The organism is Kitasatospora sp. NPDC001119 (genome assembly GCF_053598475.1).
The window spans coordinates 1556-55795 of sequence record NZ_JBSFKI010000002.1 but is presented as its reverse complement, the minus strand read 5'-3'; the positions used below and the strand labels follow the sequence as shown (position 1 = coordinate 55795).

Annotated in this window: 57 protein-coding genes and 4 tRNA genes (1 of these 61 running past the window's edge); 31 read left to right on the top strand and 30 right to left on the bottom strand. The window is 73.2% G+C overall.

Features of this window, described 5'->3' with window-relative positions:
* The 4 genes from ACWDD9_RS02620 to ACWDD9_RS02605 form a co-directional block, all read right to left on the bottom strand.
* On the bottom strand, window positions 1-508 hold the 5' portion of the coding sequence (locus ACWDD9_RS02620) for a hypothetical protein (RefSeq protein ID WP_449810625.1). 68 nt of this gene lie to the left of the window's left edge; only the first 508 of its 576 coding nucleotides appear in the window; it begins with the start codon at window positions 506-508; the stop codon falls past the left edge of the window.
* Window positions 505-1428: a hypothetical protein gene (locus ACWDD9_RS02615; protein WP_449810624.1), complete on the bottom strand. Its 924-nt coding sequence runs from the start codon at window positions 1426-1428 to the stop codon at window positions 505-507. Before ACWDD9_RS02615 ends, ACWDD9_RS02620 begins: the two co-directional genes overlap by 4 nt.
* Window positions 1429-1527: 99 nt before the next feature.
* Window positions 1528-1866, bottom strand: coding sequence for a hypothetical protein (locus tag ACWDD9_RS02610; RefSeq protein WP_049657154.1), 339 nt, complete (start codon window positions 1864-1866; stop codon window positions 1528-1530).
* Window positions 1867-1950: 84 nt separating this feature from the next.
* Complete coding sequence (locus ACWDD9_RS02605) at window positions 1951-2175, bottom strand: response regulator transcription factor (RefSeq protein WP_049657156.1); 225 nt, start codon at window positions 2173-2175, stop codon at window positions 1951-1953.
* A 238-nt stretch (window positions 2176-2413) separates the two neighbouring features.
* Here ACWDD9_RS02605 and ACWDD9_RS02600 point away from each other — a divergent pair, with 238 nt between their 5' ends.
* Both ACWDD9_RS02600 and ACWDD9_RS02595 read left to right on the top strand, forming a co-directional pair.
* Window positions 2414-2644 (top strand): hypothetical protein, encoded by a 231-nt coding sequence (locus ACWDD9_RS02600; protein WP_049657159.1) that lies wholly within the window; start codon window positions 2414-2416, stop codon window positions 2642-2644.
* A 20-nt stretch (window positions 2645-2664) separates the two neighbouring features.
* On the top strand, window positions 2665-4005 hold the full coding sequence (locus ACWDD9_RS02595) for an amidase (protein ID WP_449810623.1): 1341 nt from the start codon (window positions 2665-2667) through the stop codon (window positions 4003-4005).
* Here the strand turns inward: ACWDD9_RS02595 and ACWDD9_RS02590 are convergent.
* Window positions 4002-4643: a TetR/AcrR family transcriptional regulator gene (locus tag ACWDD9_RS02590; RefSeq protein ID WP_449810622.1), complete on the bottom strand. Its 642-nt coding sequence runs from the start codon at window positions 4641-4643 to the stop codon at window positions 4002-4004. The two genes, ACWDD9_RS02595 and ACWDD9_RS02590, sit on opposite strands and share 4 nt — an antisense overlap.
* Window positions 4644-4808: 165 nt before the next feature.
* Between ACWDD9_RS02590 and ACWDD9_RS02585 the strand changes: the two genes are divergently transcribed.
* Complete coding sequence (locus ACWDD9_RS02585; protein ID WP_449810621.1) at window positions 4809-5675, top strand: alpha/beta hydrolase; 867 nt, start codon at window positions 4809-4811, stop codon at window positions 5673-5675.
* Entirely contained in the window at window positions 5672-6280 is a 609-nt protein-coding gene (locus tag ACWDD9_RS02580) for a TIGR03086 family metal-binding protein (RefSeq protein WP_449810620.1), read from the top strand. Before ACWDD9_RS02585 ends, ACWDD9_RS02580 begins: the two co-directional genes overlap by 4 nt.
* A 90-nt stretch (window positions 6281-6370) precedes the next feature.
* Here the strand turns inward: ACWDD9_RS02580 and ACWDD9_RS02575 are convergent, their stop codons facing one another.
* Window positions 6371-6514, bottom strand: coding sequence for a hypothetical protein (locus tag ACWDD9_RS02575; protein ID WP_158077691.1), 144 nt, complete (start codon window positions 6512-6514; stop codon window positions 6371-6373).
* A 203-nt stretch (window positions 6515-6717) separates the two neighbouring features.
* On the opposite strand from ACWDD9_RS02575, the gene ACWDD9_RS02570 reads away from it, so the two are divergent.
* A complete protein-coding gene (locus tag ACWDD9_RS02570) occupies window positions 6718-7539 on the top strand; it encodes an integrase (protein WP_449810619.1) in 822 nt (273 codons plus the stop codon).
* Between the two features lie 59 nt (window positions 7540-7598).
* Here the strand turns inward: ACWDD9_RS02570 and ACWDD9_RS02565 are convergent, their stop codons facing one another.
* A complete protein-coding gene (locus ACWDD9_RS02565) occupies window positions 7599-8558 on the bottom strand; it encodes a pirin family protein (RefSeq protein ID WP_049651061.1) in 960 nt (319 codons plus the stop codon).
* Window positions 8559-8682: 124 nt separating this feature from the next.
* The gene (locus ACWDD9_RS02560; protein ID WP_049651062.1) at window positions 8683-9186 is read right to left on the bottom strand and encodes an SseB family protein; all 504 of its coding nucleotides are present in this window, start codon (window positions 9184-9186) and stop codon (window positions 8683-8685) included.
* A 213-nt stretch (window positions 9187-9399) separates the two neighbouring features.
* On the opposite strand from ACWDD9_RS02560, the gene ACWDD9_RS02555 reads away from it, so the two are divergent.
* Window positions 9400-11229, top strand: a complete 1830-nt coding sequence (locus tag ACWDD9_RS02555; protein WP_074002033.1) for an acyl-CoA dehydrogenase — start codon at window positions 9400-9402, stop codon at window positions 11227-11229.
* 351 nt (window positions 11230-11580) lie between these two features.
* Entirely contained in the window at window positions 11581-12888 is a 1308-nt protein-coding gene (locus ACWDD9_RS02550) for a M18 family aminopeptidase (protein ID WP_074002034.1), read from the top strand.
* Between the two features lie 74 nt (window positions 12889-12962).
* Here ACWDD9_RS02550 and ACWDD9_RS02545 read toward each other — a convergent pair whose 3' ends face one another.
* Window positions 12963-14792 (bottom strand): NHL domain-containing thioredoxin family protein, encoded by a 1830-nt coding sequence (locus ACWDD9_RS02545; protein WP_449810618.1) that lies wholly within the window; start codon window positions 14790-14792, stop codon window positions 12963-12965.
* A 55-nt stretch (window positions 14793-14847) separates the two neighbouring features.
* Window positions 14848-15360, bottom strand: a complete 513-nt coding sequence (locus ACWDD9_RS02540; protein ID WP_449810617.1) for a GNAT family N-acetyltransferase — start codon at window positions 15358-15360, stop codon at window positions 14848-14850.
* 128 nt (window positions 15361-15488) lie between these two features.
* On the opposite strand from ACWDD9_RS02540, the gene ACWDD9_RS02535 reads away from it, so the two are divergent.
* Together ACWDD9_RS02535 and ACWDD9_RS02530 are read left to right on the top strand one after the other, a co-directional pair.
* A complete protein-coding gene (locus tag ACWDD9_RS02535; protein ID WP_049651067.1) occupies window positions 15489-15977 on the top strand; it encodes an LURP-one-related/scramblase family protein in 489 nt (162 codons plus the stop codon).
* Window positions 15978-16113: 136 nt separating this feature from the next.
* Window positions 16114-16536 (top strand): DUF350 domain-containing protein, encoded by a 423-nt coding sequence (locus ACWDD9_RS02530; protein ID WP_074002038.1) that lies wholly within the window; start codon window positions 16114-16116, stop codon window positions 16534-16536.
* 40 nt (window positions 16537-16576) lie between these two features.
* On the opposite strand, the gene ACWDD9_RS02525 is transcribed toward ACWDD9_RS02530, so the two are convergent.
* Complete coding sequence (locus ACWDD9_RS02525; protein WP_049651069.1) at window positions 16577-16924, bottom strand: winged helix-turn-helix transcriptional regulator; 348 nt, start codon at window positions 16922-16924, stop codon at window positions 16577-16579.
* A gap of 105 nt (window positions 16925-17029) precedes the next feature.
* Between ACWDD9_RS02525 and ACWDD9_RS02520 the strand changes: the two genes are divergently transcribed.
* Together ACWDD9_RS02520 and ACWDD9_RS02515 are read left to right on the top strand one after the other, a co-directional pair.
* Window positions 17030-17947 carry an imine reductase family protein gene (locus ACWDD9_RS02520; protein WP_449810616.1) on the top strand — a complete coding sequence of 306 codons (918 nt, stop codon included), beginning with the start codon at window positions 17030-17032 and terminating at the stop codon, window positions 17945-17947.
* Between the two features lie 23 nt (window positions 17948-17970).
* Window positions 17971-18540 carry a GNAT family N-acetyltransferase gene (locus ACWDD9_RS02515; RefSeq protein WP_079272023.1) on the top strand — a complete coding sequence of 190 codons (570 nt, stop codon included), beginning with the start codon at window positions 17971-17973 and terminating at the stop codon, window positions 18538-18540.
* Between the two features lie 52 nt (window positions 18541-18592).
* On the opposite strand, the gene ACWDD9_RS02510 is transcribed toward ACWDD9_RS02515, so the two are convergent.
* Both ACWDD9_RS02510 and ACWDD9_RS02505 read right to left on the bottom strand, forming a co-directional pair.
* Window positions 18593-18997 (bottom strand): type II toxin-antitoxin system VapC family toxin, encoded by a 405-nt coding sequence (locus tag ACWDD9_RS02510; RefSeq protein WP_049651072.1) that lies wholly within the window; start codon window positions 18995-18997, stop codon window positions 18593-18595.
* On the bottom strand, window positions 18994-19125 hold the full coding sequence (locus ACWDD9_RS02505) for a hypothetical protein (RefSeq protein ID WP_259316692.1): 132 nt from the start codon (window positions 19123-19125) through the stop codon (window positions 18994-18996). The genes ACWDD9_RS02510 and ACWDD9_RS02505 overlap by 4 nt, the downstream gene beginning before the upstream one ends.
* 98 nt (window positions 19126-19223) lie before the next feature.
* On the opposite strand from ACWDD9_RS02505, the gene ACWDD9_RS02500 reads away from it, so the two are divergent.
* The 3 genes from ACWDD9_RS02500 to ACWDD9_RS02490 all read left to right on the top strand — a co-directional run bounded on the left by ACWDD9_RS02500 (window position 19224) and on the right by ACWDD9_RS02490 (window position 22254).
* Window positions 19224-20183 (top strand): hypothetical protein, encoded by a 960-nt coding sequence (locus ACWDD9_RS02500; protein WP_387974309.1) that lies wholly within the window; start codon window positions 19224-19226, stop codon window positions 20181-20183.
* Window positions 20184-20279: 96 nt separating this feature from the next.
* Window positions 20280-21311, top strand: coding sequence for an NAD(P)/FAD-dependent oxidoreductase (locus ACWDD9_RS02495; RefSeq protein ID WP_449810615.1), 1032 nt, complete (start codon window positions 20280-20282; stop codon window positions 21309-21311).
* Between the two features lie 40 nt (window positions 21312-21351).
* Entirely contained in the window at window positions 21352-22254 is a 903-nt protein-coding gene (locus tag ACWDD9_RS02490; RefSeq protein ID WP_449810614.1) for a class I SAM-dependent methyltransferase, read from the top strand.
* Window positions 22255-22333: 79 nt separating this feature from the next.
* On the opposite strand, the gene ACWDD9_RS02485 is transcribed toward ACWDD9_RS02490, so the two are convergent.
* Window positions 22334-23173, bottom strand: a complete 840-nt coding sequence (locus ACWDD9_RS02485; protein WP_449810613.1) for an alpha/beta fold hydrolase — start codon at window positions 23171-23173, stop codon at window positions 22334-22336.
* A 75-nt stretch (window positions 23174-23248) separates the two neighbouring features.
* Between ACWDD9_RS02485 and cutA the strand changes: the two genes are divergently transcribed.
* Window positions 23249-23608: a divalent-cation tolerance protein CutA gene (gene cutA / locus ACWDD9_RS02480; RefSeq protein ID WP_449810612.1), complete on the top strand. Its 360-nt coding sequence runs from the start codon at window positions 23249-23251 to the stop codon at window positions 23606-23608.
* Between the two features lie 7 nt (window positions 23609-23615).
* On the opposite strand, the gene ACWDD9_RS02475 is transcribed toward cutA, so the two are convergent.
* Together ACWDD9_RS02475 and ACWDD9_RS02470 are read right to left on the bottom strand one after the other, a co-directional pair.
* Window positions 23616-24266 carry a response regulator gene (locus tag ACWDD9_RS02475; RefSeq protein WP_074002046.1) on the bottom strand — a complete coding sequence of 217 codons (651 nt, stop codon included), beginning with the start codon at window positions 24264-24266 and terminating at the stop codon, window positions 23616-23618.
* A complete protein-coding gene (locus tag ACWDD9_RS02470) occupies window positions 24230-25570 on the bottom strand; it encodes a sensor histidine kinase (protein WP_449810611.1) in 1341 nt (446 codons plus the stop codon). The genes ACWDD9_RS02475 and ACWDD9_RS02470 overlap by 37 nt, the downstream gene beginning before the upstream one ends.
* A gap of 267 nt (window positions 25571-25837) precedes the next feature.
* Here ACWDD9_RS02470 and ACWDD9_RS02465 point away from each other — a divergent pair, with 267 nt between their 5' ends.
* Window positions 25838-27889, top strand: a complete 2052-nt coding sequence (locus tag ACWDD9_RS02465; protein WP_449810610.1) for a serine hydrolase domain-containing protein — start codon at window positions 25838-25840, stop codon at window positions 27887-27889.
* Between the two features lie 122 nt (window positions 27890-28011).
* Here ACWDD9_RS02465 and metG read toward each other — a convergent pair whose 3' ends face one another.
* The 3 genes from metG to ACWDD9_RS02450 form a co-directional block, all read right to left on the bottom strand.
* Window positions 28012-29745 carry a methionine--tRNA ligase gene (metG, locus tag ACWDD9_RS02460; protein ID WP_117488936.1) on the bottom strand — a complete coding sequence of 578 codons (1734 nt, stop codon included), beginning with the start codon at window positions 29743-29745 and terminating at the stop codon, window positions 28012-28014.
* Between the two features lie 201 nt (window positions 29746-29946).
* Window positions 29947-30147 carry a DUF397 domain-containing protein gene (locus tag ACWDD9_RS02455; RefSeq protein WP_049656434.1) on the bottom strand — a complete coding sequence of 67 codons (201 nt, stop codon included), beginning with the start codon at window positions 30145-30147 and terminating at the stop codon, window positions 29947-29949.
* A complete protein-coding gene (locus tag ACWDD9_RS02450) occupies window positions 30144-30992 on the bottom strand; it encodes a helix-turn-helix domain-containing protein (RefSeq protein ID WP_063780290.1) in 849 nt (282 codons plus the stop codon). The genes ACWDD9_RS02455 and ACWDD9_RS02450 overlap by 4 nt, the downstream gene beginning before the upstream one ends.
* Window positions 30993-31363: 371 nt before the next feature.
* Between ACWDD9_RS02450 and ACWDD9_RS02445 the strand changes: the two genes are divergently transcribed.
* On the top strand, window positions 31364-31495 hold the full coding sequence (locus ACWDD9_RS02445) for a hypothetical protein (protein WP_259316694.1): 132 nt from the start codon (window positions 31364-31366) through the stop codon (window positions 31493-31495).
* A 36-nt stretch (window positions 31496-31531) separates the two neighbouring features.
* Here the strand turns inward: ACWDD9_RS02445 and ACWDD9_RS02440 are convergent, their stop codons facing one another.
* Together ACWDD9_RS02440 and ACWDD9_RS02435 are read right to left on the bottom strand one after the other, a co-directional pair.
* Entirely contained in the window at window positions 31532-32134 is a 603-nt protein-coding gene (locus tag ACWDD9_RS02440) for a GNAT family N-acetyltransferase (RefSeq protein ID WP_049656440.1), read from the bottom strand.
* A gap of 134 nt (window positions 32135-32268) precedes the next feature.
* The gene (locus tag ACWDD9_RS02435) at window positions 32269-33552 is read right to left on the bottom strand and encodes an adenylosuccinate synthase (protein WP_049656442.1); all 1284 of its coding nucleotides are present in this window, start codon (window positions 33550-33552) and stop codon (window positions 32269-32271) included.
* A gap of 126 nt (window positions 33553-33678) precedes the next feature.
* Here ACWDD9_RS02435 and ACWDD9_RS02430 point away from each other — a divergent pair, with 126 nt between their 5' ends.
* The 3 genes from ACWDD9_RS02430 to purM all read left to right on the top strand — a co-directional run bounded on the left by ACWDD9_RS02430 (window position 33679) and on the right by purM (window position 37607).
* Complete coding sequence (locus ACWDD9_RS02430; RefSeq protein WP_387974331.1) at window positions 33679-34524, top strand: diacylglycerol kinase family protein; 846 nt, start codon at window positions 33679-33681, stop codon at window positions 34522-34524.
* A gap of 331 nt (window positions 34525-34855) precedes the next feature.
* Window positions 34856-36439: an amidophosphoribosyltransferase gene (gene purF, locus ACWDD9_RS02425; RefSeq protein ID WP_049654084.1), complete on the top strand. Its 1584-nt coding sequence runs from the start codon at window positions 34856-34858 to the stop codon at window positions 36437-36439.
* Window positions 36440-36521: 82 nt separating this feature from the next.
* On the top strand, window positions 36522-37607 hold the full coding sequence (purM, locus tag ACWDD9_RS02420; protein WP_049654082.1) for a phosphoribosylformylglycinamidine cyclo-ligase: 1086 nt from the start codon (window positions 36522-36524) through the stop codon (window positions 37605-37607).
* Between the two features lie 149 nt (window positions 37608-37756).
* On the opposite strand, the gene ACWDD9_RS02415 is transcribed toward purM, so the two are convergent.
* Both ACWDD9_RS02415 and ACWDD9_RS02410 read right to left on the bottom strand, forming a co-directional pair.
* Complete coding sequence (locus tag ACWDD9_RS02415; protein WP_049654080.1) at window positions 37757-38014, bottom strand: DUF3073 domain-containing protein; 258 nt, start codon at window positions 38012-38014, stop codon at window positions 37757-37759.
* Window positions 38015-38396: 382 nt separating this feature from the next.
* Window positions 38397-39554 carry a Glu/Leu/Phe/Val dehydrogenase dimerization domain-containing protein gene (locus tag ACWDD9_RS02410; protein WP_074002053.1) on the bottom strand — a complete coding sequence of 386 codons (1158 nt, stop codon included), beginning with the start codon at window positions 39552-39554 and terminating at the stop codon, window positions 38397-38399.
* Between the two features lie 198 nt (window positions 39555-39752).
* Here ACWDD9_RS02410 and ACWDD9_RS02405 point away from each other — a divergent pair, with 198 nt between their 5' ends.
* Window positions 39753-40691 carry a hypothetical protein gene (locus ACWDD9_RS02405; RefSeq protein ID WP_449810609.1) on the top strand — a complete coding sequence of 313 codons (939 nt, stop codon included), beginning with the start codon at window positions 39753-39755 and terminating at the stop codon, window positions 40689-40691.
* Between the two features lie 487 nt (window positions 40692-41178).
* Window positions 41179-41385 (top strand): developmental transcriptional regulator BldC, encoded by a 207-nt coding sequence (bldC, locus tag ACWDD9_RS02400; protein WP_014137253.1) that lies wholly within the window; start codon window positions 41179-41181, stop codon window positions 41383-41385.
* Between the two features lie 359 nt (window positions 41386-41744).
* Here the strand turns inward: bldC and ACWDD9_RS02395 are convergent.
* Window positions 41745-41818, bottom strand: a tRNA-Asp gene (locus ACWDD9_RS02395).
* Window positions 41819-41974: 156 nt separating this feature from the next.
* Entirely contained in the window at window positions 41975-45955 is a 3981-nt protein-coding gene (gene hrpA, locus ACWDD9_RS02390; RefSeq protein WP_369808314.1) for an ATP-dependent RNA helicase HrpA, read from the bottom strand.
* Between the two features lie 149 nt (window positions 45956-46104).
* Here hrpA and ACWDD9_RS02385 point away from each other — a divergent pair, with 149 nt between their 5' ends.
* Entirely contained in the window at window positions 46105-46623 is a 519-nt protein-coding gene (locus tag ACWDD9_RS02385; RefSeq protein ID WP_117488941.1) for a SigE family RNA polymerase sigma factor, read from the top strand.
* Window positions 46620-47513, top strand: coding sequence for a hypothetical protein (locus ACWDD9_RS02380; RefSeq protein ID WP_449810608.1), 894 nt, complete (start codon window positions 46620-46622; stop codon window positions 47511-47513). The genes ACWDD9_RS02385 and ACWDD9_RS02380 overlap by 4 nt, the downstream gene beginning before the upstream one ends.
* Window positions 47514-47620: 107 nt before the next feature.
* Here the strand turns inward: ACWDD9_RS02380 and ACWDD9_RS02375 are convergent, their stop codons facing one another.
* Window positions 47621-48106: a DUF3995 domain-containing protein gene (locus ACWDD9_RS02375; protein ID WP_049656954.1), complete on the bottom strand. Its 486-nt coding sequence runs from the start codon at window positions 48104-48106 to the stop codon at window positions 47621-47623.
* Between the two features lie 132 nt (window positions 48107-48238).
* Here ACWDD9_RS02375 and ACWDD9_RS02370 point away from each other — a divergent pair, with 132 nt between their 5' ends.
* Both ACWDD9_RS02370 and ACWDD9_RS02365 read left to right on the top strand, forming a co-directional pair.
* Window positions 48239-48469, top strand: coding sequence for a FitA-like ribbon-helix-helix domain-containing protein (locus tag ACWDD9_RS02370; RefSeq protein WP_387828296.1), 231 nt, complete (start codon window positions 48239-48241; stop codon window positions 48467-48469).
* Complete coding sequence (locus ACWDD9_RS02365) at window positions 48466-48870, top strand: type II toxin-antitoxin system VapC family toxin (protein WP_074002058.1); 405 nt, start codon at window positions 48466-48468, stop codon at window positions 48868-48870. The genes ACWDD9_RS02370 and ACWDD9_RS02365 overlap by 4 nt, the downstream gene beginning before the upstream one ends.
* A gap of 66 nt (window positions 48871-48936) precedes the next feature.
* Here the strand turns inward: ACWDD9_RS02365 and ACWDD9_RS02360 are convergent.
* The 4 genes from ACWDD9_RS02360 to ACWDD9_RS02345 form a co-directional block, all read right to left on the bottom strand.
* A tRNA-Phe gene (locus tag ACWDD9_RS02360) sits at window positions 48937-49010 on the bottom strand.
* Between the two features lie 27 nt (window positions 49011-49037).
* Window positions 49038-49111, bottom strand: a tRNA-Asp gene (locus ACWDD9_RS02355).
* Between the two features lie 63 nt (window positions 49112-49174).
* Window positions 49175-49247 (bottom strand) — tRNA-Glu (locus ACWDD9_RS02350).
* A 115-nt stretch (window positions 49248-49362) separates the two neighbouring features.
* The gene (locus ACWDD9_RS02345) at window positions 49363-49704 is read right to left on the bottom strand and encodes a metallopeptidase family protein (RefSeq protein WP_074002059.1); all 342 of its coding nucleotides are present in this window, start codon (window positions 49702-49704) and stop codon (window positions 49363-49365) included.
* Between the two features lie 154 nt (window positions 49705-49858).
* On the opposite strand from ACWDD9_RS02345, the gene crcB (ACWDD9_RS02340) reads away from it, so the two are divergent.
* The 5 genes from crcB (ACWDD9_RS02340) to ACWDD9_RS02320 all read left to right on the top strand — a co-directional run.
* On the top strand, window positions 49859-50365 hold the full coding sequence (crcB, locus tag ACWDD9_RS02340; RefSeq protein ID WP_198959337.1) for a fluoride efflux transporter CrcB: 507 nt from the start codon (window positions 49859-49861) through the stop codon (window positions 50363-50365).
* A complete protein-coding gene (locus tag ACWDD9_RS02335) occupies window positions 50362-50760 on the top strand; it encodes a DUF190 domain-containing protein (protein WP_074002060.1) in 399 nt (132 codons plus the stop codon). Before crcB (ACWDD9_RS02340) ends, ACWDD9_RS02335 begins: the two co-directional genes overlap by 4 nt.
* Window positions 50757-51131 (top strand): fluoride efflux transporter CrcB, encoded by a 375-nt coding sequence (crcB, locus tag ACWDD9_RS02330; RefSeq protein ID WP_074002061.1) that lies wholly within the window; start codon window positions 50757-50759, stop codon window positions 51129-51131. Before ACWDD9_RS02335 ends, crcB (ACWDD9_RS02330) begins: the two co-directional genes overlap by 4 nt.
* A gap of 157 nt (window positions 51132-51288) precedes the next feature.
* On the top strand, window positions 51289-52029 hold the full coding sequence (locus ACWDD9_RS02325; RefSeq protein WP_449810607.1) for a hypothetical protein: 741 nt from the start codon (window positions 51289-51291) through the stop codon (window positions 52027-52029).
* A gap of 195 nt (window positions 52030-52224) precedes the next feature.
* A partial coding sequence (locus ACWDD9_RS02320) for a DEAD/DEAH box helicase (RefSeq protein WP_449810606.1) occupies window positions 52225-54240 on the top strand: 2016 nt, incomplete at its 3' end.

The following is a 54240-nucleotide window of genomic DNA, read 5'->3' as shown; positions in this document are numbered from 1 at the left end:
TCCACACCCCGTCGATCAGACGCATCGTCATGATGCTGAGCTGCTCGGGTCGTCGGCCGACCTGGCTGATCTCCTGGCCGGTGCCCGCGTCCACGATCCGCCAGGCGTTCAGGTCGACGCAGTCGTACAGCCGGCGGGCCTCCCCGTCGGTCCGCACGCCGAGCAGCCGGTGCTTCACCTCGCCGCTCATGTGCTGCCCCTCCTGGCGCAGTTGGTCCACCGAGGCGCGCAGGATGGAGAGGTTGGGCTCGTCGGCGTGGGCGTCCAGCGGCGCGGCGGCGACGTCGCCGGCCCGGGCGACCTTCGTCCACTCGTCCCAGTAGGCGAGGTACGGCTGCCGCAGGTCGTCCCCGACCGCGGTCAGCCGCTCGCCGTTCGGGCCGGTGGCGGTGGTGCGGTCCGGGGCGGCCGAGGAGGTGCTGGAGCAGCCCGCGGCGGCCAGGACGGCGGCGCAGGCCAGGGCGGCGGCGGCCGTCCGCGCCGGGCGGCCGGGCCGGGCGCGGCTCACTGGCCGTGCTCCCGCAGCACCGTCGCCGCCTGGTCGAGCTGGGACTGGATGGCGGCGCGGTAGGCCTTCAGCTCGTTGTCGTGCTGCTCGATCAGCTGCTTCTGGATGGCGCTCTGGACGCCGAAGGCGATGCCGGAGAGGTTGGTCTGCCGGGTGCAGGCGACGTCGGCCTTGGCGGTGTCGATCTCCCGCTGGGTCACCGTGGGGCCCCAGGACTCGGTGCTGAGGCTCTCGGGGTTGCCGTAGGCGTAGCCCCGCTGCTTCATGCAGGACGCCCATTCGGTGGTGGCGGCGACCACCCGGGCGTCCGCCTTGGTGCGGTTCATCGACTGGCCGGTGAGGTCCCCGTAGACGTCGGCGGCGGGCGGCTTGTCGCCCTTGAGCTTGCGGTCGGCCTCGCCGGTGCAGCCGCCGGGCGGGGTGCTGCCGCCGGCCGGTTCGCCGCCGGTGGGGGACTTCAGCCCGGACAGCGCGGTGAACTCGGCGGGGTTCATCGGACTGCCGCTGCCGACCTTGGCTCCTCCGGCGGTGCCGGGCTGGTGGAACCCGTACTGGGCGGCCTGCGCCTCGTTGAGGAACCCGTACGGCGTGGGCATGTCGTCCTTGCCGGCCTTGGTGAGGTCGGCGTTGTTCGGCTGCCAGGAGGCGAAGCCGAGCCGCTTCATGCAGTCCTGGGTGAGCAGGCCCTGGGCCTTCGCGATGCCGGTCAGTTCCTGGGGGCTCGCCGCGAAGGCCCGCAGCGGGAGCTGCTGGGTGTCGGCCACGGTCGTCGGGGTGGGCGTCGCGGTCAGGGCGGGCGCGGCGGCCTGGCCGCCGGATCCGCCGGTGGCCGGGGCAGCGCTCCCGCCGGAGGAGCAGCCGGTGAGCAGGGCGAGCCCTGCGGCGGCGACGACCAGGGCGGTGCGGCGGTGGGACCTCACGAGTGGACCTCATCGGGTGGGCGGGCCGGTAGTCTCGGGCGGAGCCCTCTTCGCCCCATTAGCGGTGGGGCGAAGAGGGCCGTGGTGCGGTGGAGCGGATCAGCACTTGGTCCACTGGTTCGAGAGGGCACCGGAGATGTAGTCCTCGAAGGTGTAGCCCCAGACGCCGGTGGCCCGGTCGGTGTTGCTGTCCCAGGCGGTGTAGCCGTTGACGGTCGAGCCGTTGGTGTAGCACCAGTCGTTGGTGCCGTGGCCCGGGTAGCCGATGCCGTTGATGGAGGAGTTGGTGTACGGGCCGCTGCGGATGTTGGCGGCGGTGGTGTAGTCGCTGACGTAGAGGGCGTTGGCGGCCCCGGTGCCGAGGGTCAGCGCGGCGACGGCGGCGGCCGCCACGGTGGCCACGCGGCCCATGCGGTTCTTGAGCATGGTGAGTCCCATCTCTCTTGGTGCGGAGGGTAGTTGCCGATGCCCCGAGTGGGGCCAGGACATCTCAGCACCGGGCCGGACGGTCCACCAGTGTCCTCAGGTACAGTCCTCCAGCCGGAACAGCAGGGCCGCCTGGGCCAGTTGGATGCGCGAGCACACGCCGAGCTGCTCGAACAGGGCGGCGGTGTGCGCCTTGACGGTCCGCTCCTCGATCCGCAGTTCGGCGGCGATCTCCTGGTTGGACAGGTCGGTTCCGATGAGTTCGAGGACTTGGGCGCGGCGCTGGGAGAGCCCCCTGACCCGGTCGGCCGCCGCGCGCATTCTCGAAAGATGATCGATCGTCAAAAGCTGTGCATCGCCCATCGGTTCCCCCCGTAGCCGAGTGTGGAGCGTACGCACGACAAGTCTCGGCCGGGCGGTAGGCCCAGTCAACGTGGCTGTTACGGAGAGAGACGCTCCGGATGTCCGCGGTGAGCCGGCCGGGGGCGGGCCGTACGGGCCGCCGACCGGCGGTTCCGCTCCGGTTGCCGGGAGCGCGCGGCGGTCGGACGATGGGGGCATGATGCACCAGATGCGGGCCGAGTACGGCGCCGGCGGCGAGGCCGGCGGGGTGCGGCTGTGGCACATGGTCCGGGGCGAGGAGAGTGTGGCGATGTGCGGCCGCGAGCTCGACCCGGCCGCGCGGGTGCGGGAGGCGGTGGACTGGGGGAAGACCCCGGAGCTGTGCTGCCACACCTGCGGGGCGTACTTCCTGCGCGAGGCGCCGTACCTGGCGGCCGAGCACCCGTAAACGGCGCTACCGTGCTCGGCATGGAGGAATCCCTCGTCCGGCCGTCGCCGTTGACCGATGAGGCCGCCGGGCTGCGCGCCGGTGTGCCGGAACTCCCCGAGTACGTGGACCGGTTGTGCGCGCTGGTCGAGCGGGTGGACCCGCTGATCCACGCGTTCGTGCCGGAGCCCGGGCGGTACGACCGGCTGCGGTCGCGGGCGCGCGAGCTGGCCGCGCGGTACCCGGAGCCCGACCGGCGGCCGCCGCTGTACGGGGTGGCGGTGGGCGTCAAGGACATCGTGCACGTGGACGGGCTGCCCACGCACGGCGGTTCGGCGCTGCCGCCCGGGGTGCTGGCCGGGCCGCAGGCCGTGGTGGTGGACCGGCTGCTGGCGGCGGGGGCGATGGTCGCGGGCAAGACGGTGACCGCCGAGTTCGCCGCGAGCGCCCCCGGTCCGACCCGCAACCCGCACCGTCCGGGGCACACCCCGGGCGGCTCCAGCAGCGGTTCGGCGGCGGCGGTCGCGGCCGGGCTGGTGCCGCTGGCGATCGGCACCCAGACGGTCGGCTCGGTGATCCGCCCGGCCGCGTACTGCGGGGTGGTGGGCTTCCGGCCGACGTACGGGCGGATCCCGATCGCGGGGGTGATCCCGAACGCGCCGAGCCTCGACACCCTGGGGACCTTCACCGCCGACCTGGCGGGCGCGGCCCTGGCGGCCCCGCTGCTCTGCGACGACTGGCGGGGCGACGGCCGGCTTCCCTCCCCGGACCGGATCGGCGCCGGGGAGGTCCGACCACCCGTGCTCGGGGTGCCGGACGGGACGTACCTGGAGTGCACCGAGCCGGCCGCGCTGCGCGCCTTCGAGGAGCAGCTGGCCCGGCTGGCGCGGGCCGGGCTCACGGTGCGCCGGGTCGAGCTGTTCCCGGACTTCGCCGAGGTCGTCCGGCAGCTGCAGACGGTCAACCGCTTCGAGCTGGCCCGCGGCCACGCCGACTGGTTCGCCCGCTTCGGCGGGCTCTACCGGCCGGAGACGGCGGCGGGCATCCGGGTCGGCCGGGGCGTCGCGGCCGAGGACCGGGAGGCCGCCCTGCGGTTCCGGGAGCGGCTGCGCGAGCGGGTGGCCGCGGCGGGCGCGGCGGCCGGGGTGGACCTGTGGCTGGCGCCCTCGGCGACCGGCGGGGCGCCGGAGGGCCTGCACAGCACGGGGGACGCGGTGATGTCGCTGCCGTGGAGCTTCCTCGGGCGCCCGGCGCTGAGCCTGCCGGCCGGGCGGACCGGGGACGGGCTGCCGCTGGGCCTCCAGGTGGTCGGCGCGCCCGGCGGGGACGAGCTTCTTCTGGCCCAAGCAGCCTTCGTTGAAAGGGTGCTGACGGAGCGTTAGGCGAGCGTCGGGTCGGCCGGGTCGGCGGCCTCGGCGCGCAGCAGGCGCAGCAGCAGGCGGCCGGCCCGCTCGTACGGGGTGTCCTCGTCGTGCAGCACGGCCTGGGAGTTGGCCGTCTCCAGGACGGCGATCAGGGCGAAGGCGAGGTCCCCGAGGTCGGTGTCGGGGCGCAGGGCGCCGGCCGCCCGGGCGGCGGCGAGGGTCTCGACGACGGTGTCGGACCACTCCCGGGCGCAGCCGGCCAGGGCGTCCCGGACGGCGCCGGGGCGGGCGTCGAACTCGGCGGTGACCTCGTAGAAGAAGCAGCCGCCGGGGAACACCCGGGCGCGGGAGTAGGCCAGCCAGCTCTCGCAGAGGGCACGGGCCCTGGCGAGGCCGGGCGGGGTGTCGGCGACCGGGGCGACGACGGCGTCGGCGAAGATCCGGCGGGCGGCGCGGACGGTGGCCAGCTGCAGCTCCTCCTTGGAGCCGAAGCCGGCGAAGACGCCGCTCTTGCTGAGCCCGAGGTCGGTGGCGAGGCGGCCGATGGAGAGCGCGTCCAGGCCTTCGACGGAGGCGATCCCGACGGCGCGGCGCAGCACCGCGCGGCGGGTCTCCTCGCCGCGCAGGACCCGTCCGTCCGTGGTCGTTCCGGCCATCGTCCGCGCCCCTGTTCTGCTCGTCTGTTCCGCTCGCCCTGCGTGCCGCCCAGGGTAGTGGGTGCACCGGGGCGGCCTCGGAGAACCCTAAAACTGCACGAACGGTCGTGCTAATATCTCGCCGCGAACGAGGCAGGACAAGGAGCGCGAGAGCAGGGAGACCCGATGGACCCGACCCGCGGACTGATCCGTACGACCCTCAACCCCACCGCCCGGATCGCCCCCGGCCTGGCCGGGCGGGCCGCCTTCGAGCTGTTCACGCACCCGGTCCGGCGCAGCCGGGTGCGCGCGTCGGAGCGGGAGGTGCACGGGCGGGCGGCCACCGAGCGGCTCGCCGTGAACGGCAAGGCGGTGGTCGGCTACCGCTGGGGCAGCGGCGAGCGGCCGGTCCTGCTGCTGCACGGCTGGCGCTCCCGGGCCTCCCGGTTCGCCCCGTACGTGCCCCGGCTGCGGGCGCTCGGGCTGAGCGTCGTCGCCTTCGACGCGCCGGGCCACGGCGACTCCGGCGGCCGGACCACCGGCGTGCCGGAGTACCGCGAGCTCGCGCTGAGCCTCCAGGAGCGGTACGGGCCGTTCGAGGCCGTGCTGGCGCACTCGCTGGGCGTCTGCGCGGCCTTCGGGGCGCTGGCCGACGGCCTGCGGGCGGGCCGGCTGGCGGCCGTCTCCGGGGTGTCCCGGGTGGGCTTCTTCCCGGCCGCCTTCTGTGCCGGGCTCGGGTTGGACGCCGAGGTCGAGCGGGCGCTGCGGGAGCGGATCGAGCGGGAGCTGTTCGGCGGGGACGCCGGGGGCTGGGAGCGCTTCGACGCGGCCCGCCGGGTCGGGGCGGTCGACGGGCCGGTCCTGGTCGTGCACGACGAGGGCGACACCGTCGTCCCGCCGAGCGAGGCGTACCGGCTGCGCGAGGCGTACGGGGAGCGGCTGGAGCTGACCATCACTCAGGGCCTGGGCCACAGCAGGATTATCGCGGAGCCGGCCGTTGTTGATCAGGTGATCGGATTCATCTCTGCCGGCCGGGAGGTCGCTGTCGTATGAGGATCGTCGAACTGCACGCACAGGCCATGGAGTTGGCCGTCCAGGTGGTGGACGGCCTACGGCCGGACCAGCTCGACCTGCCCACCCCCTGCGCGGGGTGGACGCTGCGCAAGCTGCTGGAGCACTGCGTCGGCCAGCACCAGGGCTTCGCCGCGGCCGCCCGCGGCGCCGGGCCGGACCTGGCGCTGTTCGCGGACGCCCCGCTCGGCGCCGACCCGGCGGGCGCCTTCCGGCGCACCGGGACCGACCTCACCGAGGCCTTCCGGGAGGCGGCCACCGCGGACCGGCCGATCTGGCTGGCCGAGATCCGCGACGGCGGCCCCTTCCCGCTCACCCAGGCGGTGGGCTTCCACCTGCTGGACACCCTGGTGCACGGCTGGGACGTCGCCGCCGCGCTCGGCACCCAGGCCGCGCTGGTCGCCGCGGTGGACGGCGACGACGCGCTGGCCACCGCGCTGCTGACGGTGACCGAGGCCGTCCCGAACACCGAGGAACACCGGGCGCCGGGCCGGGCCTTCGCCCCGGGGCTCGAACCCGGCGGCGGCACCGGCCGGTTCGACCGCGCCCTGGCACTGCTCGGCCGCGATCCGGCCTGGAAGCCGTAACGGCCCTGTCCGCCCCGGGGGTTCCGGAACACAGGGGATTCCGGAAACCCCGGGGCCTGCCTTCGGCCCGCGTCCGCGGTCGGGCAGGCCCTACGGGCGGCGGGCGGCCCCGGCGCCCCGGCTCTCGGGGCCGCGCTGCTCGTCGGGGAAGCGCGGGCCGCCGATCAGGAAGAGTAGTGCGGCGGTCGGGAAGCCGAGCGAGGCGGCCAGCAACACGATGAACTCCCAGAACATCTTCCGCTCCTCGTCAGTCGCGGGCCGCCCGGACACCCGAAGGTGATCCCAAACCCGACCCGCTCCGATTGGCCGAATCGTCCGGTCACTGTCCGACGGTATGGCCGAATCACCCCGGCTGCCACCGGGCGCCGGCCCCCGGCCCGCGCCACACCGGCGCACGGGTCTGGGCGCGGGCCGGGGGCGGCGGCCACACTGTCGGGATGCAGCTACAGCTCGCAGGGGAAGCACGGCGGCCCGACCGCGAGAGCGAGGACTTCGCGGTGGCCTCGCCGGAGGCGCTGGTCCTGCTGGACGGCGCGAGCTCGCCGGTCGGCCTGGAGTCCGGGTGCCGGCACGGGACGGCCTGGTACGTGCGCCGGCTGGGCGTGCACCTGCTCGCCCGGCTCACCGACCGGGCGGACCGCTCGATCGCCGACTGCCTGGCCGACGCCATCGTGGAGACGGCCGCGCTGCACGGCGGCCGCTGCGACCTGGCCCACCCGAACACCCCCGCCGCGATGGTCGTCGCGGCCCGGCGGCACGGCGAGGCGCTGGAGTACCTGGTGCTCGGCGACTCCCTGCTGGTGCTGGAGTTCAAGGACGGCCCGCCGAAGGTGATCGGGGACAACCAGCGCTTCCCCGGCGGCGAGGAGCTGCGCCGGCAGGTCTGGGAGACCGTCCCCGGCTCGGCCGAGCGGGCCGCGCTGCACCTGGAGTACGTGCTGGCCGTGCGCGCCGCCCGCAACCGGGGCAACGGCCCGTGGATCGCCGCCGCCAGCCCGCGGGCGGCCGAGCACGCCGAGACCGGCTCCGTCCCGCTGGACCGGCTGCACGCGCTGGCCGCCCTCACCGACGGCGCCTCGCGCTACACCGAGCGCTTCGGGCTGGGCAGTTGGGGCGACGTGCTGCGGCTGCTCGCCGAGTCCGGGCCGGGCGAGCTGATCGCCCAGGTCCGGGCGGTGGAGCGGGCGGACGCCGGCTGCGAGCGCTGGCCGCGCGGCAAGACGCACGACGACGCCTCGGCCCTGTACGCGCTGCTGTAGGCGGTGGACGCGTGAGGGCCCGGACCGGGTGCGGTCCGGGCCCTCACGAGCGGGCGGGCTCAGTGGCCGTCGGCGGGGATGGTGCCGAGGCGGCCGGCCTGGAAGTCCTCCATGGCCTGCTGGAGCTCGCGGTGGCTGTTCATCACGAACGGGCCGTAGTGGGCGACGGGTTCGCGGATCGGGAGGCCGCCGAGGAGGACGACCTCGAAGTTGTTGTCGCGGGAGTCCTGCTTCTCGTCGGCGCGCAGGGTGATCGAGTCGCCGTCGCCGAAGACGACGGCCTGGCCCCGGTGGAAGGGGCGGTGCTCGGTGCCGGCCGAGCCGTTGCCGGCGAGGCCGTAGGCGAGGGCGTTGAAGTCGGCGCGCCAGGGCAGGGTGATCTGGGCGCCGGGGTTGATCGAGGCGTGGATCATGGTGATCGGGGTGAAGGTGGTGCCCGGGCCCTGGTGGCCGTCCAGCTCGCCGGCGATGACGCGCAGGAGCGCGCCGCCGTCCTCGGTGCTGAGCAGCTTGACGCTGCCGCCGCGGATGTCCTGGTACTTCGGGGTGATCATCTTGTCCGAGGCGGGCAGGTTGACCCACAGCTGGAGGCCGTGGAACAGGCCGCCGGACTGCACCAGGGATTCCGGCGGGGTCTCGATGTGCAGCAGGCCGGAGCCGGCGGTCATCCACTGGGTGTCGCCGTCGGTGATGGTGCCGCCACCGCCGTGCGAGTCCCGGTGGATGAACGTTCCGTCGATGATGTACGTGACGGTCTCGAAGCCGCGGTGCGGGTGCCAGGGGGTGCCCTTGGGCTCGCCGGCCGCGTAGTCCACCTCGCCCATCTGGTCCATCATGATGAACGGGTCGAGGTACTTCTGGTTGATCCTGGCGAAGGCGCGGCGGACGGGGAAGCCCTCGCCCTCGTAGCCCTCGGGGGCGGTCGCCACGGTGAGGACCGGCCGTGCGCTCGTGACGGCGGGGTCCGGCGTGGTGACGCGCGGGAGGGTCAGCGGGTTGTCGACGGTCACGGCGGGCATGTCGGCCTCCTTCGGGGGGTGTCTGGCCTACATCCATGAGGTTAGTTCAATCCTCAACAACAAGCAAGTTGAAAGTTGAACTATGTAGTGACGGAGGAGCGCGGGGCTCCTCGTCCAGCATGGGTCAGCCGTACATCCGGCGCATCGTGAAGTCGACCATCTGCTCGACGGCCTTGGCGTCGAACACCATCCGGTGCTCGCCCTCCATGTCCAGCGCGAAGCCGTAGCCGGTCGGCAGCAGGTCCAGGACCTCGGCGCCGGTGACGGTGAAGTGCTTGGAGTCCTTGCCGGCGTAGCGGCGCAGCTCCTTCAGCGAGCTGAACATCGGGATCACCGGCGTCGGGGTGTTGTGCAGCGCCAGGAAGCCGGGGCGGTCGCCGCGGGGGCAGTGCACCTTCGAGGTGATGAAGATCGCCTGGAAGTCCTCGACCGCCATCGAGCCGGTGGTGAAGGCCCGGACGGCGTCCGCGAGTGAGGGCGGCGAGGGTTCGGGGTACAGGGACTGCTGGGGGGCCTGCGACTGCCCGCCGTAGGCGTCGGGTCCGGGCATGCCGTTCATGCCCTGCTGCGGTCCCGCCTGCTGCTGGTAGGGGTCGCCCGGGTATGTGTTCTGGTCATATCCGTACACACGGACAGGCTAGCGGGAGCGCACCCCTCTCCGCTGGCACCGATCCTGACAAGGAGTGGCCGCGTCGGCTGTGGGACGTGACCACGTTCATAGCGGATTCGCCGGCGGGGGCTTGCCCAAGTTACCGCTGGGTAGCATCATGATGCCTACTGGTGGGTACGGGACGCCGGAACGCGGCGGTCTCCCGGAAGCGACGAACCGGAGATAACGGCCATGGGTCACTACAAGTCCAACCTGCGGGACGTGGAGTTCAACCTCTTCGAGGTGTTCGGCCGCGAGCAGGTGTACGGCACCGGACCGTTCGCGGACATGGACGTCGAGACCGCGAAGAACATCCTCAGCGAGATCGCGCGCCTCGCCGAGAACGACCTCGCGGCGTCCTACGCCGACACCGACCGCAACCCGCCGGTCTTCGACCCGGAGACCAGCACCGCGCCGATCCCGGCCACCTTCAAGAAGAGCTACCAGACCTTCATGGACGCCGAGTGGTGGCGCCTGGGCATCCCGGAGTCGATCGGCGGCCAGGTCACCCCGAACTCGCTGATCTGGGCCTTCGCCGAGCAGATCCTGGGCTCCAACCCGGCCATCTGGATGTACTCCTCCGGCCCGGCCTTCGCCGGCGTCATCGCCGAGGAGGGCACCGAGGAGCAGCTCGAGGTCGCCAAGCGGATGACCGACCGCCTGTGGGGCTCCACCATGGTCCTCACCGAGCCCGACGCGGGCTCCGACGTGGGCGCCGGCCGCACCAAGGCGATCCAGCAGGAGGACGGCTCCTGGCACATCGAGGGCGTCAAGCGCTTCATCACCTCGGGCGAGCACGACATGTCCGAGAACATCATCCACATGGTGCTGGCCCGCCCCGAGGGCGGCAAGCCGGGCACCAAGGGCCTGGGCCTGTTCATCGTCCCCAAGTTCGACTTCGACTGGGAGACCGGCGAGCTGGGCGAGCGCAACGGCGTCTACGCCACCAACGTCGAGCACAAGATGGGCCTCAAGGCCTCGAACACCTGCGAGATGACCTTCGGCGCCAAGCACCCGGCCAAGGGCTGGCTGCTCGGCGACAAGGTCGACGGCATCCGCCAGATGTTCAAGATCATCGAGTTCGCCCGGATGATGGTCGGCACGAAGGCCATCGCCACCCTCTCCACCGGCTACCTGAACGCCCTGGAGTACGCCAAGGAGCGCGTGCAGGGCGCCGACATCTCGCAGTTCCTGGACAAGACCGCCCCGCGCGTCACCATCACCCACCACCCGGACGTGCGCCGCTCGCTGCTGACCCAGAAGGCCTACGCCGAGGGCATGCGCGCGCTGGTGCTGTTCACCGCGTCCACCCAGGACGACATGATGGCCGCCAAGCTGCGCGGCGAGCACGACGAGGCCGCCGAGCGCCTCAACGACCTGCTGCTGCCGATCGTCAAGGGCTACGGCTCGGAGAAGTCCTACGAGCAGCTCGCCCAGTCGCTGCAGACCTTCGGCGGCTCCGGGTACCTCCAGGAGTACCCGATCGAGCAGTACATCCGGGACGCCAAGATCGACACCCTGTACGAGGGCACCACGGCGATCCAGGGCCAGGACTTCTTCTTCCGCAAGATCGTCAAGGACGGCGGCCAGGCGCTGACCGCGCTGTCCGAGCAGATCCAGAAGTTCGTCGACTCGGCCGCCGGCGGCGACGCCCTGGCCGCCGAGCGCAAGCTGCTCGGCAAGGCCGCCGAGGACCTGGCGGCCATCGTCGGCAAGCTGATCGCCGACCTGACCTCGGTCGAGCAGGACGTCAAGAACATGTACAAGGTGGGCCTGAACACCACCCGCCTGCTGATGGTCTCCGGCGACGTCGTGGTCGGCTGGCTGCTGCTGCGCCAGGCCGTGGTGGCCCTGGCCAAGCTGGAGGCCGGCGCCTCCGAGAAGGACGTCCCGTTCTACCAGGGCAAGGTCGCGGCGGCCCGCTTCTTCGCCAAGAACGTCCTGCCGACCGTCACCCCGCAGCGCCTGATCGCCGAGGGCATCGACAACGAGATCATGGACCTGGCGGAGGAGGCCTTCTAGGCCCGTCCGGGACCGCCGGGCCCGTCCGGGCCCGCGCACCCCTCGAACCGCCTGACACACCCTCGCACCGAAGGGCCCGGCTGCCACCGGGCCCTTCGGTGCGTCCGGGGCCGTGGCCGGGGCGGGCGTCCGGCGCCGTGGTCCGGGCGTGCGTCCGGCGCCGTGGTCCGGGCGTGCGTCCGGGCGTGCGTCCGGCGGCGGAAAGCTCCGACCGTGCGCGGCGGTTCACGGTCGTGTCCGGGTCGTGCACCGAACCAGGTGTTCCGAATGCCCTGTCCGTGTACGGGCATATGCTCAGGTGCGAAGCCGACTCCCCATCCGGCTTCGGCCCTCACTCGACCCAGGAGCAGCATGTCGACCGCCGCCCGCCAGGCATTCTTCGACCGGACGCACAGCGACGACCTGATCGCGTTCCTCGGCACCTCACCCTCCCCGTACCACGCGGTGGCGAGCGCCGCGGAGCGGCTGGAGAAGGCGGGCTTCCGGCAGGTCGCCGAGACGGACGCGTGGGACGACGCGGCCGGCGGGCGCTACCTGATCCGCGGGGGCGCGCTGATCGCCTGGTACCTGCCGGAGGGAGCGGGCCCCGAGACGCCGTTCCGGATCGTCGGCACCCACACCGACTCGCCCAACCTGCGGGTCAAGCCCGTGCCGGACACCGGCTCGGAGGGCTGGCGGCAGGTCGCCGTGGAGATCTACGGCGGCGTCCCGCTGAACACCTGGCTGGACCGCGACCTCGGCCTCTCCGGCCGGCTCGCGCTCAAGGACGGCACCGCCCGGCTGGTCCAGCTGGACGAGCCGCTGCTGCGCGTGCCGCAGCTCGCCATCCACCTGGACCGCCAGGTCAACGAGGGCATGAAGCTCGACAAGCAGCGCCACCTCACCCCGATCTGGGGCCTCGGCCCGGTCGACGAGGGCGCGCTGATCTCCTACGTCGCCCAGCGGGCCGGTCTGGACGCCGCCGACGTGGCCGGCTGGGACCTCATGACCCACGACGTCCAGCCCGCCTCCTACCTGGGCCGCGACCGCGAACTGCTGGCCGCCCCGCGCCTGGACAACCTGCTCTCGGTGCACGCGGCCACCGCCGCGCTCGCCGCCGTCGCCACCGCCGAGGGCGCCGCCAGCCTGCCGTACATCCCGGTGCTGGCCGCCTTCGACCACGAGGAGACCGGCAGCGAGTCCGACACCGGCGCGCAGAGCCCGCTGCTCGGCACCGTGCTGGACCGGACGGTGCACGCGCGCGGCGGCACCACCGAGGACCGCGCCCGGGCCCTCGCCGGCACCGTCTGCCTCTCCTCGGACATGGGCCACGCCGTCCACCCGAACTACAGCGAGCGGCACGAGCCGGGCCACCACCCGATGCCGAACGGCGGGCCGATCCTCAAGGTCAACGTCAACAACCGCTACGCGACCGACGGCGTCGGGCGGGCGGTGTTCGCGGCCGCCTGCGAGAAGGCGGGCGTGCCGTGGCAGACCTTCGTCTCCAACAACGCCATGCCCTGCGGTACGACGATCGGCCCGATCACGGCGGCGCGGCTGGGCATCAAGACGGTGGACTGCGGCATCGCGGCGCTCTCCATGCACTCGGCGCGCGAGCTGTGCGGCGCGGAGGACCCGTACCTGCTGGCGAGCGCGCTCAAGGCCTTCCTGGAGGGCTGACGGCGGATGCGGAAGGGGCCCGGCGGTCGTCCGCCGGGCCCCTTCCGCGTTGTTCGGGTGCGGGTCGTTCCGGGTTACTCCATCCCGGCCAGGACCAGCGGGAGGCGGCGGGCGCCGTCGGCGACCAGCTTCACCGGCACGCCCCAGTCCTGCTGGTGCACGTGGCAGGCCGGGTACTCGATCTCCGGGTCGTCGTCGCAGGAGGCGGCCATCGCCGAGACGTGCAGCACGCCCTCGGCGACCTCGGCGGAGAGCACCAGCTCACGGGAGAGGTCGGTGTCCGCGCCCGCGCCGGAGACCAGCAGCTCGGGCGGGGTCGAGCTGACCAGCAGCCGGGTGGACGGACCGTAGCGCTCGTCCAGCTTCTGGCCGTTCGGCGCCTCGAAGACCACGTCCAGCCGGAAGGCGCCCGGGGCGACCTCGGTGGCCGCGCGCCGGGTGCGGTGCGCCACCGACTCGACCCGCACCGCCTCCTCCGGCAGCCGCAGCCTGGTCAGCCGGTGCCGGGCCGACTCGACCACCACGATGTCGCCGTCCACCAGTACTGCCCCGGAGGGCTCGCGCAGGTCGGTGGCCAGCGTGCTGACCTCACCGCTGGCCGGGTCGTAGCGGCGCAGCGCGTGGTTGTAGGTGTCGGCGACGGCCACCGAGCCGTCCGGCAGCACGGTGACGCCCAGCGGGTGCTGGAACAGCGCCTGGTCGGCCGCGCCGTCGCGGTGGCCGAAGTCGAACAGGCCGGTGCCGACGGCGGTCCGGACCGCCCCTGTTTCACGTGAAACCCAGCGCAGCGCGGAGGTCTCGGAGTCGGCGACCCAGAGCCGCTCGCCGTCCGCGGAGACCGCGAGGCCGGACGGCTGGGCGAACCAGGCCTCGGCGGCGGGCCCGTCCACCAGGCCCTCGTTGGTGGTGCCGGCCGCGACCGCGACCGTGTCGGCGGCCGGGTCGAACGACCACAGCTGGTGCACGCCGGCCATCGCGATCCACACCCGGCCGTCGAACCAGGCGACGTCCCACGGCGAGGAGAGGTCCACCTCGCGGGCCGGGCCCTCGGTGGCCGAGCCCTGCCACCACTGGCGGCCGGTGCCGGCCAGGGTGGTCACCAGGCCGTCGGCGAGGCGCACGCCGCGCAGGGCGTGGTTGACGGTGTCGGCGACGACCACGTCGTACGCCGAGCCCTCCGGCAGCAGCGCGAGGCCCTGCGGCTCGCTGAACCGCGGGCCCTCGCCGTCCGTGCCGTCGCCGTCCACCAGTCCGCGCTGCCCGTCGCCGATCCGGCGCACCACCGTCTCGCCGTCCTCGGCCAGCTCGACCAGCGAGTGGTGGCCAGAGTCGGCGACCAGGAAGTGGCCGTTCGGCAGCCGGACCGCCTTGCCGGGGAACTTCAGGCTCCCCGCGGTCGGCTCCGGCGCCACGTACGGGCCGTCGCCGCGGCGCAGCGTGCCCTTCGCGGCGTGCTCGGCCTCCAGCTCCTCGACCAGCCGGGCGAGCGCGTGGGCATGCCCCTCGCCGGCGTGCTGGGCGACCACGTAGCCCTCCGGGTCGATCACCACCAGCGTCGGCCAGGCCCGGACGGCGTACTGCTTCCAGGTGGCCAGCGCCGGGTCGTCCAGCACCGGGTGGTGCACCTCGTAGCGGGCGACGGCGTCGACCACGGCCTGGTGGTCGGCCTCGTGCACGAACTTCGGCGAGTGCACCCCGACGATCACCACGGTGTCGCGGTGCGCCTCCTCCAGCTCCCGCAGCTCGTCCAGGACGTGCAGGCAGTTGATGCAGCAGAAGGTCCAGAAGTCCAGGATGGTGATCTTGCCCCGGAAGTCGGCGAGCGTGAGCTCCTTGCCGCCGGTGTTCAGCCAACCGCCTGCCCCGACCAGTTCGGGGGCGCGTACACGTGCACGAGATGCCATGCGTCAATCAAACCGCACGCCCGCTGCCCGCATTCCGGTGCGGGGCCGCGAGGGGTTACGGGCGGGTGAGGTCGGCCTGCCAGCGGGTCTCGCCGTCCTGGGTGTGGGCGGTGCGGCGCAGGCCGAGGGCGGTGGCGATCCTGGCGGAGGCGTGGTGGTCGGGGTGGATGTGGGCGAGGGCGGTGGTGACGCTGGCGGCGGTGAGGTGGGCGAGCAGGGTGCGGGCGGCCTCGGTGGCCAGGCCGCGGCCCTGCCAGGGGGTGCCGACCACCCAGGCGAGTTCGGCCCCGTCGGGGCGGACGGTGGTCTGCACGTAGCCGGTGAGGGCGCCGTCGGCGCGCAGCCGCAGCACCCAGTTGCCCCAGGCCTCGGCCGGGTCGGGGGAGCCGGCGGCGAGCCGGGCGCAGCGGGCGCGCAGCTCCTCGACGGTGGCCGGGCGGCCGCCCGTGAAGGCGTGCAGGGCCGGGTCGGCGAGCGCGGCCGCCAGCTCCTCGGCGTGCCCGGGGGCGATCGGCAGCAGGTCGAGGCGCTCGCTGCGCAGCTCGGCGGTGGTGAGGCCAGGGTGCATGGCCGTATTGAAGGGGATCGGGGGCCGTTGTGCGACGGGGTTTCCGGTCGGCCGTCCCGTGGCGGTGCTTTCCCGCGGCCGGGGGTCCGGGGTCGAATGGGGCGGACGTCAACACGAGGAGGTCGCACGTGCGGTACCTGGTCAGGGAGAAGCTGTTCGCGGTCGGCGACGACTACTGGATCGAGGACGACCGGGGCCGCAAGGCGTACCTGGTGGACGGCAAGGTGCTGCGGCTGCGGGACACCTTCGAGCTGAAGGACGCGCACGGGCGGGTGGTCGCGGTGGTGAAGGAGAAGATGCTCACCGTCCGCGACGCGATGAAGATCGAGGACGCCGACGGCGAGGTGGTCGCCACCGTCCGGGAGAAGCTGTTCACCCCGTTCCGGGACAAGTACCTGGTGGAGCTGGCCTCCGGCGGCGAGCTGAAGATCCACGGCAACCTGATCGACAAGGACTACCGGATCGAGAACCAGCACGGCGACGACCTGGCCCGGATCAGCCGCAAGTGGTTCCGGATCCGGGACACCTACGGGGTGGAGATCGCCGACGGCGCGGACACCGGCCTGCTGCTGGCCGTCGCGGCCTGCGTCGACCACCTGGTGCACGAGGACGACTGACCCGTCCCCGGTTTCCGGATCCCGGTCCGCCCCTCACCCGGGTGGGGTATCTTTTGCCAACCCTTGACCAAGGCGGTCGGGGGCCCTGACCAGCCGGTCGGGGGCTGGCGTGAGCGGACCGGGGGCTGGAACCACGATGAACGACATCCTGCACGGGCTCGGTGCGGCGGCGGCCTACGGCGCCCTCGGCGTGGTGCTGCTGCTCCTCGGCATCGGCCTGGTCGACCTGCTGACGCCCGGCAGGCTCGGCCACCAGATCTGGGTCGAGCGCAACCGCAACGCCGCCGTCCTGCTCAGCTCCGCGCTGCTCGGCATCGGCGGCATCGTCTTCACCGCGATCATGTACACCTACGCCGACTTCGCCAAGGGCCTGCTGTCGACGGCCTGTTACGGCCTGCTCGGGCTGGTGCTGATGGCCGTCGCGTTCTGGCTGGTGGACCTGCTGACGCCGGGAAAGCTCGGCGCGATCCTGGTCGAGCCGGAGCCGCACCCGGCGGTGTGGGTGTCCGCCTCCTGCAACATCGCGGTGGCGGCGGTGGTGTCGGCCGCGATCGCGTAGGGCCCGCGCCACGCCGGGTACGGCGCCCCGTGCGGCCGCGCTACGCCGGGTGCGGCGCCCCGCCCAGGAGGTGCTCCCGGCCCCAGTCGCCCAGCGGCCCCAGCGCCGTGTTGAGGCGGTGCCCCGCCTCGGTCAGCGCGTACTCGACCCGCGGCGGCACCTCCTCGTACGCCTCCCGGTGCACGATGCCGTGCGCCTCCATCTCGCGCAGGTGCGCGGCCAGCACCTTCTCGGTGATCCCCGGCAGCAGCCGGCGCAGCTCGCCGAAGCGGCAGCGCGGGCGCTCGCCCAGGGCCCAGAGGATCGACACCTTCCACTTGCCGCCGATCACGTCCATCGCGGCGTCCGTCCCGCAGATGTACGCCCCCGGCCTCGGCACGGTCGCCATGCCCACCCCTTCCGAACCTCCGACCTGGATACTGACCCCAGGGTAACCACCCACTCCGAAGTGCGTACTTGATCGTTTCCGGGGGCAGCGCGGAGGCTGACTGCCATGGCAACCAACCCCGTTGAGAACGCGTCCGAGACCACGCCCGCCCTGAACACCCCGTCCACCCCGCTCACCCTGCTCGGCCTCGGCGCGATGGGTGCCGCGCTGGCCGGGGCCTGGCTCGCCGCCGGGCACCCGCTGACCGTCTGGAACCGCACCGCCGCCCGCGCCGAGGGGCTCGCCGCCCGCGGTGCCGCCGTCGCCGCCACCGCCGCGGAGGCGGTCGCCGCGAACCGGCTGGTCGTCGTCTGCCTGCTCGACGACGCCTCCGTGCCGGAGGCGCTGGACGGCGTCGACCTGACCGGCAAGGACCTGGTCAACCTGGTCACCAGCACCCCCGCGCAGGCCCGCGCCCGCGCCGCCTGGGCCGAGGAGCGAGGCGCCCGCTACCTGGACGGCGGGATCATGGCCGTCCCGCCGATGATCGGTGTCCCGGCGACCGGGGCGTACGTGTTCTACAGCGGCTCGTCCGAGCTGTTCGAGGAGCACGGGGTCACGCTCGCCGTCCCGGCCGGCACCCGGTACGTGGGCGCGGACGCCGGGTACGCGGCGCTGCACGACGTGGCGCTGCTCAGCGGGATGTACGGGATGTTCGCCGGGATCGCGCACGCCTTCGCGCTGGTCCGCGGCGAGGACGTGGCGCCGAGCGAGCTGGCGCCGCTGCTGGGCGGCTGGCTCGCCGCGATGTCCGGCTCGGTGGCCAGGACCGCGGAGCAGCTGGAGAGCGGCGACTACACCCAGGGCGTGGTGTCCAACCTGGCGATGCAGGTGGCCGGCCGGCAGACGCTGCTGGGCACCGCCGAGGAGCAGGGGGTGAGCGCCGAACTGCTGGAGCCGTACTTCCGGTTGATGGAGCGCAGGCTGGAGATCGGCGGTGGCGAGGAGGACCTGACCGGGGTCGTCGACCTGCTGCGACGGTGAGGCCCGGCCGGTAACGTACCGGCATGGCAGACCTCGAAGAACGCGCCACCGTCGTCGCGTCCCACTCACGGCAGGCCGGAGCGGGGGTGCTGGTCCGACCGCGCCGCGCCGACGACCTCGCCGACTGCGTCCGGGTGCTCGGCGACGTCCACGCGGCCGACGGCTATCCCGCCGACTGGCCCGACCGCCCCGCCGCCTGGCTGACCCCGGACGGCCAGCTCGCCGCCTGGATCGCCGAGTCGGACGGCCGGCTCGCCGGACACGTCGGCCTCGCCCGCAGCACCCCTGACGACCTCGCCCCCGCCCTGTGGGGCCACCGCACCGGCGGCCGCCCGGAGCTCACCAGCGTGATCGGCCGCCTCTACGTCGCCCCCACGGCGCGCGGCCACCTCATCGGCGCCCGGCTGCTGGCCTGCGCCGTGGCGCACGCGCGGGCGCTCGGCCTGCACCCCGTGCTCGACGTCCTCGCCACCGACACCGCCGCCGTGGCCCTCTACCGCCGCCTCGGCTGGACCCACCTCGGCAGCGGCGACCAGCGGTGGGCCTCCGGCCGCACCGTCACCGTCCACTGCTTCGCCGCCCCGAGGGGATGAGCCCCGGCCCGCCCGGCCACCACGGCCGGGCGGGGTGGCCCGGTCGGAGCGGCTATACCGCGATGACCTCGATCCCCTGCTCCAGGCCGATGAAGTCGTCCGCGTTCCGGGTGTAGAGCGGTAGGCCGTGGGCGGCGGCGGTGGCAGCGATCATCAGGCCCATGCGGCGAGGGCGGGGGTCGCGCTTGGCCTGGATCGTGAGTGCGATCAGTGTTCCGAATCGCCGGGCGGCCTCACGGTCAAACGGGAGGGCGGTGAACTCCGCCTCCACGTCGGCCAGCCGTTGGGCCCTGGCCAGCATCTGCACTGGGTCCTTGGCCATGGCGACACCCTGGGAGAGCTCGGCCAGCACCACCGAGGGCACGGCGACCTCGAACGGCAGGAGTTCCGGATCGATCTGCGGCAGATCGATCACCACACAGGTGTCGAGCAGGCCGCACTGGCGTCGTTCGCTCACGCGCGCTCCCACGGGTCGCCGCCGCCCTCGACCCGGTCCTCGTCGCCGTAGAAGGTGTCGGCCTCGGCCCGCAGCTGTGCGGCGTCGACGGCGGGTGCGCTCCGCCACTTGCGCTGGAGCTCTTCCACGGGGACGAACGCGCGTGGTGCGGGGTCCCCCGGGTGGGGGAGGGGGATCACCGTGCCGGGGGAGGGGCGGGGCGGGTGGCGCGGGTGAGCCTGGCGGCATGGTGAGAAGCGGGTGGGCGGTGGCCGGCTGGGGGCTCGGGTACGCCGGGTTCGGGGTGGGGTGCGGGCTGAGCGGGACGGCGCTGTTCGGCGCGCATTGGCCGGGGTGGGTGGTGGCCGGCGTGGGGCTGCTCTCGGCCGTCGCCGGAGCGCTGGTGGCGCGCCGGAAACCGGTGCGGCCGCAGCGGCTGCTGTGGCTGCTCTGCGGGGCGGCCGCGGTGGGGGCCTGGAGCCTGCTGATGGACCTGGTGACGCTGGTGTTCGGCCAGCGGGTGGACAGCGTCCCCGACACGGTGGGGCGCGCGCTGGCGGCGCTGGGGGCGGTACTGCTGGCCAGGGCCGCCCTGGGACTGCGGCCCGGTGCCCGTGCCGGCCGGGCCGGGCAGGCCGCGCCGGCTCCCACGGCGGCCCCGCCGCTCGTCCAACTCGCCGCCTGGACAGGGACTCTGGCGTTCGTGCCGTACGTGCTGATGAAGCTGGTCTGGGCGCTCGGCGGCAGTTTCGCGGGGATCAGCGGTGACCGGATGTACGCGAGCTATGTGCGCAACGGCTCCTCCGGGCTCTGGCTCGCCCTGGAGCGTTGGGGACTGGACGGCACGATGCTGCTGGCGCTGCTCGGGGTGTTCCTGCTCTGGGGGCTGGTCCGTCCGTGGGGGCAGGTCTTCCCGCGCTGGACCCTGCCGCTGCGCGGCCGCCGGGTGCCGCGCTGGCTGCCGCTCACCCCGGCCCTGCTGGGCGCGGCCACGCTGGCGCCGTACGGGGTGGTCGGGGTCGGCTACCTGGGGCTGTGCACCGCCGGGGTGACGCGGATCAGGCTGGGCGAGTTCGCCGGTGAGCAGAGCGCGCTGGAGGTCGCCTGGGTGGGGATGTGCGGGTTCGCCGGGTACGGGGTCGCGCTGGCGGTGGCCGCCCGGTCGTACTGGCGGCGGACGGGGGCGCGGGCCGCCGAGGTGGGCTGAGGGCAAGGTCGGCTCGGGGCCGGGGTTTGCTGAGGCGGCAACATTGCTTGCCGATCCGGCGGGGTGGGCCGCAGCCTGGCGGTGGAGGTGAGCGCCATGGGCGAGACGACCGGGACGACCAGGACAGCCGGGGTGACCGGGAGCAGGGAGAGCGAGCGCTACGACGTGGTGGTGGTCGGCGCCGGTGCGGCGGGGCTGAACGCCGCGCTGGTGCTGGGCCGGGCCCGGCGCCGGGTCGCGGTGGTGGACGCCGGCGAGCCGCGCAACGCGCCCGCCGCCCACATGCACGGCTACCTGAGCCGGGACGGCATGCCCCCGGCGGCGCTGCTGGCGGTCGGGCGGGAGGAGGTCGCCCGGTACGGGGCGGACCTGATCGACGCCCGGGTCGAGCACATCGAGCCCGCCGGTGCCGATGCCGGTGCCGGTCCGGCCGGGCCCGCGGCGCCGGGCTTCGTGGTCCACCTGGCCGGCGGGCCGGTGCTGCACGCGCGCCGGGTGGTCGTCGCCACCGGGCTGCGGGACGGCCTGCCGGAGCTGCCCGGCCTGGTCGAGCGGTGGGGCCAGGATGTGCTGCACTGCCCGTACTGCCACGGCTGGGAGGTCCGCGACCGCCCGCTCGGCGTGCTCGGCACCGGCCCCGGGGCGGTCAACCAGGCGCTGCTGCTGCGGCAGTGGTCGGCGGACGTGGTGCTGCTCGCGCACACCCTCGCACTGACCGACGACGAGCGGGAACGGCTCGCCGCCCGGGACGTCCGGGTGGTCGAGGGCCGGATCGTCCGCCTGGTCTCCGACGACGGGCGGCTGCGCGGCGTCGAGCTCGCCAACGGGCAGGTGGTGCCGCGCGAGGCGGTGTTCGTCTTCCCGCAGCCGGTGCCCCGGGATGCGCTGCTCTTCGGCCTCGACTGCGCCCGGGACGACAACGGCTGGGTCACCACCGACCGGACCGGCCGCACCAGCCTCCCCGGCGTCTGGGCGGTCGGCAACGTCGCCGACCCGCGCGCCCAGGTGGTCACCGCCGCCGGGATGGGCGCGTCGGCCGCCTTCGCGCTCGACCACGACCTCGCGGCGGAGGAGGTCGAGCGGGCCGTCGTGCGGTACCGCGCGTCCGGTGCCGCCGTGCCCGCCTGAGCGGGGAAGCTTTCGTCAACCCACGATCGGAGAAACCCTGATGTCAGCGCACCAGCACGACCACTCCCACTCCCACGGCCCGTCCCACGGGCACTCCCACGGGCACGTCCCCGCCGCCGACTTCGACTGGGACGCGCTCGCCGCGCACCTGGAGCTGGAGGGCGACCTGCGGGCCGGCGCCGTCACCGAGGCCGGGCGGTGGCTGCTCGGCCTGCACGGCGAGGGCGCGGTTCGGCGGGTCCTCGACGTCGGCAGCGGGCCCGGGGTGATCGCCGGACTGCTGGCGGAGGTCTTCCCGGCGGCCGAGGTGGTGGCCGTCGACCAGTCGGCCGCCCTGCTGGAGCGTGCCCGGGTCCGCTCCGGTGGCCGGCTCGGCACCCGACAGGCCGACCTGCCCGCCGAGTTCGACAAGCTCGGCGAGGCCGACCTGATCTGGTCCGGCAACGCCATCCACCACCTCGGCGACCAGCAGGCCGCGCTCACCTCGCTCGCCGGGGCGCTGCGGCCCGGCGGCCTGCTCGCCGTCGCCGAACGCGGCCTGCCCGCGCGCTACCTGCCGCGCGACTTCGGCCTCGGCCGGCCCGGCCTCCAGGCCCGGATGGACGCCGCCCACGAGGACGGCTTCACCACCATGCGGGCCGAACTGCCCGACAGCACCGAGGAGATCGAGGACTGGCCGGCCATGCTCGGGCGGGCCGGGCTGACCCCGACCGGCACCCGCACCTTCCTGGTCGACCACCCCGCCCCGCTCGCCGGCCCGGTCCGCGCTTACCTGCACGTCCAGCTGACCCGGCTGCGCGACCGGCTCGCCGAACAGCTCGACACCGAGGACCGGGCCACCCTGGACGCCCTGCTCGACGAGGACGCCCCCACCGGGATCCTGCACCGGCCGGACGCCTTCTACCTCTCCGGGATGACCGTCCACACCGCCCGCCGGGACTGACCCGGCGGCCCCGGCGGCCCCGGCGGGGCCTTGCGGGTTGGCGGGGGCGGGGGTGGGACCGTCCGTGCGGCGCGCCGCTTCAGGGTGCGAGGAAGGCGGCCACCGTACGGCTGAAGGCGGCCGGGTCGTCGAGCCACGGGTAGTGGCCGGCGGCGGGCTGGACGGCGGTACGGGCGTGGCGGAACAGCGCGGCCGTGGCGCGGACCGCCCCGGGCCTCGGGTCGGGGTCGTACTCGCCGGCCAACAGGAGTGCCGGGGAGGCGAGTTCGGCCACGGCGGCGCGGACGTCGGCGGGTTGGAAGCCGCCGCCGTGGTAGGCCGCGGCGGCCTCCGGGTGGCTCTGGGCGGTGCGGTCGGCCTCGTGGGCGCGGGCGGCGGCGTCCCAGGTGCCGTGGAAGAGCGGTGCCACGGCGTCGGGGTCGGCGGCGCCGCCGGCGAAGGCGGTGCGGACGGCGGCCCGGGCGGCCGGGTACCACTCCTCCTCGGCGAGGCCGCGGGCCTCGGCCGCCTCGCGGTAGTCGTCCTCGGAGGAGGTGCTGCCGAAGATCCGGAGGCTGGGCGTGACCAGGACCAGCCGACCGGTGCGTTCCGGGTGCCGCAGCGCGTACAGGGTGGCGAGCGAGCAGCCGGCGGAGTGGGCGAGGAGGTCCACCCGGTCGAGCCCGAGGTGGGTCCGGAAGGCCTCGACGTCCGCCACCTGCCGGTCGACCCGGTGGTCCGCCGGGTCGGCCGGGCGCTCCGAGCGGCCCGTGCCGCGCAGGTCGAGGACGTGCAGGGCGCGGTGCGCGGAGAGGCCGCCGAGGCCGCCGAGGTACGCGGCGTCGCGCATCGGGCCGCCGGCGAGGACGAGCAGCGGCTCGCCCCGGCCGAGCACGCGGTAGCCGAGCCGGGTGCCGTCGGGGCCGGTGAAGGTCGTCATCGGCCGATCGTGGCAACCGCCGTCCGGCCGGGGCAACGGGAATTCGGCCGACCCGTGCCGGGGTACCGTCGGCGCATGACAGCGAGTGAGCGGCGCTTCGTCGTGGTGACCACGACCCACGAGAGCGAGGAGTGGGCCCGGGCCCTGGCGTCCGCCGTGGTGCGGGAGCGGCTGGCGGCCTGCGCCCAGGTGTACCCCGTACGGTCGGTGTACTGGTGGGACGGCGAGGTGCAGGACGCCGAGGAGTGGCGGATCGACCTCAAGACCAGGGCCGAACTCCTGGACCGGCTGGGCGCGTTCGTGGCCGGTCGGCACTCCTACGAGACGCCCGAGCTGGTCGCCGTACCGGTGGCGGGCGGCAGTCCGGGCTACCTCGACTGGGTGGCCGCGGAGACCACGCCCGAGGGAACCACGACCCAGGGCGCCGAGGACTGAGGACGGCTCAGGGCGCGACCTGGAGGAAGGCCAGCACGGCCAGCACCCGCCGGTGGTCCTCCTCCGAGGGCGGCAGGTCGAGCTTGAGGAAGATGTTGGCGGTGTGCTTCTTCACCGCCCGCTCGGTGATCACCATCCGTTCGGCGATCGCCGCGTTGGAGCGGCCCTCCGCCATCAGGCCCAGCACCTCGCGCTCACGCGGCGTCAGGCGGTCCAGCGGCTTGTTGCGTTCGTTGCTGCCGACCAGCATGGCGATCACCTGCGGGTCGAGCGCGGTGCCGCCGGCCGCCACCCGCCGGACCGTCTCCACGAACTCGTCGGGGTCGAAGACCCGGTCCTTCAGCAGGTAGCCGATCGCGCCGGTGCCGTCGGCGAGCAGCTCCTTGGCGTAGAGCTGCTCGACGTACTGGGAGAGCACCAGCACCGGCAGCCCGGGGATCCGCCGGCGGGCCTCCAGGGCGGCCTGGAGGCCCTCGTCGGTGAACGTCGGGGGCAGCCGCACGTCGACGACGGCCACGTCCGGGCGTTCGGTGAGCAGGGCCTCCAGGAGGGCCGGTCCGGTGTCCACCGCGGCCACGACCTCGAAGTCGTAGGCCTCCAGCATCCGGACCAGTCCGTCCCTCAGGAGGAAGAGGTCCTCGGCGAGGACAACTCGCACGGCAGCTCCATCGTCAGGGTCGTGGGGCCGCCGAGCGGGCTGCGGACGGCCAGGACGCCGTCGAAGGTAGCAAGCCGCCGTTCCAGGCCGCGCAGCCCGGTGCCGCGCGAGGGGTCGGCGCCGCCGGTGCCGTCGTCGGTGACCTGGGCCTTCAGGGTGCCGTCCTGGTACCAGAGTTGGACGTCGACCCGGCTCGCGCCCGCGTGCTTGGCGGCGTTCGTCAGGGCCTCGGAGACGGCGAAGTAGACGGCGGACTCGACCGGCGCCTCGGCGCGGCCGGGCAGGTCGGCGGTGACCGTGACGTTCAGCGGGCTGTCCATGCCCAGGGCCCGTACGGCGTCGGCCAGTCCGCGGTCGGCGAGGACCGGCGGGTGGATGCCGCGGACCAGGTCGCGCAGCTCGTTGAGGGCGGTGGCGGAGGCCTGGCGGGTCTCGGCGAGCAGCTGCTTCGCGGCCTGCGGGTCCCGTTCGACCAGCCGCTCGGCGACGCCCAGGTTCATCCCCATGGCCACCAGCCGGGCCTGCGCGCCGTCGTGCAGGTCCCGTTCGATCCGGCGCAGTTCGGCGGCCTGGGCGGTGAGCGCGTCGCGCCGGGTCTCGGTCAGGTGGACGACCTTGCGCTGGGCGGCCAGCGCCTCGGCGCGGGCGGTCGGGCCGAGCAGGGCCCCGGCCAGCGCGGTGTGGCCGCGCAGCGCGCCGGGGGCGATCGCCGGACCGGCCAGGAGGGTCGGGACGGCGAGCAGGACGGCGATCCGGGCGCTGCCCGGGTCCGTCACGTGCACCCACCAGTACCAGGTGTTGCCGTCGGCCGAGGCGATCGGCTCCCAGAGCCAGGGCTGCAGCAGGCCGAAGAGGCCGAAGGCGACCAGGGCCGGCGGGAACAGCGCCACGGTGAAGCCGATCACCGGGTCGACCAGCAGCCAGAGCAGGTCCCGCCAGGTGGCCGGGTCGCCGATCAGGGCCCGGCAGCGCTGCCAGGCGCCCTTGAGGCCCGGCTCGGCCGGCGGCAGCGGCCGGTACGGCTCGCGGACCGCGACGCCGGACCAGCGGGCGGCCAGCGTGCGGCGGCGGCCGGCCAGGGCCCGGACGGCGAGGACGGTGGCCGGCACCAGCAGGACGCCGAGGCCCACGCCCAGCAGGACGGCGGTGACCGTGGCGGCGACGAGCAGCAGCAGCTGCGGCACCGCGAACCCGGCCAGCGCCGTCGCGCGCAGCAGGTCCCGTACGGCCCGGCGCGCCCGATCGAGCGGCGTGCCCGCGATCCGCCCGGCGGCCTCGGCGCCGTCCCCGACTTCCTTGCCCACGCTGCCCGTTGTCACTGTCCGTCCCCCTCCGTACCGGCCTCGCGGCCGCCGTCCCGACCCTGCGGACCACCAGACTGCCCTACCCCGCCGCCCTGTTCACGGGGCCTCGGCCCCCTCTCGGCGGTACCTGGGTACACCCCCCGATCGACGCCCAGGGGCCCTGCCCCGGCCCACCGCTCCCGGCCTAGCGTTCGAGGTGTCCGGAAGCGGCCCGTCAGCGGAGCGCCGGATCCCCGCCAACCACCTTAATGATCACGGGAGTTCGCCATGTCCGAGCGCTTCGCCGCCGGCCGTCCGCTGGTCCGTCTGGTCCTGGTGCTGGCCGCCCTCGGCCTCTTCCTCCACGGCCTCACCCCGGCCCACGCCGCCGAGCGGGTGTCCGGAACCGGCGCGCCGACGGCCGGAAGCGGCGCGCCGACGACGCGAACAGGCGTGCCGACGGCCGGAACCGGCGCACCGCCCTCCCCGGCCGACCCCGTCCAGGTGAGAGCCCTGTTCGACGAGCTGCTTCCCCGGCTGCTCGCCGAGCACCGCATCCCCGGCGCCGCCGTGACCGTGGTGGCCGGCGGGCGGGAGGTCTTCTCGGGCGGCTACGGCGTCGCCGACACCCGGACGAACCGGCCCGTCGACCCGGCGCGGACCGCCTTCTTCATGGGCTCCGACGCCAAGGTGTTCACCGCCGTCGCCGTCCTCCAGCAGGTCGCGGCGGGGAAGCTGGACCTGGGCACCGACGTCAACCGCTACCTGACCGCCTTCAAGGTCAGGGACGGCTACCCGGGCCGCCCGGTCACCGTCGAGAACCTGCTCACCCACACCGCGGGCTTCGACGACAGCTTCATGGGCCTCGCCCAGGCCGGGCCCGGGCGGGTCGAGGGCCTCGGCGCCTCGCTCGCCGCCCACCAGCCGGACCGGGTCCGCGCCCCCGGCACCGCCGCCGCGTACGACAACTACGGTGTGGCGCTGGCCGGTTACCTGGTCGAGACGGTCTCCGGGCAGCCCTTCGACCAGTACGTCTCCCAGCACGTCCTCCAGCCCCTCGGGATGGACCGCACCACCTTCAGCCAGCCCCACCCCGCCGCGATCGACGCCGACCTCGCCCGCGGCCACCGCCCCGAGGGCGACGGCCAGACCGGGACCGCGGGCCTCTACGGCCCCTGGACGCCCACCGGCGCCGCCGCCGTCACCACCGCCGACGACATGGCGAAGCTGCTGCTGGCCCTGCTCCCGCAGGGCGGCCCGGACGCCCGGCGGATCCTCGACCCGGCGACGGCCGAGCGGCTGCTCGCCCGCCACTACGGCCCCGACCCGCGCCTGCCCGGCCTGGCCTACCTGCTGGAGCAGCGCACCCACGGCGGCGAGCAGCTGCTGGTCAAGGACGGCGACGTGCCCGGCTTCCACAGCAACCTCGCCCTGCTGCCCCAGCGCGGCCTCGGCCTCTACGTGACCCTCAACGGCGACGGCACCGACGCCAGCGGCGGCTGGGCCACCCAGCAGGTGCTCACCGCCTTCCTGGACCGCTTCCTGCCCGCGCCCCCGGCCGCCGCGACCGCGCCGCTCACCGGCGGCCTGGACGCCTACACCGGCGACTACCGCTCCACCCGCACCAGCCACGCCGACCTCACCCGGGCCGCCGCCCTGATGGCCTCCCCGCACGTCACCGCCGAGCACGGCCGGCTCACCGTCACCGGCCCCGTCACCCGGGACCCGGAGGCGGCCGAGACGCACTGGGAGCAGCTCGAACCTGGCCTGTTCCAGCAGGTCGGCGGCACCGCGCGGATCGCCTTCCAGCGGGCCGCCGACGGCACCCTCACGCTGCTCACCGACGCCGACCCGACCATCGCCTACCAGCGGCTCGCCTGGTACCAGGCACCCGGCCCGCACCAGGCGGTCGCCGTCGGCAGCCTCGCCGTCCTCGCCCTCACCCTGCTCGGCTGGCCGGTGGCGGCGGCGGTCCGCCTGGCCCGCCGCCGGGGCCGGGCCGACCGGCCGGCCGTACGGCTGCTCGGCTGGACCACCGGGGCGCTGCTGCTCGCCGCCACCGGCTGCTTCGCCCTGCTGACGGCGGACGCCAACGCGCTCAACCAGACGCTGTTCCTGGGCGATTCGCCGCTGCTGACGGTGGTCCCGGCCCTGGTCGTGACGGCCCTGGTGCTCTCCCCGGTGATGGCGCTCTGCACGGTGCTGGCCTGGCGCGGGCGCTGGTGGAACCTGTTCGGGCGGCTGCACTACACGGGGCTGACGATGGCGGTGCTGCTCTTCCTGCTCCTCGCGGGGGCGTACGACCTCACCGGGACGGGCGCGCTGGACCTGCTCGGCTGAGGGCGGCGCGTCGGCAGGACGGTACGGCGGTACGAGAACGGCGGCGGGGCCCGGGAATCACCCCGGGCCCCGCCGCCGTCACGCCGCCGTCCAGCCGTCCAGCCGTCCAGCCGTCCCGCCGCTCAGCCCGCCGAGCCGCCGAAGCGCTCCGTCCAGGCCGCCAGGTCCTCGTCCGTGATCTTGGCGAACAGCACCGGCGGCACCGTGAACGCCGTCCCGGCCGGCACCAGGTCCAGCGCCCGCGCCTCCTCCGGGCCGATCCAGTCGCGGGTGGCGGCCGGCGAGTCCGCGGGCAGCGCGAAGGCGCCGCGCATGGCCGCCGCCGTGGTCGGGATGAACGGCTCGGAGACCACCGCGTACAGGTGGATCAGGTTCATCGCGGTGCGCAGGGTCAGCGCCGCCGCCTCCGGGTCGGTCTTCACCTGGAGCCAGGGCGCCTTCTCGTCCAGATACGCGTTGCCTGCGCTCCACAACGCGCGCAGGGCCTGCGCCGCCTTGCGGAAGTTGAGCGCGTCCAGCTGGGCCTCGTACTCGGCGAGCAGCCCGGCGACCTGCTCGCCGAGGCGCTGCTCGGCCTCGCCCGGGGCGTGGCCGCCCGGGACGTCGTCGCCGAAGCGCTTGCGGCTGAAGGTGAGCACCCGGTTGACGAAGTTGCCGAGGGTGTCGGCGAGGTCCTTGTTGACGACCGAGGCGAACAGGTCCCAGGTGAAGCTGGAGTCGTCCGACTCGGGCGCGTGCGCCATCATGAAGTAGCGCCAGTAGTCGGCGGGCAGCAGGTCCAGCGCGTCGTTGCCGAAGACGCCGCGCCGCTGGCTGGTGGAGAACTTCCCGCCGTAGTACGTCAGCCAGTTGAAGGCCTTGACGTAGTCGACCTTCTTCCACGGGCGGCGCGAGCCGAGCAGCGTGGCCGGGAACATCACGGTGTGGAACGGGACGTTGTCCTTGCCCATGAACTCGGTGTACCGGACGGTCTCGTCGGCCTCGTACCACCAGGACTTCCAGTCCCGCAGGTGCCCGGCCGGGGCCGCGTCCGCCCACTCCTTGGTGGCGCCGATGTACTCGATCGGGGCGTCGAACCAGACGTAGAACACCTTGCCCTCGGCGGCCAGTTCGGGCCACACGTCGGCCGGCACCGGGACGCCCCACTCCAGGTCGCGGGTGATCGAGCGGTCCTGGAGGCCTTCGGTCAGCCACTTGCGGGCGATCGAGGAGGCCAGCACCGGCCAGTCGTCGGCGTGGGCGTCGATCCAGTCCTCGACCTCCTCGGTGAGCTTGGACTGGAGCAGGAACAGGTGGCGGGTCTCCCGGACCTCCAGGTCGGCGCTGCCGCTGATCGCCGAGCGCGGCTCCAGCAGGTCGGTCGGGTCCAGCACCCGGGTGCAGTTCTCGCACTGGTCGCCGCGGGCCTTGTCGTAGCCGCAGTGCGGGCAGGTGCCGACGATGTAGCGGTCCGGCAGGAAGCGGCCGTCGGCGTTGGAGTACACCTGGCGGATCGCGCGCTCCTCGATGAAGCCGTTGCGCTGGAGCTCGCGGGCGATCTCCTGGGTGATCTCCCGGTTCTGCGGCGAGGAGCTGCGGCCGAAGTGGTCGAAGGAGAGCCCGAAGCCGTCGTACACCGCCCGCTGCGCGTCGTGCGCCCGGGCGCAGAACTCCGCGACCGGCAACCCGGCTTCCTGGGCGGCGAGTTCGGCGGGCGTGCCGTGCTCGTCGGTGGCGCAGATGAACAGCACCTCGTGCCCGCGTCGGCGCAGGTAGCGGGCGTAGACGTCCGCCGGGAGCATGGACCCGACCATGTTGCCCAGGTGCTTGATCCCGTTGATGTACGGAAGGGCGCTGGTGATCAGGTGCCGAGCCATCCTCGGATGCTCCGATTTCTCCCGCACGCGCACCCCACCCGGAGTGCCGTGTCGGGCGCAGGGTCCACTGTGGGCTGCCAGCCTAGGGCAAGGAGCGGGGGCCGGGGCGCAAGGAGCGGGGCCGGTCGGCGGCGCCGCCGCACGCGCCGGGCGGGGTCGGGAATCACGGCCGGGATCACGACCGGACGTCAGGGCCGGGCGTCAGGGCCGGGTGAAGTCCCCGTACCGGTCGAACTCCCCGGACTTCACCCCGCGGACGAAGGCGGCCCACTTGCGCGGGGTGGTCCGCACGACGACCTCGGGCCGGTCCGACTCTCGGATCTCCACCAGTTCGCCCGCGGCTCTGACCTCGACGCAGTCGGTGCTCTCACCGCTGGCCGAGGCCTTGCGCCAGGTACTCATGCGAAGTCTTTCAGCAAGCACCGGATGAACTCCCGGGACTCGTCCGGTCCGAGCGCGATCGCCGCGGTCTCCTCCTTGATCCGGCGGTAGGAGGCCAGTTCGACCTGGGTGTGCACGAATGTCGGCCCGTGGGAGAGATCGATCTGGACGGTGTCGAGCTCCGGGACGGGCCCGCGGGCGAGGTACAGGCTCTCCCCGGAGCCGGTGTAGGTGGGCACGCTGAACGGGATCACCCGGATCTCCACCCCGGGCCGTTCCGAGTTCTCCAGCAGGCCCCGCAGCTGGTCGCGCAGCACGTCCGGGCCGCCGAACTGCATGCGCAGCGCGGATTCGTGGAGGAACGCGCTGTACGGCTTCGGGTGGTCGACGAAGATCTGCTGGCGCCGGATCCGGAACGCCTTGCGGATGTCCGCCTCCTGCCGGTACTGGGGGGGAAGCCGCTCGAACACCGCGGCGGCGTAGTCCGGGGTCTGCAGCAGGCCGGGGATGAAGGTGCTGTTCAGGATGGACAGGGAGGAGGCGTGGTGCTCCATCTCCGCGATGTCGATGATCGCGTTCGGCAGCCGGCCGCGGTAGCCGTCCCACCAGTACTTGCGCCGGTCCTGCGTCATCGCCAACAGGGCGTCCAGGTAAGGGCCGTCCTCGCAGCCGCAGGTGTGCGCCCAGATCCGGAGCCGCTCGGCGCTGATGCCCGACTTCCCGTTCTCCATCTGGGAGATCTTGGGCAGGTCGGTGCCGATGGTGGCGGCCAGGCTCTTGGGCGTGACGCCCACGAGCTCGCGCATCCTGCGCAACTCGATCCCGAGGCGCTGCTGGCGCACGGTCGGCGACAAGCGGGGTGGCATGACTCTCTTCTCCGGGTCGCGGCTCGCGTCGATGCTTCCGGTGAAGTGTGCCGCGCGTACCGGGCCCTAGCTACCAAAATGGGGGATACCCCACGATGGAGTGAACGTCTTCCCGCTCGGTAGCAACTCTGGCACCTTGACCCTATGGTCATCCGTGTCACTCACTGACTTGTTGCCGCCTAAACAGTCGTCAAACAGTCGTCTAACGGCCGACATTCGGCCGTAATGACACATCAGATGCATGGTCGCGGCGCCCGAAATCACCGACCGGAGACAGCCATGCCACTCCCCACGCCCCTCGGCCCTCCCCATCGGCCCCATCCACCCCGGCGCATTTCCGCATCCCGGTGAATGCGCTTCTCGTCGCCGGATTGTCGGCGCTCCTGCTCGCCGTCCTGTTCGTCGGCTGGCTGGTCTGGCTGGTGAACATCCAGGCCTGTGAACCCCGCGCGGCCAAGCGCGAGTTCGCGGCCGGCCATTCCGCCCGGGGCGAGCGGAAATAGCCTCCGCGCCCCCTCGAACTCCGCCGGTCCGGCGGCTCAGCCCCGTGAAAGCCGCTCGGTCAGACGGGACTTGGCCGCCGGCCACTCCTCGGCGAGCATCGAGAAGTAGGCGCTGTCCCGCCAGGTGCCGTCGGGGCGCCGGCGGTGGCGGCGGAGGGTGCCCTCGTACTGGGCGCCGAGGCGCTGGATCGCGGTGCGGGAGCGCTCGTTGCGGGCATCGGTCTTCCAGAAGACGCGGCCCATGCCGAGGTCCTCGAACGCGTGGGAGAGGAGCAGCAGTTTGGCCTCGGTGTTGACCGCCGTGCGCCAGACCGAGCGGGCGTACCAGGTGCCGCCGATCTCGACGGACTCGTCCTGCGCGCTGAGGTCGTGGTAGCCGGTGACGCCGACGGCCCGGCCGCTCGCGAGGTCGACGGCGGCGAAGTTCACCGACTCGCCGGCCGCCGCCTCGGCGACGCGGATGTCGAGGACCGCGCCGAACTCCTGCTCCGAGACGGGCGGCAGGTGCATGGTCCAGCGCCAGACCTCGGGGTCGGAGCCGACGGCCGTCCAGAGGTCGGCGAGGTGGCGGCGCTCCAGCGGCTCCAGGCGGATGTGGCGGCCGGTGAGGACGACGGGTGAGGGCAGCTTCGCGGTCATGATCCGAACGTAGCGCCGCCCTGCACTAGAAGCAAGAGATGTTTGCACTAGTGCAAATCTGCCGCGCGAGGCAAAACGAGGGCCCCGCGGGACGGATCCCGCGGGGCCCTCGAAGTGTCAGCCGAGGATCAGGCTCAGATGAACGAGTTGATCTGGATCGTCTCGTCGCGGCCCGGGCCGACGCCGATGGCCGAGATCGGCGCGCCCGACATCTCCTCCAGCGCCTTCACGTACGCCTGGGCGTTCTTCGGCAGCTCGGCGAAGGTCTTCGCCTTGCTGATGTCCTCGGTCCAGCCCGGCAGCGTCTCGTAGATCGGCTTGGCGTGGTGGAAGTCCGACTGGTTGTAGGGGAGCTCCTCGACGCGCTTGCCGTCGATCTCGTACGCGACGCAGACCGGGATCTGCTCCCAGCCGGTCAGCACGTCCAGCTTGGTGAGGAAGAAGTCGGTGAGGCCGTTGACCCGGGTCGCGTAGCGCGCGATGACGGCGTCGAACCAGCCGCAGCGGCGGTCGCGGCCGGTGGTGACACCGCGCTCGCCACCGATCCGGCGCAGCGCCTCGCCGTCCTCGTCGAGCAGCTCGGTCGGGAACGGGCCGGAGCCGACGCGGGTGGTGTAGGCCTTGAGGATGCCGATGACCCGGTCGATCTTGGTCGGGCCGATGCCGGCGCCGGTGCAGGCACCGCCCGCGGTCGGGTTCGACGAGGTCACGAAGGGGTACGTGCCGTGGTCGACGTCGAGCAGGGTGCCCTGGCCGCCCTCCAGCAGGACGACCTTGTCGGCCTTCAGCGCCTCGTCCAGGACGAGGGTGGTGTCGGCGAGGAAGGGCTTGATCTTCTCCGCGTAGCCCAGGTACTCCTCGACCACCAGGTCGGCCGGGATGGTGCGGCGGTTGTACAGCTTGACCAGGATCTGGTTCTTGTCGTGCAGCGCCGCCTCGATCTTCTGGCGCAGGATCGACTCGTCGAACAGGTCCTGGACCCGGATGCCGACGCGGTTGATCTTGTCCGCGTAGGTCGGGCCGATGCCGCGGCCGGTGGTGCCGATCCGGCGCTTGCCGAGGAAGCGCTCGGTGACCTTGTCCAGGGTGCGGTGGTACGGCGTGATCAGGTGGGCGTTGCCCGAGATCAGCAGCTTGGAGGTGTCGATGCCGCGGTCGTTCAGGCCGGCCAGCTCGGAGAGCAGCACGGCCGGGTCGATCACGACGCCGTTGCCGATCACCGGCGTCACGTTCGGGCTGAGGATGCCGGAAGGGAGCAGGTGCAGGGCGTACTTCTGGTCACCGATGACCACCGTGTGACCGGCGTTGTTGCCGCCCTGGTAGCGGACCACGTAGTCCACGGAGCCACCGAGGAGGTCGGTGGCCTTCCCCTTGCCCTCGTCTCCCCACTGAGCGCCAACGAGCACGAGTGCCGGCACAGGCGTACACCCCTTCCGGTTGGGGCATCCTGCGTAGGCCGCAGTCTGCCCCGAGATAGACGAAGCCCCTGGCGCAATGGCGCAAGGGGCTCTTGCACCGAGAGATTACCTGAGGAAGGACCGGTCGTGTCGTCCCTGTCCACGCCTGCTACCGGCGGCCCGGAGCCGCTCCTGCTGCTCCTCGACCCGGTGGCCCGGCAGACCGACGGCGAGTCGGTGCGGATCGCGAAGGACGTGCTCTGCGGGGGAGCGGACGTCAAGGTGGTCTTTCCGGAGAGCCCTTCCGAGCTCGACCGGGTGCTTTCGCACCGGGGTCGGAGGCGACCGGTGGTGATCGGTTCCGACCTCGCTCTGCAGCGGGTGCTCCAGGCCCTGCACCGCCAGCGTGAGCTGGGCGACGAACCGGTGGGGATGGTTCCGGTCGGCCGCTCGGAGGAGCTGGCCGCGGCCCGCGCGCTCGGCGTGCCGGGGGAGCCGGTCCGGGCCGCGCGGGCGGTGCTCTCGGGCGCGCCGCGCCGGCTGGACCTGCTGGTCGACGACGGCGGCGGGGTGGCGCTGGGCGGGGTGCGGATCACCGGCGGGGCCGCGCGCCGTCCGGTGGGCCGTCCGGGTGGCTGGCGTTCGCTATGGGCGAAACTGGCTGCGGCCGAGCAGGCGAACGCACTCACCCCGGACGGCACCGACCACGGCTCCCGGGTCCGGGTCGAGGCCGACGGCCGGCTGCTCGCGGACGTCCACCGGCCGGTCCGGCTGGTCCAGGTCACGCTCCCGACCGGCGCCTCGCACGGAACGGGCGAGATGGAGGTGGTGGTCGCCGCCTCCGGCGCCCTGGTGCGGGCCCGGGCGGCGAGCGTCTCGGTGGTCGGGCGCGGCTTCGGCTACGAGGCGGACGGCCACCCGGTCGGCCCGGTCCGGGCCCGGACCTGGACGGTGCACCCGGGGGCCTGGGGCCTGCTGCTGCCCGCGGCCTGACGGGAGAACCACCGGCGGGCTGACGAGGGAGCCACCGGCGGGCAGCCGGGGAACCACGGGCGGACGACCGCCGGACGACCGCCGGGCGACCGGCGGGGGAACCCCGGGTGAGCAGGCTCACGTTCGTCCGCACCCCGACCCCCGCCGCCGCGCACACCGAACTCCCCAACAGGCGCGAACCGCAAGGCCAACCGCCACGCGCCGGAATTCCCCCCACCCGAAATGCCGGACCGGTAAGGGGTTTTGTCTACGCGCGTTAACTCGCGATCGCGGGACAAAGCCGCAGTCCCGGGGTCCGGAAGCCCGGGTCAACTGCCCTAGACTCGAAGGCGTGCCACGTGGTGACGGAAGACTCAACCACGATCTTCTTCCCGGTGAGAAAGGCCCCCAGGACGCTTGTGGCGTCTTCGGTGTCTGGGCTCCCGGCGAGGAGGTCGCCAAGCTCACGTTCTTCGGCCTTTACGCCCTGCAGCACCGCGGTCAGGAATCCGCGGGCATCGCAGTGAGCAACGGCTCCCAGATTCTCGTCTTCAAGGACATGGGGCTCGTCTCCCAGGTCTTCGACGAGGCATCGCTGGGGTCCTTGCACGGGCATATCGCCGTCGGACACGCCCGCTACTCGACCACCGGTTCCTCGGTCTGGGAGAACGCCCAGCCGACCTTCCGCGCGACCGTTCACGGTTCGCTGGCCCTCGGGCACAACGGAAACCTGGTGAACACCGCCGAACTGGCGGCCATGGTCGCCGAACTGCCCGGCGAGGAGCACGTCTCGCGCTCCGGCCGGAACGCCGCGACCAACGACACCGACCTGGTGACGGCGCTGCTCGCCGGCCACCCGGACCTCTCCATCGAGGAGACGGCCAAGGTCGTGCTGCCCAAGGTCAAGGGCGCGTTCTCGCTCGTCTTCATGGACGAGCACACCCTCTACGCCGCCCGTGACCCGCAGGGCATCCGCCCGCTGGTGCTCGGCCGGCTGGAGCGCGGCTGGGTGGTCGCCTCCGAGACGGCGGCGCTGGACATCTGCGGCGCCTCCTTCATCCGCGAGGTCGAGCCGGGCGAGCTCATCGCCATCGACGAGAACGGCATGCGCAGCTCGCGGTTCGCCGAGGCCAAGCCCAAGGGCTGCGTCTTCGAGTACGTCTACCTGGCCCGCCCCGACACCTCCATCGCCGGCCGCAACGTGCACCTCTCCCGCGTGGAGATGGGCCGCCGGCTGGCCAAGGAGGCGCCCGTCGAGGCCGACCTGGTGATAGCGACGCCCGAGTCCGGCACCCCCGCCGCGATCGGCTACGCCGAGGCCAGCGGCATCCCGTACGGCTCCGGCCTGGTGAAGAACGCCTACGTGGGCCGCACCTTCATCCAGCCCAGCCAGACCATCCGCCAGCTCGGCATCCGGCTCAAGCTCAACCCGCTGCGCGAGGTCATCGCCGGCAAGCGCCTGGTGGTCGTGGACGACTCGATCGTGCGCGGCAACACCCAGCGCGCGCTGGTGAAGATGCTGCGCGAGGCCGGCGCCGCCGAGGTGCACATCCGGATCTCCTCGCCGCCGGTGAAGTGGCCCTGCTTCTTCGGCATCGACTTCGCCACCCGCGCGGAGCTGATCGCCAACGGCATGACCATCGAGGAGATCGGCCGCACGCTCGGCGCGGACTCGCTCTCCTACATCTCGATCGACGGCATGATCGAGGCCACCAAGCAGCCCAAGGACCGGCTCTGCCGGGCCTGCTTCGACGGCGAGTACCCGATGGAGCTGCCGGACCCGGCGCTGCTCGGCAAGCTCCTGCTGGAGGCCGAGATCAAGGGCGGCCAGCAGCCGCCCGCCGTCCGCGGCAAGCCGACCAGCGGCAGCGACCTGGACGGCGTCCAGTCGCTGCTCGGCGGGGCGGGCGCGGCCGACGCGCTGCGCCGCCCGTAAGAACGCACGGTGGGGTCCCGCGAACCGGGGCCCCACCGCTGTTTCCGAACCACCCCCACCTGACCCGAAAGGGCCGCACGCAGTGACCAGCAACCAGAACGGCGCCACCTACGCCGCCGCCGGTGTCGACATCGAGGCGGGCGACCGCGCCGTCGAGCTCATGAAGCAGTGGGTGAAGAAGGCCAACCGCCCCGAGGTGGTCGGCGGTCTCGGCGGCTTCGCCGGCCTCTTCGACGCGTCCGCCTTCAAGAACTACGAGCGGCCGCTGCTGGCCTCGGCCACCGACGGCGTGGGGACCAAGGTGGCCATCGCGGCCGCCATGGACAAGCACGACACCATCGGCCACGACCTGGTCGGCATGGTCGTCGACGACCTGGTGGTCTGCGGCGCCGAGCCACTGTTCATGACCGACTACATCTGCGTCGGCAAGGTCGTCCCGGAGCGGGTCGCCGCGATCGTCAAGGGCATCGCCGAGGGCTGCGCGCTGGCCGGCTGCGCCCTGGTCGGCGGCGAGACCGCCGAGCACCCGGGCCTGCTGGGCCCGGACGAGTACGACGTCGCGGGCGCCGGCACCGGTGTGGTGGAGGCCGACGCGCTGCTCGGCGCGGACCGGGTCCGGGCCGGCGACGTGGTGATCGCGATGGCCGCCTCCGGCCTGCACTCCAACGGCTACTCGCTGGTCCGCCACGTGCTGCTGAACGAGGCCGGCTGGAAGCTGGACCGCAAGGTCGAGGAGTTCGGCCGGACGCTCGGCGAGGAGCTGCTGGAGCCGACCCGGATCTACTCGCTGGACTGCCTGGCGCTCACCCGCGCCACCGAGGTGCACGCCTTCTCGCACGTCACCGGCGGCGGCCTGGCGGCCAACCTGGCCCGGGTCGTCCCGGACGGCCTGCACGCCCGCCTGGACCGCGGCACCTGGACCCCGCTGCCGGTCTTCCGGACCGTCGCCGAGGTCGGCAAGGTGGCCACCCTGGAGATCGAGAAGACGCTGAACATGGGCGTCGGCATGGTCGCGGTCGTCCCGCCGCACTCGGTGGACGCCGTGCTGTCGATCCTGGAGGACCGCGGCGTGGAGGCCTGGCTGCTCGGCGACATCGTCGAGCGCGGCGAGGAGCACGAGGGCGGCGCGGCCCTCTACAACGCCTACGAGGGCTTCCGGGCGAACTGACCCGGCGCTGACGACGGAAGGGCCCCTCCGGAGCTCCGGAGGGGCCCTTCCGTCGTCAGGACCGGCCCGCGCGGCGACCGCCGTACGCGGGAACGCCGAAGACCGGCCCGGCGCCCAGGGCGCCCGGACCGGTCCGGCGGGACTGCTTGTTACGAGCGGCGGGAGGCCTGCGACGGCCCGGTGCCCGGCTCGGTGTCGCCGTCGTCGTCGAGGTCGGCGTAGCGGGCGGCGTACTCCGCGTACGGGTCGTCGTCCTCCTCCTCCTCGATCGGCTCCGGCTCGATCGAAGCGGTGGACGGCGATACGCCCAGCTCGTTGGACAGACGGTTAGCGTCGAACCCGCCGCTGTTGTACTTCAGCTCGCGGGCGACCTTCGTCTGCTTGGCCTTGGCCCGGCCGCGCCCCATGGGTCGACCCCCTCAACGATGGGGCTCACGGCCCCGAGTCTGACACGTGTTCATGATCAGGACCGGCCTGCCCGAATGGGAGGACCGTCCCTTGGAGCATTAACGGTACCTGTTTCCGCCGCTGGACGGTACGTCGTCAGTGTGACGTGGCGCGCACCGACCGCACCCGCGACCAGGTCTTCCCAGGTCAAGGGAGGTTTTGCGGCGTTTTGCGCGCTGTCCAGAGGTGTCTTGGGTCCGTCGTTCCAGGACTGATTATCCCCCCTAGGGGGGCTTCGGATCACCCGTTCGGCCGGAGAAGTGAGAATCCGGTTCCACATCGTGATGCGCGGGGGGCCACTGGGACGGCCCCCCGCGCGCCACGGGGTCGGCTGGTGACCCGTCAGCCGCGGCGGGCGCCGGGCAGCAGCACCGTGCGCAGGGCGCTGATCTCGCGCATCCGCTTCTCGGCCAGGCGGTCGGCCGCGACCGCCGGCGGGACGCCGTCGGCCGTCGCCCGGGTGAAGATCTCCAGGGTGGTGTCGAAGATCTTCGTGGCCTTGTTCTTGGCCCGCTCGAAGTTGAAGCCGTCGATCTCGTCGGCGACCTGGATGACGCCGCCGGAGTTCACCAGGTAGTCCGGGGCGTAGAGGATGCCGCGGTCGGCGAGGTCCTTCTCGACGCCCGGGTGGGACAGCTGGTTGTTGGCCGCGCCGCAGACGATCGAGGTGCCGAAGCCGCCCAGCGCCGCGACGACGTCGTCGGTCAGCGCGCCGCCGAGGGCGCAGGGGGCGTAGACGTCCAGCTTCGCCTGGAGCAGGGCGGCGGTGTCGGCGACCACCTCGACCTCGGGGTGGGCCGCGCGCACGCGGTTGACGGCGGCCTCGAAGGGGTCGGTGACGACGACCGTGGCGCCGTCCGCGACCAGGTGGCCGACCAGGTAGTGGCCGACCTTGCCGACGCCCGCGACGCCGACCCGCTTGCCGCGCAGGGTCGGCTGGCCCCAGCGGGCCTGGGCGGTGGCGCGCATGCCCTGGAAGACGCCGAAGGCGGTCAGGATGGACGAGTCGCCGGCGCCGCCGTGCTCGGGCGAGCGGCCGGTCACGAACTCGGTCTCGCGGGCGATGACGTCCATGTCCTGGACGTAGGTGCCCACGTCGCAGGCGGTGATGTAGCGGCCGCGCAGGGACTCGACGAAGCGGCCGTAGGCCCGGAGCATCGCCTCGTTCTTGTCCTTGTTCGGGTCGCCGATGATGACGGCCTTGCCGCCGCCGAGGTCCAGCCCGGCCAGCGCGTTCTTGTAGGACATCCCGCGGGACAGGTTCAGCGCGTCCTCCAGCGCCGCCTCCTCGGAGGCGTACGGGAAGAAGCGGGTGCCGCCGAGGGCCGGGCCCAGGGCGGTCGAGTGGATGGCGATGATCGCCTTCAGACCCGAGCTGCGGTCGTGGCAGAGGACGACCTGCTCGTGACCGTCGCCGGGGGCGCCGTCCTGCTCGGTACGGAAGATCCTGCTGAGCACGCCGGGTGCGGGGTGCGTGGCGGGGGTCTGTACGTCGGTCACTGTGGTGACTCCAGTATTGAAGGCCCGCTGCTGTGGTGCGGGCGCCTAGGGCGAAGCGTAGTCGGGGGCGCGCCGCCGGTCCGGCGTCTTGCCCGAGCCGGGGCCGGACGTCCGAGGGGTGAGACGGACGGCGGTGCGGAGTGCGGGCGCGAACGGTGCGGGGGCGCGCTCTCCCGGGTCCGCGCGGCGCGTGCGACCATGCAGGACGTGACCGTCGTACGTACCTCCGTACAGCCGCCCTACGCGGCCCACCTGCGGGTCTACGAGCCGCTGGCCGCCTACCCGGAGCCCGACCGGGCCCGCTGGCAGGCCTGGGCGGCGGAGCACGGGCCGGACGCCGCGGAGCCGGCCCAGCCGGTGGCGGCGGCGGTGCTGGAGGAGCAGCGGGAGGCGCTCGCCGGGCTGGCCGCCCGCACGCCCCGGGCACTGCCCGAGCGGGAGAGCGGGCGGGCGTACCTGCGGCTGGTGGACGGCGTCCTGTACGTCTGCCCGTGGGCGACCAGGCTGCGCAGCTGGCAGGCGCTGGAGGAGCTGCGGGCCGGGGCGCCGGTGGCGCTGCTGGACACCGCGCTGCCGCCGGTGGCCCGGGCGGCCGCCGAGGCGGACCGGGAGCGCTGGCGGGCCGAGCACCCGGACGCCCGGCCGTGGATCCTGACCAGCCGGTGGGAGGTGCCGGTGCACTGGTTCCTGCCGTTCGGGGACGAGGACCGCTGCTTCGTGCCGGGCGGGGACGGGCCGGGCGAGGAGGGGTCGGTGGACGGCCCGGGCGGGGGAGGGGAGCGGGGCGGCCGGCCGGCGGCGCTGTTCTACCTGGTGCCGATGGCGCAGGCGCGCCGACGGGTGGCGCGGGCCTTCCGGGCGCTGCGCGAGGCGGAGCCGGACGGGGACCTGGTGCGGGGCGCGGAGCGGGTCGGGCGCTGGCTGGAGGAGTTCCACCCGCGCTCGCTGGTGGAGCTGGACTACGGGGGCCTGGTGCATCTGCTGGGCCCGGAGCGGCTCTTGGCGGACCGTTCGGCGGGGGAGCTGGAGGAGGGGCTGCGGGCGCTGCGGGCCGGGGACACCGCGGAGGCGCTGCGGGTCCACGGGGAGCTGACGGTGCGGTGGCGCCGGGTGCTGGCGCTGCGGCACGCGAACTGACGTCCGACCGCGCGTGTATGACTGTAAGAGTCCTAAGGGCTGCACATCGGATGACCAAGGTCCCGGTTCGGGTCAATAGCTGCCGAACGTGACACTACTCACCGTTGACGCGAACTTACCCCTATGTGCAAAAATGGGACAACCAGCCCAACTTCACGTGAGCGTGCCCACTTTTGGGTGGTTCTGGAGTCGATGCGTGCTTTGCGGGGAAACGGAGGGTCTGGTCCCCTCGTAACCGGATGTCATCACTATGTGACTGTCCGCTATGGGGTGGTCCATCGCCATCCGTCGGCCTTGAACCCGTGAGGGGTCAATTTTGGCGGTTTGGTCGATAGGGCTGGACGGATGGTGTAGTTGTAGACACCAGGACAAGCCGTTCGTCCTATAACCGACTCGGCCCGTCTATGCCATTTCGGGCATCGCGGGCCAAGGTGCAGAATTTGAAGGATAGAACCGCCCTGGTTCGGTTCTCCCGAGGAGGCCGCTCATGACCGCTCGTACCCCTGATGCTGAGCCGCTGCTGACGCCGGCAGAGGTTGCCACCATGTTCCGCGTGGACCCGAAGACGGTCACCCGCTGGGCCAAGGCAGGCAAGCTGACGTCGATTCGCACGCTCGGTGGTCACCGCCGTTACCGTGAGGCGGAGGTGCGCGCTCTGCTGGCTGGGATTCCCGCCCAGCGTACTGAGGCCTGATAGGCCGAAGGCTCTTTTAAAGGGGCCGCTTACCGGACTCCGCCGGGTCCGGTAGGCGGCCCCTTTGTCGTGCCCGCCCGAGGGTGTTCGGGTGTCGGCCGAGTGGTCGGAATGTTGAACTCCGGATAACGATTTGATGCGCGTGAGGTGGGGGGGATTTACAGTGAATAGCTGTACAATTTTACATATTAAATTAACAGGGTTCCGGAGAGGGCTCCACGAGGCCGGCTCCGGAGGGGACCGGGTGACGACCGTCACACGGTCTGTCACTTGTGGTCTAGACCTACTCGGGGTAAAGGGCCGAACGACCAAAAGCGAGAGGCCCGGAACCTTACGGTTCCGGGCCTCTCGCGTTGCGGCGATCCCGACGGGACTTGAACCCGCGACCTCCACCTTGACAGGGTGGCGAGCTAACCAACTGCTCCACGGGACCAGGGTTTCCTGATCTCGTTCACTCGCTTGCCGCGCTGCGAACAAGACAGACTGTAGCCCATGGTGGGCCCCCAGGTCGAACTGGCTCCTGAACGCCCACCCGCACCCGTCCGCAGCTCACAGCACCGGCGGGGGCGGTCACCCGCCCCCGCCCGGGTCAGAGCGTCGCCCGCGCCGCGTCCATCGCCTTCATGATCCGCTTCTCCGAGACCGGGCTCGGCGTGCCCAGCGACTGGGCGAAGAAGCTGACCCGCAGCTCCTCGATCATCCAGCGGATCGCCCGCACCTCCGCGGACGGCTGGTGCCCGGCCGGCACCGCCGCCAGCAGCTCCCCGTACGCCTGCTGGACCTGCTGCACCTTCAGCAGCTGCTGGGCGTCCCGCTGCGGGTGGTTGGGCAGCGCCTCCAGGCGGCGGTCCACCGCCAGCAGGTAGCGCTTGAGGTCCGGCAGCCGCTGCCAGCCGGTGGCCGTCACGAAGCCCGGGTGCACCAGCGAGGCCAGGTGCAGCCGGACGTCGTTCACCGCGTTCAGCAGCACCGGGCTGCTCACCGACTTCAGCCGGGTCGAGGCCTTGTGGAAGGCGATCAGCGCGGTGGCCGTCTTCAGGGTGGTGTCCGCGGACAGGTCGTACAGGTCCGCGCGCACCTTGTCGTGCAGCTTCCCGAAGGCCGCCTCGTCCCAGGCCGGGCCGCCGTTCAGGGCCATCAGCCGGTCCGTCGCGGCCGACACCACGTCCTCGAACAGGGCCGTGATCGAACCGTGCGGGCTGTGCGAGAGCGCCAGCTTCGCCTGGTTGCCCAGCCGGCCCTGGATCGACTTGGCCGGGGAGTTGGTGGTCAGCGTCAGCAGCCGCCGCGTCCCCTCCCACATCGACCGGGCCTGCGCCTCCGGGGTGTCGAACAGCTTGACGCCGACCGACGGCCCCTCGTCCACCAGCGCCGGGTAGGCGCGCATCGAGTGGCCGCGCGAGCGCTGCTCGAAGGTGCGCTGGAGCACCGGCAGCGAGGCCGGCCAGGCGGTCAGCCCGCTCTGCTCGATGCCCTGGCCGGAGGCGGCCGAGGAGAGCGTCTCCTTGAGCTTGGGCTTGAGCTTCAGCCGCAGCTCCTCCAGGTCCTTGGACTCGGCGAGCTTGCGGCGCCCGTCCACCACCCGGAAGGTCACCTTGAGGTGGTCGGGGACCCGTTCGTCGTCCCAGGCCTCCGGGGGCACGGTGACCGCCGTCAGGCGCTTCAGGGCGTGCTCCAGGGCCGGGAGGAGCGGTTCCTGGCGGTCCTTCACCGCGCGCAGCGCCGCCTTGGCGAAGTCCGGCGCCGGGACGAAGTTGCGGCGGACCGCCTTCGGCAGCGACTTGATGTACGCGGTGACCAGCTCCTCCCGCAGACCGGGGATCTGCCAGTCGAAGCCCTCCGCGGTGACCTGGTTGAGCACCGGCAGCGGGATGTGCACCGTCACGCCGTCCGCGTCGCTGCCCGGCTCGAACTGGTAGGTCAGCTTGAAGCGGAGCTTGCCCTGCTGCCAGTGGTCCGGGTAGTCGGCCTCGGTGACGCCGCCCGCGGCGTCGTTGATCAGCATCGACTTCTCGAAGTTCAGCAGGTCCGGCTGCTCGTGCCGGGCCTTCTTCCACCAGGAGTCGAAGTGCCGGGTGGAGACGACCTCCTCGGGCAGCCGGGCGTCGTAGAACTCGAACAGGGTCTGGTCGTCGACCATGATGTCCCGGCGGCGGGCCCGGTTCTCCAGCTCCTCGACCTCGCCGAGCAGCTTGCGGTTCTCCGCGAAGAACCGGTGGTGGGTCTCCCAGTCGCCCTCGACCAGCGCGTTGCGGATGAACAGCTCGCGGCAGAGCTCCGGGTCGATCCGCCCGTAGTTGACCTTGCGCTGGGCGACGACCGGCATCCCGTAGAGGGTCACCTTCTCGTACGCCATGACGGCGCCGGCCTTCTTCTCCCAGTGCGGCTCGCTGTAGCTCCGCTTGATCAGGTGGCCGGCCAGCGGCTCGACCCACTCCGGCTCGATCTTCGCGTTGATCCGCGCCCAGAGCCGGGAGGTCTCCACCAGCTCGGCCGACATCACCCAGCGCGGCGGCTTCTTGAACAGGCCGGAGCCAGGGAAGACCGCGAAGCGGGCGCCGCGCGCGCCGCCGTACTCGCGCTTCTCCACGTCGAACAGGCCGATGTGGGAGAGCAGGCCGGCCAGCAGCGACTGGTGGATCCGGTCGGCGTCCGGCTCGGCGTCCTCGTGCGGCTCCTCGATCGTGACGCCCAACTGCTTGGCGACGGTGCGCAGCTGGACGTAGATGTCCTGCCACTCCCGTATCCGCAGGTAGTTGAGGAACTCCGACTTGCACATCCGGCGGAACGCCGAGGAGGAGAGCTCCCGCTGCTGCTCCCGGACGTAGCGCCACATCGCCAGGTAGGAGAGGAAGTCGGAGGTCTCCGAGTTGAACCGCTTGTGCCGCTCGTCGGCGGCCTGGCGCTTCTCGGCCGGGCGCTCGCGCGGGTCCTGGATGGAGAGCGCGGCGGCGATCACCATGACGTCGCGGACGCAGCCGTTGCGGTCCGCCTCCAGCACCATCCGGGCCATCCGCGGGTCCACCGGGAGCTGGGCGAGCTTGCGGCCGAGCGCGGTCAGGCGCTTGCGCGGGTCCTTCTCGTCCGGGTCCAGCGCGCCCAGCTCGTGCAGCAGGTGGACGCCGTCCTTGATGTTGCGCGAGTCCGGCGGGTCCAGGAACGGGAAGGCGGCGATGTCGCCGAGGCCGGCCGCGGTCATCTGGAGGATCACCGAGGCCAGGTTGGTGCGCAGGATCTCGGCGTCGGTGAACTCGGGGCGGGAGAGGAAGTCCTCCTCCGAGTAGAGCCGGATGCAGATGCCGTCCGAGGTGCGGCCGCAGCGGCCCTTGCGCTGGTTGGCGCTGGCCTGGCTGATCGCCTCGATCGGCAGCCGCTGCACCTTGGTGCGGTGGCTGTAGCGGGAGATCCGGGCGGTGCCCGGGTCGATCACGTACTTGATGCCGGGGACGGTCAGCGAGGTCTCGGCGACGTTGGTGGCCAGCACGATCCGGCGGCTGCGCGAGCGCTGGAAGACCTTGTGCTGCTCGGCCGAGCTGAGCCGGGCGTACAGCGGCAGGACCTCGGTGTTCTTCAGCTTCAGCTTGTCGAGGGCGTCCGCGGTGTCGCGGATCTCGCGTTCGCCGGAGAGGAAGACCAGGATGTCGCCCGGGCCCTCGGCCTGGAGCTCCTCGGCGGCCTCGCAGATCGCCTGGACCTGGTCGCGGTCGCGGTCGCGGTCGACCTCGTCCGCCTCGTCGTCACCGTCCTCGGCGAGCGGCCGGTAGCGGACCTCCACCGGGTAGGTGCGCCCGGAGACCTCGACGATCGGGGCGTCGCCGAAGTGGCGGGCGAAGCGCTCCGGGTCGATGGTCGCGGAGGTGATCACGACCTTGAGGTCCGGGCGGCGGGGGAGCAGCTGCTTGACGTAGCCGAGGATGAAGTCGATGTTGAGGCTGCGCTCGTGCGCCTCGTCGATGATCAGGGTGTCGTACTGGTGCAGGTCGCGGTCGGTCTGGATCTCCGCGAGCAGGATGCCGTCCGTCATCAGCTTGACCAGGGTGTCCTGGCCGACCTGGTCGGTGAACCGGACCTTCCAGCCGACCGCCTCGCCGAGCGGGCTGTCCAGCTCCTCCGCGACCCGCTCCGCCACCGTGCGGGCGGCGATCCGGCGCGGCTGGGTGTGGCCGACCAGGCCGCGCACGCCGCGGCCCAGCTCCAGGCAGATCTTCGGGATCTGGGTGGTCTTGCCGGAGCCGGTCTCGCCCGCGACGATCACCACCTGGTGGTCCCGGATCGCCGCCAGGATCTCGTCCTTCTTCTGGCTGACCGGGAGCTCGGCGGGATAGCCGATCTCCGGCACGGCCTTCCGGCGGCGCTCGACGACCAGCTCGGCGCGGTCGATGTCGGCGGCGATCTCGGCGGCGACCTTCTGCCGGGCCTCGGGCTTGCGGACCCGACGGGCCCCCTCCAGCCGGCGCCCGATCCGCACCTGGTCGCGCAGGGTCAGCTCGGGCAGACGGGCGGCCAGCTCGCCGATTCCGGGGCCGCCCTCGGCGGGTACGGTGGCGGACTGGACTGCGGGAGAACTCACTGCGGGCATCCCTCTAGGTTCGCAAGGAGGCACGGCGGAGCGCACCTCGGTTTTCGAGCCCCTCCAGTGTCACAGCCGTGAGCGGCGAATCGCGAACGCCGGGCAACGGTCCACGGCCGTCCCGGGCTCTGGGGGGTGAGGAGGTGCTCATGGGAGCCCACAAGACCGCCCGGGACGAGGAGTTCCGGACGTTCGTCGGCAGCGCCTGGTCACGGCTGCTCAGGACGGCGTACCTGCTCGCGGGGGACCGGCACGGCGCCGAGGACCTGGTCCAGCAGGCGCTGGAACGGGCGTACGCGGCCTGGAACAGGGTGCGTGCCGCGGACGATCCGTACGCCTACGTGCGCCGGATCGTGATCAACGAGCACGCCCGGCGGTTCCGGCGGCGGCTGGTCGAGTACCCGGTCACCGAGTTCCCGGACCGGCCCGCGCCGGCCGGCACCGACCCGGACGACCGGGCCGTGCTGCTCGCCGCGCTCGGCGCCCTGCCGCCGCGGCAGCGCCAGGCCGTGGTGCTGCGCTACTGGGAGGACCTCAGCGAGACCCAGACCGCGGAGGCCATGGGCTGCTCGGTCGGGACGGTGAAGAGCCAGGCGGCCCGAGGGCTGGCCAAACTCCGCGGGGCCTCCTCACTCATCGGACTGACGAGCATCGGAGGGGCAAGATGAGCAACCAGTACCTGCCCGGGGACGAGGCGGGCGGCGACGAGCCGGCCACCGTACGGGCCCTGGGCGAACTGGCCGGCAGCGTCGAGACCGGGACGGTCCCGTACGACCGGCTGGTCGCCGGGGGCCGGCGGCGGCTGCGGCGCCGGCGGCTGCTGACCGCCGGGGTGGCGGCGGCGCTGGTCGCCGGGATCGCCGGGGGGACGGCGGTGCTCGGCGAGCGCGGCCGGCAGGCCGTCTCGACGGTGGTCGCGGCCTCGGCCACCGACGTGGCCGTCCCCGGCTCCGCGAGCGGCACGGCCACCCCGAAGGCGCCCGGCGCCCGGGACCCGTTCAACCCCACCCGGGTCAAGGTCGGCGAGGGCACCGCGAACGGCCACGCCTGGGAGGCCTGGGTGGCGCTGTGGCCGACCTCCCCCACGAAGGAGGGCGCCCTCAAGCAGGCGCAGCTGATCCGGGCGGAGCGGTACGCCGTCAACCCGGACGTGAAGCCGGTCAGGCAGAGCGACGTCGACAGCAACTGGGACGCGGGCATCGACGAGGTGAACTACTACTACACGGTGGACGGCAAGCGGCAGGCCGACGACTCCGTGCAGGCGGTCTCCTCCCCGGGCGGGTACCCGGCCGCGGTCGGCGGCGCGTCGCTCGGCCTCAAGCACGCGACGGGCATCCCGCCGGTGGTGATCGAAGGGGTCCGGGCCGAGGTCGCGAAGGTCGCGGTCGACTGGAAGACCGGCGGCACCACCGAGGCGGTGCCGGTCGCGGTCGGGGACTCCCCGTTCCGCTACTACGGCGTGGTGGCGAAGCCGGGCACCGACGCCGCGAAGATCACCCACTACGCGGCGGACGGCTCGGTGGTGAGCAGCACCGACAGCTGGCTCCGGACCTCCTGACCACCTGACCGGGCCGGATGGCGGGCTCGACGGAACCGAGCCCGCCGTCCGCGACCCTACTCAGGCGCCAGGAACTCGGTCAACGCCGCTCGGCCCCACCGCCCGGCTCACCGTGCCGCCGCCCGGCGGACGGTGAGCCGGGCGGCCGAGACGACCGCGAACAGCAGGCCGCCCGCCAGGAAGAACGGCTCGTAGCCGAAGGTCGCGAACCGGGCCATCGCGTCCAGCCCGGCCCCCGACCGGCCGCCGGTGGCCAGCGCGATCCAGTCCGGCACCGACGGTGCGGCGTGCAGCACCAGCAGCGCGGTGGTGCCCCACAGCGCGAAGCCCAGCAGCCGGGCCGGCACCCGGGCACCCCACCGCCGCACCGGCGCCAGCGCCACCGCCGCGGCCACCGCGCACAGCGGGATCGCGATCACGTCGATCACCAGCAGCGGCGTGCTGCTCCACACCGACAGCCCGTCCGGCAGCCCCAGCCGCCCGTCCGCCAGCCAGTACACGTGCACCAGCGCGAAGGCCACCGCCCACCCCGCCGCCGCGTACCCGGCGCCCCGCGCCACCCGGTTCCACCCCGTGTCCCGTGTCGTCTCCATGCCGTCCACGGTCCCGCGCCGCCCCACCCCGCCGGATCGTCCCGCGGGCGGTACCCCCTCCCCCTCCAGGGGGAAACGGTCGCCCACCCGGAAGTGCCAGCAATATGCAGCTGGTGCAGCTAAAATGCAGGCATGACAGCCATCACCATCCGCGAAGTCCCGGACCCGGTCCTGGACACCCTCAAGCTGAAGGCCGCGCAGGCCGGAAAGAGCCTCCAGGCCTACCTGCTCGACCTCGTCACCCGCGAGGCGGCCACCCCGTCGCTCGCCGAGATGATGACCAGGCTCGACCGGGAGGCCCGGACCGAGATCAGCACCGCCGACATCCTCTCGGCGATCGACGAGGGCCGGGAGCGCCGGTGACCTCCACCGTCGTCGTGGACTGCTCGGCCCTGGTCCGGGCACTCGCCGACCACGGCCCGGCCGGCCGCGCCGTCCGCGCCCGGCTCCGCGACCTGGATGTGCTCGCCGCCCCGGGCCTGCTCGACTACGAGCTCGTCTCGGCCCTGTTCGGCATGGTCCGGGGCGGGAAGCTCACGGCGAAGGAGGCGGAGAAGGCGATCGCCGACTACCAGGCGCTCGCCGTCACCAAGCACGAGACGCTGGTCCTCTGGCAGCGGGTCCGGGAGCTCCACCACGACATCAGCGCCTACGACGCCCAGTACGTGGCACTCGCCGAGACCCTCGCCGTCCCCCTGGTCACCAGCGACGCCCGCATCCGACGCAGCGGCGCGGCCAGGTGCGCGATCGAGGTCTTCGCCTAGTCGGCCGGTGGGGCGGGAGAACGGCGAAGCCCCCGTAGCGAATTCGCTACGGGGGCTTCCGGGTTGTGGCCAGGGCCGGGGTCGAACCGGCGACCTTCCGCTTTTCAGGCGGACGCTCGTACCAACTGAGCTACCTGGCCGTACTGCACCGTCTCTTGCGAGACGAGCGATCCCGACGGGACTTGAACCCGCGACCTCCACCTTGACAGGGTGGCGAGCTAACCAACTGCTCCACGGGACCTAGAAGTGGCGAACCACTCAGGGTCTTGCGGTCTTGCGCACTGCACTTTACTACGGTACTGCGTGCCCCCAACGGGATTCGAACCCGTGCTACCGCCTTGAAAGGGCGGCGTCCTGGGCCACTAGACGATGAGGGCTTGTGGCCTGTCCCGCTGTTCCCAGCGTTCGGGGACGTCGAGAAGCATATGGGATGCGGGGCGGATCGCCAAAACGGGTTTCGGCCGGGTGGGGGGCGGGGCCCGTGGGCGGGGGTCAGGACCAGCCCAGCTCGTCCAGTTCGTGGTCGTCGAAGCCGAAGTGGTGGGCGACCTCGTGGATGACGGTGGTGCGGACCTCCTCGACCACCTGCTCGTGGGTCTCGCAGTGGCGCAGGGTGGGGCCGCGGTAGATCAGGATGCGGTCGGGCAGGACGCCCGCGTACCACTCGCCGCGCTCGGTGAGCGGGGTTCCCTCGTAGAGGCCGAGCAGCTCGGGGTCGCTCGGGTCGGGCTCGTCCTCGACGAAGATCGCGACGTTGTCCATCATGGCCGCGAGCTGCGGGGGGATCTGGTCGAGGGCGTCGCCGACCAGCGATTCGAACTCTTCCCGGGTCATCTCCACCGGATCATTGTCCGGTGCCGGATGACGGTGTGCCAGGTGGCGGGGGCCGGTGTTTGATGGGGCTGTGACGACTTCGGAGGGCGCCGTGGACGACGCCGCGGACGGCACCTCGCCCGGGGGCACCGCGGCGGACGGCCCGGCCCGGGTGCTGCCGTCGGGCGCGGCGCCGGCCCCCGGCGGACGGCTCGGCCGGGCCCGGCCGCCGGTGCTGCGCGGGCAGGGGCGGGCGGTGGCGGTGGTCGCGCTGGGCGGGGCGATCGGGGCGGTCGCCCGGTACGCGGCCGGGCTCGGCTGGCGGACCGGGCCGTCGGCCTTCCCGTGGACGACGCTGCTGGTCAACGTGGTCGGCTGCGCGGTGATCGGGGTGTTCCTGGTGGTGATCACCGAGGGGCGCCAGGCGCATCCGCTGGTGCGGCCGTTCTTCGGCACCGGGGTGCTGGGCGGGTTCACCACCTTCTCGACGTACGCGGTGGACGTCCGCCGCCTGCTGGAGGGCGGCCGGCCGGGGCCCGCCGTGGCGTACCTCGGGCTGACGCTGGCGGGCGCGCTGTTCGCGGTGTGGGCGGCGGCCGGACTGACCCGGCGTCTGGTGCACCGGGCCGTCCGCCGCGGGGCCGAACGGGGCGCGACGGCGCCCGGTGGGGGCGCGCGGTGAGCCGGCTGAGCGGGCCGGCGCTCCGGCTGACCGTGCTGGTCGGGGAGAACGACCGGTGGCAGCACCGGCCGCTGTACAGCGAGATCGTGCACCGGGCCCGGGCGGCCGGGCTGGCCGGGGCGAGCGTGTTCCGGGGGATCGAGGGGTTCGGGGCCTCGTCGCTGGTGCACACCACGCGGCTGCTGTCGCTGAGCGAGGACCTGCCGGTGGCGGTGGTGATCGTGGACGAGGAGGAGCGGGTGCGGGCGTTCCTGCCTCAGCTGGACGGGATGGTGGCGGAGGGGCTGGTGCTGCTGGACCGCTGCGAGGTCGTGACCTACGCGGGCCGGGGGCCGGCGGCGGAGCCGGGCCGGGACGCGGGCCGGGATCCGGGCCGGGGGGAGACGGCGGAGTGAACTGGCTGCTGGTGGTGGCGGGCGCGGTGGTCGGCGCGCCGCTGCGGTACCTGACCGACCGGGCGGTGCAGTCCCGGCACGACTCGGTGTTCCCGTGGGGGACGTTCACGGTGAACGTGGTCGGCTGCCTGGTCCTCGGGCTGGTGACCGGCGCGGTGGCGGCGGGCGCGGCCTCCTCGCAGGTCCAGCTGCTGCTGGGGACGGGGCTCTGCGGGGCGCTGACCACCTACTCGACCTTCTCGTACGAGACCCTGCGGCTGGCCGAGACCGGGGCCGGACGGTACGCGCTGGCCAACGCGGCCGGCAGCGTGGCGGCCGGCCTGGCCGCGGTCTACGCGGGCGCGGAGCTGGCCTCGGCCCTCTGGGGCTGAGCGGGGCGCCGGAAGCCCCCGGGAGGGCACGGTGCGCCCTCCCGGCCCGGGCGAGCTTGGGCGCTGCCCGTGTCCCGCCGGGCCGGGCGCGCGTTGGGCACCAAAAGCGGCCGCGCGCGAGTGGGCGGCCCGGGTGGGGCGGTAGAGAGGGACCTCAGTGGCTTCGGTACGGGCGGCACGGACGGTGCGGGCGGTACGGGCGGTGCGGGTGCGGCTGGCCGTGGCGCGTACGGCTCCGGGGCGGGCGGCGGCGCTCCCGCGCTCGCGCGCGGTACGGGCGGCGGCGCTGCTGACGGTGACCGGGCTCGGGCTGACCGGCTGCATGTCCGTCGGCCCGGCGGCGGAGGAGAAGCACGGCGTGGCGCCGGTCGGGCAGGCCGGTCCGGCGGCCCGGCCGGGGGCGACGGGCGGGCCCTCGGCCTCGCCGGGGGCCGGGCACCCGGGCGGGGCCTCGGGCCATCCGGAGCGGCCGGGGGGCCTCCAGGGCGAGGGCGGGGCGAACGGGGCCACCGTGACGGCGCCCGGCGAGGCGGCCCAGGGGGCGAACGGCGCGGTGGCCGGGGTGGTCCCGGTGCCGGGGTCGGGCGCTCCCGACGGCGGTCCGGGCGGCGGTTCGGCGGGCGGTGCGAACACAAGTCCCGTGCCGCACCCGGGCGGTGGCCCGGGCGGGTCGGGCGGTACGGCGGGCTCCGGCGGTACCGGCGGGGCGGGCGGCACCGGGGAGGGCCGCTCCGGCGGCGGCTCGGCCGGGACGCCCTCGTCCACCCCGAGCAGCCACCCGTCCGGCACCCCCGCGCCCGAGCACAGCTCGCCCGCCGCGACCGTCCCGCCGGCCCCGGACCCGTCCTCCGGCAGCTCCGGTTCCTCGGCCCCGAGCCCGCGGGTGGTCGCGCATTAGGTGATTGAGCAGGGGATTTGCCTCTGATCCCCAGGTTCGTCTATGGTGGTAGATCGTTCGTTTGATCCATTTGACTGGCGCCCTATTCCCATCTGGCGCCCTTGGCGCGTTCCGGCGATCCGTGGCTGACCGCATAGAGGCGGTTGTGAAACAGAACCCCGGACTTTGGCGCGTGCCACTTCCGGAAGGTTTTGCATGTCTCTCGTTGACGACGCCCGCTTCGCCATGCCCGCGAACGAGGCCGCCGCCGATGTCACCGACACCAACGACATCAACGACATCACCGACACCGCCGCGGACGAGGTGATCGCCGAGGCCGTGGAGACCGTGGAGGCCACCGAGGAGGCGGCCGCCGAGCCCACCATCACCTTCGGCGACCTGGGCCTGCACGACGACGTCGTGCGTGCCCTCGCCAAGCGCGGTGTCACCACCCCGTTCCCGATCCAGGCCGCGACCATCCCGGACGCCCTGGCCGGCAAGGACGTGTTGGGCCGTGGCCGCACCGGCTCCGGCAAGACCCTCAGCTTCGGCCTGCCGCTGCTGACCCGCCTGGCCGACGGCGAGCGCACCAAGCCCAAGCACCCGCGCGGCCTGATCCTCGTCCCGACCCGTGAGCTGGCCATGCAGGTCGCCGACGCCCTGGAGCCGTTCGGCTCGGTGCTCGGCCTCAAGCTCAAGGTCGTCTGCGGCGGCACCTCGATGTCGAACCAGATCTACGCGCTGGAGCGCGGCGTCGACATCCTCGTCGCCACCCCCGGCCGTCTGCGCGACCTGCTGAACCGCGGCAGCGCCAAGCTCGCCGACGTCCGGACCGTCGTGCTCGACGAGGCCGACCAGATGGCCGACATGGGCTTCCTGCCCGAGGTCACCGAGATCCTCGACCAGGTGCCGGCCGGCGGCCAGCGCCTGCTGTTCTCCGCCACCCTGGAGAACGAGATCGACACCCTGGTCAAGCGCTACCTGAAGAACCCGGTCACCCACGAGGTCGACCCGTCGGCCGGCGCGGTCACCACCATGACCCACCACATCCTCGTGGTGAAGCCCAAGGACAAGGCGCCGATCACCAACGCGATCGCCGCCCGCAAGGGCCGCACGATCATCTTCGTCCGCACCCAGATGGGCGCCGACCGCGTCGCCGAGCAGCTGATCGAGGCCGGCGTGAAGGCCGACGCGCTGCACGGCGGTATGACCCAGGGCGCCCGTACCCGCGTCCTCGGCGACTTCAAGGACGGCTACGTCAACGTCGTCGTCGCCACCGACGTCGCCGCCCGCGGCATCCACGTCGACGGCATCGACCTGGTCCTGAACGTGGACCCGGCCGGCGACCACAAGGACTACCTGCACCGCTCGGGCCGCACCGCGCGCGCCGGCCGCTCCGGCGCCGTCGTCACCCTGGTGCTGCCGCACCAGCGCCGCGGCGTCTTCCGTCTGATGGAGGACGCGGGCGTCGACGCCTCGCGCCACATCCTCGACCACGCCTTCGACGCCGAGGTCGCCAAGATCACCGGCGCCCGTTCGCTGACCGAGGTCCAGGCCGAGAGCGCGGCCGGCATCGCCGGTGCCGCCGAGCGCGAGCTCGCCGACATGACCCGCCAGCTGGAGCGCGCGCAGCGCCGCGCCACCGAGCTGCGCGAGGAGGCCGACCGCCTGGCCGCCCGTGCGGCGCGCGAGCGGGCCGAGCTGGGCATCGAGGACGAGGAGCCGGCCGCCGAGGCCGAGTCCGGTGAGTCGGCCGAGGCCGCTCCGGCCGCCGAGGCCCCCGCCGCGGCGCAGGCCGAGGACCGTGCCCCGTCGTACCGCGAGGCGCGCGGCGAGCGTCCGGCCTACGGCCGTGACCGTGACCGTGACGACCGCGGTGGCCGTTCGGGTGGCTTCGGTGGTGGCCGTGACCGCGATGACCGCGGTGGCCGTTCGGGTGGCTTCGGTGGCGGTCGTGACCGCGATGACCGTGGTGGCCGTTCGGGTGGCTTCGGTGGCGGCGACCGCGAGCGCGGTGGCTTCAACCGTGACCGTGGTGGCTTCGGTGGCGGTCGTGACCGTGACGACCGTGGTGGCCGTTCGGGTGGCTTCGGTGGCGGCGACCGCGAGCGCGGTGGCTTCAACCGTGACCGTGGCGGCTTCGGTGGCGGTCGTGACCGTGACGACCGTGGTGGCCGTTCGGGTGGCTTCGGTGGCGGCGACCGCGAGCGCGGTGGCTTCAACCGTGACCGA

Bases quoted from the DNA above. Each gene is read 5' to 3' on its own strand.
- ACWDD9_RS02450 (WP_063780290.1), bottom strand. From the start codon at position 30,992: ATGCCACCCCGCTTGTCGCCGACCGTGCGCCAGCAGCGCCTCGGGATC.
- ACWDD9_RS02415 (WP_049654080.1), bottom strand. From the start codon at position 38,014: ATGGGGCGCGGCCGGGCCAAGGCCAAGCAGACGAAGGTCGCCCGCGAG.
- ACWDD9_RS02465 (WP_449810610.1), top strand. From the start codon at position 25,838: ATGTCCGAGCGCTTCGCCGCCGGCCGTCCGCTGGTCCGTCTGGTCCTG.
- ACWDD9_RS02515 (WP_079272023.1), top strand. From the start codon at position 17,971: ATGGCAGACCTCGAAGAACGCGCCACCGTCGTCGCGTCCCACTCACGG.
- ACWDD9_RS02440 (WP_049656440.1), bottom strand. From the start codon at position 32,134: ATGACCGCGAAGCTGCCCTCACCCGTCGTCCTCACCGGCCGCCACATC.
- metG (WP_117488936.1), bottom strand. From the start codon at position 29,745: ATGGCTCGGCACCTGATCACCAGCGCCCTTCCGTACATCAACGGGATC.
- ACWDD9_RS02520 (WP_449810616.1), top strand. From the start codon at position 17,030: ATGGCAACCAACCCCGTTGAGAACGCGTCCGAGACCACGCCCGCCCTG.
- ACWDD9_RS02595 (WP_449810623.1), top strand. From the start codon at position 2,665: ATGGAGGAATCCCTCGTCCGGCCGTCGCCGTTGACCGATGAGGCCGCC.
- ACWDD9_RS02565 (WP_049651061.1), bottom strand. From the start codon at position 8,558: ATGCCCGCCGTGACCGTCGACAACCCGCTGACCCTCCCGCGCGTCACC.
- ACWDD9_RS02575 (WP_158077691.1), bottom strand. From the start codon at position 6,514: ATGTTCTGGGAGTTCATCGTGTTGCTGGCCGCCTCGCTCGGCTTCCCG.
- ACWDD9_RS02605 (WP_049657156.1), bottom strand. From the start codon at position 2,175: ATGCGCGCGGCGGCCGACCGGGTCAGGGGGCTCTCCCAGCGCCGCGCC.
- ACWDD9_RS02345 (WP_074002059.1), bottom strand. From the start codon at position 49,704: ATGACCCGGGAAGAGTTCGAATCGCTGGTCGGCGACGCCCTCGACCAG.
- ACWDD9_RS02585 (WP_449810621.1), top strand. From the start codon at position 4,809: ATGGACCCGACCCGCGGACTGATCCGTACGACCCTCAACCCCACCGCC.
- ACWDD9_RS02545 (WP_449810618.1), bottom strand. From the start codon at position 14,792: ATGGCATCTCGTGCACGTGTACGCGCCCCCGAACTGGTCGGGGCAGGC.
- ACWDD9_RS02525 (WP_049651069.1), bottom strand. From the start codon at position 16,924: ATGGCGACCGTGCCGAGGCCGGGGGCGTACATCTGCGGGACGGACGCC.
- ACWDD9_RS02610 (WP_049657154.1), bottom strand. From the start codon at position 1,866: ATGGGACTCACCATGCTCAAGAACCGCATGGGCCGCGTGGCCACCGTG.
- ACWDD9_RS02405 (WP_449810609.1), top strand. From the start codon at position 39,753: ATGCAGGACGTGACCGTCGTACGTACCTCCGTACAGCCGCCCTACGCG.
- ACWDD9_RS02485 (WP_449810613.1), bottom strand. From the start codon at position 23,173: ATGACGACCTTCACCGGCCCCGACGGCACCCGGCTCGGCTACCGCGTG.
- ACWDD9_RS02370 (WP_387828296.1), top strand. From the start codon at position 48,239: ATGACAGCCATCACCATCCGCGAAGTCCCGGACCCGGTCCTGGACACC.
- ACWDD9_RS02530 (WP_074002038.1), top strand. From the start codon at position 16,114: ATGAACGACATCCTGCACGGGCTCGGTGCGGCGGCGGCCTACGGCGCC.
- ACWDD9_RS02555 (WP_074002033.1), top strand. From the start codon at position 9,400: ATGGGTCACTACAAGTCCAACCTGCGGGACGTGGAGTTCAACCTCTTC.
- ACWDD9_RS02385 (WP_117488941.1), top strand. From the start codon at position 46,105: ATGGGAGCCCACAAGACCGCCCGGGACGAGGAGTTCCGGACGTTCGTC.
- ACWDD9_RS02455 (WP_049656434.1), bottom strand. From the start codon at position 30,147: ATGAGTACCTGGCGCAAGGCCTCGGCCAGCGGTGAGAGCACCGACTGC.
- ACWDD9_RS02375 (WP_049656954.1), bottom strand. From the start codon at position 48,106: ATGGAGACGACACGGGACACGGGGTGGAACCGGGTGGCGCGGGGCGCC.
- ACWDD9_RS02570 (WP_449810619.1), top strand. From the start codon at position 6,718: ATGCAGCTACAGCTCGCAGGGGAAGCACGGCGGCCCGACCGCGAGAGC.
- ACWDD9_RS02490 (WP_449810614.1), top strand. From the start codon at position 21,352: ATGTCAGCGCACCAGCACGACCACTCCCACTCCCACGGCCCGTCCCAC.
- ACWDD9_RS02380 (WP_449810608.1), top strand. From the start codon at position 46,620: ATGAGCAACCAGTACCTGCCCGGGGACGAGGCGGGCGGCGACGAGCCG.
- ACWDD9_RS02550 (WP_074002034.1), top strand. From the start codon at position 11,581: ATGTCGACCGCCGCCCGCCAGGCATTCTTCGACCGGACGCACAGCGAC.
- ACWDD9_RS02590 (WP_449810622.1), bottom strand. From the start codon at position 4,643: ATGGCCGGAACGACCACGGACGGACGGGTCCTGCGCGGCGAGGAGACC.
- ACWDD9_RS02600 (WP_049657159.1), top strand. From the start codon at position 2,414: ATGATGCACCAGATGCGGGCCGAGTACGGCGCCGGCGGCGAGGCCGGC.
- ACWDD9_RS02540 (WP_449810617.1), bottom strand. From the start codon at position 15,360: ATGCACCCTGGCCTCACCACCGCCGAGCTGCGCAGCGAGCGCCTCGAC.
- cutA (WP_449810612.1), top strand. From the start codon at position 23,249: ATGACAGCGAGTGAGCGGCGCTTCGTCGTGGTGACCACGACCCACGAG.
- bldC (WP_014137253.1), top strand. From the start codon at position 41,179: ATGACCGCTCGTACCCCTGATGCTGAGCCGCTGCTGACGCCGGCAGAG.
- ACWDD9_RS02495 (WP_449810615.1), top strand. From the start codon at position 20,280: ATGGGCGAGACGACCGGGACGACCAGGACAGCCGGGGTGACCGGGAGC.
- ACWDD9_RS02500 (WP_387974309.1), top strand. From the start codon at position 19,224: ATGGTGAGAAGCGGGTGGGCGGTGGCCGGCTGGGGGCTCGGGTACGCC.
- ACWDD9_RS02580 (WP_449810620.1), top strand. From the start codon at position 5,672: ATGAGGATCGTCGAACTGCACGCACAGGCCATGGAGTTGGCCGTCCAG.